The organism is Cellulophaga geojensis KL-A, from assembly GCF_000568425.1.
In the GTDB taxonomy this organism is placed as follows: Bacteria; Bacteroidota; Bacteroidia; order Flavobacteriales; family Flavobacteriaceae; genus Cellulophaga; species Cellulophaga lytica.
Genome location: NZ_ARZX01000025.1, coordinates 1 through 51,005 on the forward strand (window position 1 = coordinate 1; position 51,005 = coordinate 51,005).

Below are 51,005 nucleotides of genomic sequence, written 5' to 3' on the forward strand. Positions count from 1 at the left end.
CTAATACATACAAAAAAGCCCTAGAAAATATTTCCTAGGGCTTTTGGTGTTTTATATGGGTGTGTATGGTATAATGTTTAAATTATTGCTTAACAAGTCTATATATCCGTAGTAAATACTGTCTTGTGTGTTTAATGTATTGTCTTTATTAGTGTTTACTAATGTGTTAAAATATAACTTTTGATTATCTAAAGTAAATTTATAATGGTGTATAATATCTTTGTTGGTTATTGATATTCGTTTAAAATAACTACCATCTATATAGCTTATATATAGCGTAGATTGGTCTTTCTGATTTATTTGTTTGTCATTATTTGTATCTGTGTCTATTACTGAGTATAGTAAAATTTCTTTAGTTGTTTTTTTGTATGTGTCTCTTAAAAAAGTAATATTGTTAATTAGTATATCTTTAGAGGATAATGAAATTAGCTTATTGGAGTTTATAGCTTGAAACTTCAAATTAACGATATTTCCAGTGATTACGTCATTATGGTGGATAATTCTATCGTTTGTAATATTATCATTCTTATAAGAACTTCTATTTAAGTAGTTTTTAGAATTTGCACTTATAGAAATAATAGGATGTATTAGTATTTGTGAGGTTATAGAATCTATCTGTAATGGTAAATCTGCAATTTCTTTATTAACAGAATTACTTTTTTCTTGTTCTGTGTTGCTATTAATTACGTGTTTTTTAGTTGCTTTGTTGTTGCAAGATTGTATTATAATAGCTAGAAGTATAATTGCTTTTTTCATAGGTTTTATAGTTTAATTTATAATAAACTTAAATTAAACTATAAAACAAGAAAAGTAGAAATGAGCAAACGAGTTCTTTTGGTTAGTTAACTCTATGTTAGGTGTATAAATTGAAAAACTCCGGTAATCAGCCGGAGTTCATTCATCAATCAAAAAACGAACAGTCATGATAAACTGTTGTTACAGTTCACAAATTACAATTTTTATACCAAAAACACAACAACTGTTGTTATGTGTTGTTAAAAAAATGATTTGCGCTTCTAAACCGTTATGGTTTATCCAAGATATGTTTTTAAAATTTTGCTTCTAGAAGTGTGTTTAAGTCTTCTAATTGCTTTTTCTTTAATTTGTCTTACTCTTTCTCTAGTTAAATCAAAAGTTTCTCCAATTTCTTCTAAAGTCATAGAGTGTTGTTCTGCTAAACCAAAGTATAAACGGATAACGTCTGCTTCCCTAGGTGTTAATGTTTCTAAAGCACGTTCTATTTCAGTGCGTAAAGATTCAATTAATAATTCTCTGTCTGGATTAGGAGACTCGCCACTACGTAAAACATCATAAAGGTTAGAATCTTCACCATCAATTAATGGAGCATCCATAGATACGTGACGGCCAGAATTTTTTAGAGACTGCTTAACGTCTTCAATGGTCATATCTAATTCCTTTGCAATTTCCTCTGCAGATGGCTTACGCTCATGTGCTTGCTCTAGAAAAGCAAAAGTTTTATTAATTTTGTTTATAGATCCAATTTTGTTAAGAGGTAAACGTACAATACGAGATTGTTCTGCTAATGCTTGTAATATAGATTGACGAATCCACCAAACAGCATAAGAGATAAATTTAAATCCACGAGTTTCATCAAAACGTTGCGCAGCTTTTATAAGACCTAAATTACCTTCATTAATTAAATCTGGTAATGTTAAACCCTGATTTTGGTATTGCTTAGCAACAGAAACTACGAACCTAAGGTTGGCTTTAGTTAATTTTTCTAAGGCTACTTGGTCTCCCGCTTTAATTCGCTGTGCTAATTCTACTTCTTCATCGGCAGTAATTAAGTCTACCTTACCAATTTCTTGTAAATATTTATCTAGCGATGCGGTTTCCCTGTTGGTAACCTGTTTTGTAATTTTAAGCTGTCTCATTTAATATATAATTTACGCGCAACTAAAGGGCTGCATATACTTATACGTAGAAAAACAAGAAATGTTACATTTTATTAATGTTAAATTTATCTTTTTCTGATTATTTAGTCGAAATAAAGTAAATAACCTTAAAAAATATTTCAATTTTAATTTAATAGCTTCATTATTAGATATAAAAAAAGCAGGTATAAATTTGATACCCGCTTTTTTTTAATGATAATATGTAATATAATTTATTTTTTTTCTGCCAACCCACGTGTTAACCATCCTCTTCTGCTTGCTGTTGCTATGGCATAAGGAGTAATCCAGAATAAACCAAATGTGTATAGTATGCTATAAGTGTATGCCCATAAAGACTCTTGCGGCTTGTATTTGTTAGAATAAAATATTACAGAAAATGTAGATAATATTAAAATACTAAAAAGTGTAGATGTTAAAAATAATAGTGGGTGAGTGGCTACAAAAAATAGCATAAATAATAAAAATGGGTAACTCATTATTATTTTTAAAGATTGGTTTATAAATAATAATCTAGAACCAGCTTTAGATTCTTTTCTAAAGTTTGTAAATACGTATTTAGCCATTTCTATATTTTCACGTACATTACTTCTTCCCCATCTAATAAACATTTTATATAGGCCTTTGTATTTTTCTGGAACATTAGTATATGCATTTGCATTTCTTTGAAAAAGCACGTGATTGCCTTCTTTTAAAATCATATTTGTCATAGCTCTGTCTTCACCAATATCTGAAGGTTTTCCCATAAAGGTTTGGTTTATCCACTTAGGTAATACTTTAAAAACAGCAGAGCTACGGTATGCTGCTAAAGCACCAGGTGTGCATAAAACTGAATTTAATGTACTCTCTGCAGAACGCACAAACTCAAAACTTAAAACAAAACTTACGTCTAGCATTTTAGGGATTAATGCTTTTGCTTTGTTTAAAACTCTAATATTACCAGCTACGGCACCAACTTTTTCATTAACAACAAACGGACTAACTAAATTACGTAGAGTATCTGCGTCTACTATAGAGTCACTATCTACAGTAACAAAAACATCTCCAGTTCCTAAATTAAAACCACGGTATAATGCGTGTCTTTTGCCTTTATTCTCTGGCTGTTGGTAAATTTCTACACTTTCTCCTAGTCGTTGTTTGGCTTTTTTCATCCAATCCCAAGTGTCATCAGCACTACCATCATCAATAGATATTAATTGTAATTTTTCTTTAGGGAAATCGCTATTTATTAAACTAACTAAAGTGTCATGTACTTGTTTGCCTTCATTGTAAGCAGGTACAATAACAGTTACTCTTGGTAACTTATCATCAGAAACAGATGCTATAGGTTTATATTTAAAATATCTATATAATACAAAAAGAAAAAAGGCAACTTTAAATACCAATAATGTAGTAGCAATAACCATAAAAATTAAACCAAAAGTAGAGTTTGTTCTGTTTTGGTTAAACTGAAGAAAATCGTTTTGAAAAGTTACCATATAGTAAATAGAACCTAATAACAGTAAAAAGGTTGTTGCTAAAACTAATATAGCCAAAGAATTATTTTCTTTAGAGGCGCTTACTTTTTCGTCTACAGACATTTTAAAATCTTGAAAAATTGTTGCAGTCTTTTGATATGAAGTTTTTAATAGCATAGGTATAGTGTTCATAATTTTATAGTTTTTAACTCTGTTCTCTGTTAGTTTTACGAACTGAATGCTATTTTAGATTTTTAGAATTTTTTATTTATGAATATCTTAAGAAAAAGTATGGCTTTAAGTTCAAATTGTTAACAATTTGTTAAATAACAGAGAATTTGGTAGTGTTAGCTATTTGATGAAAATAAAAAAGAGACTATTTCTAAGCTTAGAAATAGTCTCTTTTTTTGAAGTAAAATAAACCAGTTTTTACTTACTCTCTTATGTGCCCGTCTCCAAATACATAATATTTATTTGTAACCAATTGTTTTAAGCCAAGTGGACCTCTGTGGTGTAGTTTATCTGTACTAATAGCTAGTTCAGCACCCACTCCCATTTGTCCACCATCTGTAAACCTAGTAGATGCATTGTGGTAAACCGCAGCACTATCTACCTGTTGCATAAATGTTGTTGCTTTTTTAGTGTCCTCTGTTAAAATTGAAGCAGAGTGTCCGCCAGAATAAGTATTAATTTTTTCTATTGCATCGTCAATACCACTAACTTCTGCTATAAGAATTTTGAGAGCTAAAAACTCTTGATACCAAATATCATCAGCGGTAATTTTTTCATTTTCTGGTATTAAGTTGGCTATATTATTATCTGTAACTATGCTAACATTAAGTTGTTTTAAAACTATTTCTAGTTCTTTTACTTTAGCTTCGTAATCATTAATGTTTTTATTTATTAGCACTTTATCTAACGCATTACAGCCCGATATTTTATGCGTTTTTGCATTAACAATAACATTAATTGTTTTGGTCCAATCTGCATCTTGGGCTACATACAAAAAGTTGTTGCCACGGCCGCTTACAAGTACAGCGCAACTAGCATTATCTTTTACAAATTTAATTAAACGCTCACCACCTCTAGGAACAATTAAATCTAGCTTTTCCGGAGGATTTTTTAAAAACTCTTGCGTTTCTTCTCTTTGTAAATGCAATAGTTTTATCCAGTCTTTAGAAACATTATTTTCTTCTAAAGCTCTATGCCAACATTTTTCTAAAATTGTATTACTATGCAGTGCTTCTTTACCACCTTTTAGTAAAATTTTGTTGTTAGCTTTAAAGGCTAAAACAGCAGCTTCAATAGTAACATCTGGTCTAGATTCATATATAATAAGAATGGTTCCAAATGGAGCTGTTTTGTTGGTAACCACTAGACCACTATCTAAAGTTAGATTAGATATTTCTTTGCCAACGGGGTCTTCTTGTTGTTTTACTTCTACTATAGCTTTTATCATACCGTCTATTTTACTGTTGTTAACAATTAAACGGTCTAATAATGCCTGATCTTCTTTGTTAAAAGCTTCAATGTCTTTTTTATTCGCTTCTAGAATTTTATCTCTGTCATTGTCAATAATTTTAATCATTGATTCTAGAACGTTATTTTTTATTTTGGAGCTTAATAATTTCATATATTTTTATTTTAATGAATAAATTTTGTTCCTATCTTTTTATTATCAATAATATCTACAATAACATTTTGTTTTTTTCCATTTGCTATGTAAGTAGGAATCTCTTTTTTAGCGGTACTTTTTGCTATTTTTAATTTAGATGCCATACCGCCACGGCCTTCGCCTTCTTTTTTGCCACTGGCTTTTACATATTTTTCTACATCTTGGTCATAAGTAACCTCACTAATTTTTTTAGAGTTTTCATCATCAGGATGCCCAGTGTATAAGCCATCTGTATCAGATAAAATAATAAGTCTGTCTGCATCAATTAACTCTGCAACTAAACTTGCTAATTCATCATTATCAGAAAACATAGACATTGTTACAGAAACGGCATCATCTTCATTGGCAATTGGTATTATGCCTTCAGATAGTAAACCTTCATAACAATTGATCATATTATCTCTATGTACACCCAAATCAAAATCTCTTTTAGTTGCTAAAACTTGGGCGCAACGCATACCATAATCGCTAAAAAGACTGTAATAGTGCCTCATTAGTCTTGGCTGTCCAACGGAAGAATATACCTGTCTTCTAGTAGATTTGTCAGTAATATTAGTCTCTCCTAAAATTTCTTTTCCTGCTATAGCAGAGCCAGATGAAACTAGTACAACCATAATATCTCTTTCATATAAAACAGATATTTGTCGTACAAGTTCTTTTAAAATTGGACCTAAAATTCTGTTATCTTTATTTGTAAGAACGTTAGTACCTACTTTTACAACTACTCTTTTAATTTCCATTTTTACTTTTCTTTACCCATTTCTATAGCTCTATTAAATGCAGCATATGCGGCATCTTGTATAAGCTGTTTTACGTTGTTGTCTTCCATAGAATCTATAGCAGCTTGTGTGGTACCACCTTTAGATGCAACGCGGTCTATCCATTTTTTTGGAGAAATATCATTTTGGTTAAAAAGCTCTATAGCGCCTTCAAAAGTACTACTAACAAGAACTTTAGAGTCGTACTCAGAAAAGCCCATTTTTAAAGCGGCTTCTAGCATAGATTGCATAAAGTAAAAAACATATGCAGGACCACTTCCTGAGATTCCTGTAGATGCATCTATAAAATTTTCTGTTTTAACATGTATAGATGTTCCTGTAGTATCTAGTAAATTACGAACCATTAGGAGTTCTATTTTAGATACATCTTTAGACTCTGTATACGATGTAACACCCTTACCAACCTGTGCTGGTAAATTTGGCATTGTGCGTATTACTTTTGTTGTGTTTAGACGATCTTTAATAGATTGTATTGTAACGCCTGCCATTAAGGATACAATTATTTGCTGGTTGTTTAGCATAGTTTTCATTTTAGAAAATAAATCATCACTATGATAAGGTTTAACAGCAATAAAAACCAAGTCTGATTGTGGAAGACAATCTTCTAAATTGTCAAAAACATTAAATGCTGGGTTTTCTCTAAGTGTTTCAATTTTTTTTGGATCGGTGTCGTAAATTCTAAGTTTATGCTTATTTAGAAGTGGAGATTTGGACATACCTTCTGAGTATGTTAACCCCATATTACCTGCACCAATTACTAATACTTTCATTTTTTGTATATATTGTTTTATATACATTAAGTGGCACAAGTATTATGCAAGAGTCCAGATATTAAAGTCTAATTTTAGGAAATCATTAATTTGATAATCATACGTCTATAGATTATGATGTTGTTAAGCTATATGTAAAAAGCTTGCAATATTTTAAATTGAAATTTTTTTAAAGCAAAACAAAGGTGACATACTGTCGGTAAAAAATGTCGGTTTTTGACAAAAAAATGCGTTTTTAGATAAAAAAAAGCCCAAAAATATTAATTTTTGGACTTTTTTTATTGTTTTTTAAAATTTTTAGTAGATTACAGTTATGCTGCTGTAAAGTAATATTACATTTTTGAAGTAATAAATGTACCATTATTTTCTTGAGCTAGTGTTCTCATAAAATCTAAATCTGCATCTTCACCAAAAGCAATAGTATGTATAATAATATTGCTAGTATTTACTTTTTTAATTTCTTCTAAAACAGCTTTGGGTCCGCTGTTAGGAAGACCATCACTCATTAATACAATTTCTTGAACATCTGCTGTAGATAATGCTTCTAATAACCCTTCTAAAGTATTAGTTCCTCCACTAGCTTTTAGATTTTGAACAAATATGTTAGATGATGTTCTGGTAGTATTGCTAGCTACTCTAAATTCTGTAGCTTGTTTTGTAACATTATTATTAAAAGAAAAAACTAAGAATTTTTTTCCATCAGGAAGTCCTTTTATTGCAGGTATTAATTTACGTTTTACAGCGCCAAGCTTGGTAGCTTCTTTAGTAACTTGTTTCCCTAAAATAGAGCCAATTTTACCACCAATAGCTTTGCTAACTTGATTACCAGCTTTGTTGCCTACTTCTCTTACTACTTGGTCTTTTACAGAGCCTTCATCAATACCTTCCATACTTCCAGAAACATCTATAAGGTATAATGTGTTTTTGGTAGATGTTTCAATTCCAAAAAAATCATCAGACTTTTTTGCAACATAGCAAGATTGTAACAGGGTGCAAATAGTAATAAGGGTAATTACGGTTAGTGTTCTTTTTGTTTTCATTTTGTGTTTCATTTTATTTAAAAAGCTAAAGTACTATTATTTTAGATTTACAATTAGTTAATAGTAATTTTTTAAAAGCCTCTTTTAACTAAAAAGAAAGCCCAGCAATTTAATATTGCTGGGCTTAATAATTTTAAGAAAATTATAAATTAATCTTCTTTTTTGTTTTCTCTTGGTTTACGATCATCACGACGATTGTCACGACCACGATTGTCACGACCACGATTATCTCTACCTTTATTATCTCGTCCTTTATTTTCTCTAGGAGCTCTTTCTACATAACCTTCTGGTTTAGGTAATAAAGCTTTTCTAGATACTTTTTCTTTACGCGTTCTAGGATCTACGCCAAAATATTTTACGTCAAAAACGTCTCCCATATTTACAACATCGGTTACATTTTCTGTGCGTTCCCATGCTAACTCAGATACGTGTAATAAAACCTCGTTTCCAGGAGCCTCTGTATATTCTACAACAGCACCAAAATCTAACATTTTAATTACTTTAACTTCGTAAACACTACCTTTTTCTGGTTTAAATAATAGCGAATCTATTTTAGCTAAAACAGCATCTATACCATCTTGTCCAGTACCTAAAATTTCAACAACACCTTCTTCTGTTTCAGGGTCTTCATTAATTACAATAGTAGTACCTGTTTCTTTCTGAAGCTCTTGAATAACTTTACCACCTGGGCCAATTAATGCACCAATAAATTCGTTAGGAATTCTTCTGGTAATCATTTTTGGAGAGTGAGATTTAACATCACTTGCAGGAGCAGAAATAGTATCTGTTAATTTACCTAAAATGTGTAAACGTCCTTCACGTGCTTGTTTTAAAGCATTTACAAGAATTTCATAAGAAAGTCCTTTTACTTTAATATCCATTTGGCAAGCAGTAATACCGTCTGCAGTACCTGTTACCTTAAAGTCCATATCACCTAAATGATCTTCATCACCTAAAATATCTGATAATACAGCGTATTTACCTGTTTCTGCATCAGAAATTAATCCCATTGCAATACCAGAAACTGGCTTAATAAGTTGCACACCAGCATCCATTAATGCCATTGTACCAGCACAAACAGTTGCCATAGAAGAAGAACCGTTAGACTCTAACACCTCAGATACTACACGAACAGTGTAAGGGCAATCTGCGGGAACCATATTTTTTAATGCACGTTGTGCTAAGTTACCGTGACCAACCTCACGACGAGAAGTACCTCTTAAAGGACGAGCCTCACCAGTAGAAAAAGGAGGGAAGTTGTAGTGTAAATAAAAACGCTCCTCACCTTCGTAAGATGGCATATCTATTTGGTTAGCTTCTCTAGAAGTTCCTAAAGTAACTGTTGCTAATGCTTGAGTTTCTCCACGTGTAAAAATAGAAGAACCGTGTGTAGATGGTAGGTAATCTACCTCACACCAAATTGGTCTAATTTCATCAGTCTTACGACCATCTAAACGTAAACCTTCATCTAAAGTTAAGTTACGTATTGCAGCTTTTTCTGCTTTAGCGTAGTATTTTGAAACTAAGTCTCCATAGTCTGCTAATTCTTCTTCAGAAAAAGTAGCTTTTATTTCTTCTTTTATTTCACCAAAAGCAGTGCTTCTTTCGTGTTTAGAAGAGCCTGCTTTAGCTACAGCATATACTTTATCATATGCCATATCATAAATTTTCTTAGCTAAATCTTCATCTTCTCTTTCTGGCTCATACTCACGTGTTTCTTTTTTACCAAAAGCTTCTGCTAATTTTACTTGAGCAGCACATTGTACTTTAATTGCTTCGTGAGCAAATTTAATTGCCTCTGCCATTTCTTCTTCAGAAATTTCAAGCATTTCACCCTCAACCATCATTACAGAGTCTGCAGAAGCACCAATCATCATATCAATGTCAGATTCTTCTAATTGAGCTCTGGTTGGGTTAATGATGAATTCACCATTAATACGACCAACTCTAGCTTCAGAGATAGGAGTTTCAAAAGGTACATCAGATAATTGTATTGCTGCAGATGCTGCTAAACCAGCCATAGCATCAGGCATTACATTTTCATCATGAGACATTAACTGTATCATAACTTGAGTTTCTGCGTGGTAATCTTTTGGGAAAAGTGGACGTAAAACACGGTCTACTAAACGCATAGTTAATACTTCACCATCACTAGGTCTTGCTTCTCTTTTGAAGAAACCACCAGGATAACGACCTGCAGAAGCAAATTTTTCACGGTAATCTACCGTTAAAGGAAGAAAATCTACATCACTTTGTTTGTAGTTAGAAACTAACGTACATAGTAACATACAATTTCCAGATTGAACAACAACAGAACCGTGGGCCTGTTTTGCTAATTTTCCGGTTTCAATAGAGATTTCTCTACCGTCCCCAAGGTCTATGACCTCTTTAAATACTTTTGGAATCATAAATTTTTTTTAAAGCCTTATAATTTTAAGGCTTGTTAAACAATGGTCTTACGCCTTGTTGGGCGAGGTGTTGTGTTGTTGTGTTGACCAATGAAAAACTATAAATAAGCTTTTAATTTTGCCTTGTACTAAAACAAGGTCTTTGTAATTTTAGCTAAGATAAATATTATAAATTAACTAGTATAAAAAAAGGGAAAGCATTGCTTTCCCTTTATGTATTATTTTCTAATACCTAATTCTTTAATAATAGCACGGTAACGTACAATATCTTTTTTGATTAAGTAATCTAAAAGACTTCTTCTTTTACCTACCAATTTAACTAGAGAACGCTCTGTGTTATAATCTTTATGATTATTTCTTAAGTGACCTGTTAAGTGGTTAATTCTGTGTGTGAACAAAGCAATTTGTGCTTCTGCAGTACCAGAATCGTTTTCGTTTTTACCGTATTTCTTAAAGATTTCGGCTTTTACTTCTTTTGTTAAATACATTCCAATATTTATTTAATGATTTTTATGTATGTGATTGGTTTTCAATCAAGCCGCAAATATACAATTTATTTATTACACTTTAGCTTAACCTGTGTAGATTTTTTTGTGCGAATACTATTTTTACTTTAATTGGATATGTTGCTAATAAAAACAACCCTTGATAATAATAAATCAAGGGTTGTAAAATTATAAAATAATGTTGCTTACGCAGACATAGGTTTATGTTTACGAACAGGTTTGTTCTGAATTAAATCTAGATAAAGATTTATTTTTTGTTTTAAATCTCTTCTGTGTGTAATAAAATCTAAAAACCCGTGTTCTTTTAAAAATTCTGCAGACTGAAAACCTTCAGGAAGGTCTTTACCAGTAGTGTCTTTTACAATTCTAGGACCTGCAAAGCCAATTAAGGCTCCAGGTTCAGATATGTTAATATCTCCTAACATTGCGTAAGATGCTGTTGTACCACCCGTAGTTGGGTCTGTACATAAAGATATGTATGGTAAGCCAGCCTCTGCAAGTTGTGCTAACTTAACAGATGTTTTTGCTAGTTGCATTAAGGATAATGCAGCCTCCATCATACGTGCTCCTCCAGATTTTGAAATCATCATAAAAGGAACATTCTTTTTAATAGCAAAATCTATAGCTCTTGCTATTTTTTCGCCAACAACACTACCCATAGAGCCGCCAATAAAGCTAAAATCCATACAGGCAATAACTATATCACTACCATTAGATTTTCCAATAGCGGTTCTAACAGCGTCATTTAATCCTGTTTTTTTCTCAGCAGCTTTTAAGCGGTCTACATACTTTTTAGTGTCTTCAAACTTTAAAGGATCTTTAGAAGTTAATTTCTCGTCTAATTCTTTAAACTTATTATCGTCAAAAAGTATTTCAAAATATTCCTTACTTCCTATTCTTACGTGGTAGTCATCTTCTGGACTAACGTAAAAATTCTTTGCTAAAACTTCAGACTCAACAATTTTACCTGTTGGAGATTTGTACCACAATCCTTTAGGTGTGTCTTTTTTCTCTTCTGTAGCTGTCTGTATTCCTTTTTCTTTTCTTTTAAACCAAGCCGACATAAAATAATATTAAGTTAAGTGGGGATCTGTTTGTTATAATGTGTTTACATTATTAAGATCCTCAAATGCTTTCTTTAAACGTGTACTAAACGTTTTTTCTCCTTCACGAAGCCAAACTCTCGGATCGTAAAACTTTTTATTTGGTACATCTGCACCTTCTGGGTTTCCTATTTGTGATTGTAAATAGTCTTTTTTACCCATTACATAATCTCTTACACCTTCTAAAAATGCATATTGTAAATCTGTATCAATATTCATTTTTATTACTCCGTATCCTATAGCTTCTCTAATTTCTTCTAAAGTAGAACCAGATCCTCCGTGAAAAACAAAGTCTATATGGTTTTCTTCTACATTGTATTTTTTAGAGATATACTCTTGTGAATTTAATAAAATTTTTGGAGTTAATTTTACATTACCTGGTTTGTAAACACCGTGTACATTACCAAATGCAGCTGCAATTGTAAACTTAGGGCTTACTTTAGATAACTCTTCGTAAGCATATGCAACTTCTTCTGGTTGTGTGTAAAGTTTAGAATCATCTACATCTGTATTATCTACACCGTCTTCTTCACCTCCAGTTATACCTAATTCTATTTCTAAAGTCATATCCATTTTTGCCATTCTAGCAAGATATTCTTTACAAATTTCAATATTTTCTTCAATTGGCTCTTCAGATAAATCTATCATATGTGAGCTAAATAAAGATTTACCAGTTTCTGCATAATGTTTTTCACTAGCATCTAGTAAACCATCAATCCAAGGTAATAATTTTTTAGCGCAGTGGTCTGTATGTAAAATAACAGTTGCACCATAAGCTTTTGCTAATTCATGAACGTGTTTAGCACCTGCAACTGCACCAGCAATAGCAGCTTTTTGGTTTTCATTAGACAATCCTTTACCAGCGTTAAATTGTGCGCCTCCATTAGAGAACTGAATAATTACAGGAGCGTTTAAGCTAGCTGCAGTTTCTAAAACACTGTTTATAGTGTCAGATCCAATTACGTTAACAGCAGGTAAGGCAAAGCCTTTTTCTTTTGCGTAGTTAAAAATTTCTTGTACTTGGTCGCCTGTAGCAACTCCTGGTTTAATGTTATGAGCCATACTTTATGTGTTGGTATTTTATTAGATTAACATAGCAAAAGTAATAAAATATTTAGGGTTAAAAAGGATAATTAACACCAATGTTAATTGTTGCATTGCTAAAATTATAGTCGTTAAACCATCTTTTTGACGCTTCTAACTCTGGATTGTATGTTTTAAAACCCGTATCTAAACGCAGTACAAAGTATGAAAAATCATACCTTAAACCAAAGCCAGTGCCTAGTGCAATTTCTTCTAAAGAATTAAAGTCTTTAAAAATTGCATCTTCGTTTTCTTCGTTATCAAAAACGTTCCAAATGTTACCGGCATCTGCAAATAAAGCTCCTTTTATACTACCCGCAATAGGAAATCTAAATTCTAAATTTGCAGCAATTTTTAGGTTGGCCTCATTAAAATCGTTTAAAGATTGTGTGCTACCTGGACCTAATGAATAGGCGTTCCATGCACGGTTGTCATTAGAGCCACCTGCAAAGTAACTTTTGGCAAATGGTACACTATTAGAGTTGCCGTAAGGTACTGCTAAACCTAAGAAACCTCTAAAAGCTAAAACATTTTGAGACGGAAAACTCCAGTGTTTTATATAGTCAAAATCTGTTTTTATGTACTGGGAGAAAGGAACACCAAATATTTCTTTGTGTCCGTCTTCATTCTCATTAAATTTTGTAATTCCGGATATAAGAGAAAGTAAGTTTCCTGCGCTTTCTACCTTAATTTTAAATTGATGAAAGTCATTGTCATTAACACCCTTTCTACTGTCTTTAGAATAAGAGAAACTTGTAGAGAAAATAAGGTTGTTTTCAGTTAATCTTTTTTCTCTTTCATCTATACTTCTAACTTCTTTGTAGTTGTCTGATGTGGTAGGTATTAAACCTTGGTTTAAAACTTGGTCTATAAAGCCACTTGTACCAGTAGGAATTATTAGTTTTGGGTCAGAATCGTTCTCAGATGTTTCAAAAAACTCGCTTAATGCGGGATCATCTTGGTAATCATCTGCTACATCATCTAACCTTTTGTAGGTGCTTTGGTATACATTATAAAACCTATTTGGGTTAAGGTTTCTAATAAATTGTATATTAATTAACTCTAAAGAGTTTTTTTTAAATTGTGTAGGAGACCAGTTGTACCCTAAAATAGTGTTAAAGTTTTGCTTATCTAAACCAATATTTTTCTGAAAATTTGTACCAATTACCATTCTTGTTTGTGGTAACATATAAGGAGGTATAATTTTCTTTGTTTTAAATGGCATCCAAATTCTTGGTACAGTTAAGTTTACATCAGCCCCAATTTCAGAAACAGAGTTTTCATTTGGGTTGTTAACTTCACTTAAAACACCAACAGATCCACGTGCAGATATACTAAGTGTTTCTGCACCGCCAAAAACATTTTTTATGTTTAAAGATGTACTAAGCGCAGCACCTAACCTTTGTATGTTAGAGTGTGTGCCTTCAATATTAGTTTCTAATGTGTATTTTTTTAAAGGAGATAAGTATATGTTAGTTTTAAGCCTATTGCTTAAAGTATCAAACGTAATGTTTGGGTATTTAAAAGTATTTAAGTTGCTTATTTGTTTGTAGGTCCTAGACTTATTTATTTCTTTATAAACACTATCCTTTTTTATAAAAATAGCATTTGTAATTGCTTTAGGTTTATACTTTAACTTGTCTTTATAAAAAAGAGTGTAATTATCATAGGTGATAGATTTCATTTTAGAGACATCATCTCCAAAAAAATAATCAGTATAAATATTTATAGTATCAAACTTAAAAATTTTATAGGCAGTAAGTTTATTTTGTCCTCTTTGTTTTAGGTTGCTAATTTGTAGTTCAACCTCCATTTTTTTAGAAATAGGTTTTTTAGTACTATCACTAGGAATAAAATATTCTATAGAGCTCTCTTGAAAATTAAATATACCAGAGTTTCTAAATAAATTAGTTAATCGTTCTCGTTCTTTATAAAAGTTAGATGAATTGTATTGCTCTTTTTCTTTTAAAAATGAATTTTCTGCGTTTAACTTGTAAATAGAGTCTAATGTTTTTGATGTAATGTTTTTTGTGATACTATCTATAATGTAAGGGTCTCCAAGCTCTAATTTATAGTTTATTTGTGCACGTTGTTTGCGGTTGCTAGAATCTATTTGATAAAATGATTTTGTGTCAAAATATCCTTTACTGTCGTAATAAGATTTTAAAAGTTTGGCAGATTTAGATGTTTTAGTTGTGTCTATAATAGCTGGTGATTCTCCAATATTTTTTAGCCATTGGCTAGCTCCTTTTACAATAAAAGATTCTCCTAAACCGTCTACCTGTTTTTTAGAAAGTAATTTGTTTAAACGGGCAACACGTTTTGGTTTTTTGTGCAGCCAAACTTGGTATAAAGAGTCTGGGTTGTCTTTTGCTAAATTGTATAAATTTAAACGTAAAGGATACCCTAATAAATTACTATTTGGTTTTTGAGAAATTAAACTGTAAGCTTCTTCATTTTTTATTTTTTTACCATCTGCTGTAATGGTATTTTTGGTTAGTAAAAGTTCATCTTCTTCTACTTTTTTTAACGCATTACAAGATGTTATTGCTATAACTAGCAATAATAAACTTATTTTAGCAAAATGTTTTGTGTTACGTAAGCACATTTTCATAGAGTTCAAAAATACATTATTTGTATGGTTAGTAAAAGCCAAATAAAATTTATAAAAAATCTACAGCAAAAAAAGTACCGAACTGAAAATAAGTTGTTTGTAGTAGAAGGTATAAAAACGGTAAAGGAGTTGGTAAATGCCAAGGTAAAGCCTTATGCAATTTATACAACAAGCAATGCCGTTTTAGAAGATAATGCTTTTAAGTGTGAGTTAATTTCTGAAACAGATTTAAAAAAGATTAGTGCCTTAAAAACACCTAATAACATCTTAGCTGTTTTTTATCAGCCAAAAACTAAAGAAATAATAGAAGACAATTGGCTTGTTGCGGTTGATGATGTGCGTGACCCTGGTAATTTAGGTACTATAATAAGGTTGTGTGACTGGTTTGGTGTTGCAAATTTATTTTGCTCTAAGCAAACCGTAGATTGCTACAACCCTAAAACCATACAAGCAACAATGGGCTCATTAGCAAGGGTTAATATAGTTTACGGAGATTTAGAAGCTTTTTTAAAGCAAACAAATTTACCTGTTTATGGTGCCTTTATGGATGGTAAAAATGTTTATAAAGAAGATTTTACAGCACAAAGTGGTGTTTTAGTAATGGGGAATGAGGCAAACGGTGTATCTAAAACGGTAGAAGAATTAATTACTAAAAAAATAAGTATTCCTCAATTTGGTAATAAAACAACAGAAAGTTTAAATGTAGCTACAGCAACTGCAATTTTGCTAAATGAAATAAGACGAGGATAAAAACTATTCAAACGTAAAGTTTATAAAAATACCTCTGGTTTTCATAGAATTAATATTACCTGTCCAAGGGCTATTAGGGTCAGCATCTGGTACTAACTCATTATTAATAGCAAAAACTCCTCTAATAGATGGTGAAAATTTAAAGTACTCTAGGTAAAAATCTATACCAAAACCCATTTCGTAGTAGTAGGTGTTCTTTTTCATTCTAAATGTAGCACTACTATTATCTTCTACGCTGTCTTCATTAGCGCTTAAGTTCATAGATGTAGATGCGCCTCCAATAATATAAGGTTTCCAGTTTCCAATTCTTCTTGTGCTTACTTTAAGTAAAAGCGGAAAATTAATGTAGGTACTTTTTATTTCTCTAATTGCATCATTAGCATCTGTAAAACCCCTAAACCCTAATGTTCTTTTTGTGTAGTGCAGTCCAGGTTCAAAACGTAAATCTAAAAATTCGTTTAAGCGCAGTTCACCAATTAAACCCACATTAAACCCAAGAGATTTATCAACCAAAACATCACCTAGGTCATCTTTGTAATCAAACTTAAAATCATATTGGTTAAAACCTAAAAAATACCCCCAGTTTAAAGGACGTAAATCTTCCGATTCTAAATTTATAATAGGATCTTCATTAAACTGAGCATTTGCAGTGTTGCCAGCAATAAAAAGGCACAAAAAAAGAAACAGAATTTTTTTCATTAGATTTTCATATCTTATTTAGATGCAACGTAAATGGATGCAACTCCAAAAGTTTGCGGCTTATTCTCTATAGATATAAACCCATTTTTTTGTAAAATATTGTTGAACTCTTCTCCATGAGGAAAAATAGATGCAGATTCAGACAAATAAGAGTATGCAGTACGGTCTTTAGAAAATAGTTTTCCTATAGTAGGTAGTATGTATTTGGTGTAAAATTTATAGCCTTGTTTAAAAGGAGTTTTTGTAGGTACAGAAGTTTCTAAAACTACAAAAGTTCCTTTGGGTTTTAATACTCGTAAAATTTCTGTTAACCCTTTGTCTAAGTTTTCAAAATTACGCACACCAAAAGCAACAGTAATAGCATCAAAAGTGTTGTCACTAAAAGGTAAGTTTTCACTATCACCAATAATCATATCTATGGTGTTACTTAAATTTTTTGCAGCTACTTTTTGTTTGCCTACTTCTAACATTCCTGGAGAAATGTCTAAGCCAGTAATTTTAGTAGCACCTGTTTTTGTTAAGTTAATAGCAAGGTCACCTGTACCAGTAGCAATATCTAAAATGGTTTCTGGCTTTTTACTTTTTATAAGATTTACAACTCTTTTACGCCATTTAACATCTATGCCAAAAGAAATTACTCTGTTTAAGCCATCATAATTCTTAGAAATGGTATCAAACATTTGTGTAACCTGTTCTTTTTTTCCAAGTTTAGAATCTTTATAGGGAGTAACTTTTTCTGCCATTATTATTTTTTTTGCAAAGATAGTACAATGGTTACATTTTATGCATTTTAGAGCCTTAAAAGAGCTAAAACCTGCCATTATGTAATATATGTAGGTATTATACGTTTTAAAAATTAGGGATTTAAACGTGCAAGTTAACTGGTTAGCAACGAAATATATAAGGTGTAAAAAGTATACTGCAAGTTGTTTTTTGTTTTTACGTCTATATACCAGTCAATTGCATAAAATTGAGTAATTTTGCCCTCCAAAGTTTACTAGGGTAGGTTTTGGCTTAGTTAAAAATATTTATGAAAATAATAATAGCAGGAGCAGGAGAGGTTGGTTTTCATTTGGCAAAATTATTGTCTTTTGAGTCGCAAGACATTACCTTAATAGATACCTATAAAGAAAGTTTAGCTTACGCAGATAGTCATTTAGACATTCGTGTTTTAAAAGGCGATGCTACATCTATTGCAGTTTTAAAAGATGCTCAGGTTGAAAAATCTGACCTTGTAATAGGTGTTACGTCATCAGAAACTACAAACCTAACACTATGTATTATGGCTAAGCAATTGGGCTGTAAGCGTACAATTGCCCGTATATCCAATACAGAATTTATAAGGAATAAAGAGGCTCTTAATTTTGAAAAATTAGGAGTAGACGAATTAATTTCTCCAGAAGAGTTAGCTGCTACAGAAATACAGTTGTTACTAAACCAATCTGCTTTTAATGAGAGTTATGAGTTTGAGGATGGAGCACTAATTATGATTGGAGTTTGCTTGCCAAAATCTGCACCTTTTGTAGGTAAAATGGTAAAAGAAGCAGCGCGCATTTTTCCTGAATTAAATTTTATGCCAATAGCTATACAGCGTGTAGGAACGCAGTATACTATTATCCCTAGAGGTGATACTGAGTTTATGAAAGGAGATCAGGTATATTTTATTACTTCTAAAGAAGGATTAGATGATCTTTTAAAATTAACAGGTAAAGAAAAAAGACAAATTAAAAATGTAATGATTCACGGAGGTAGTAAGTTAGGTTATAAAACTGCTCGTGATTTATGCGGAAAAAGATTTAATGTTAAATTAATAGAAAAAGACAAGGAAAGAGCAATGCAACTTGCCGATGATTTACCAAATGCCTTAGTAATTAATGCAGATGGTAGAATTGTTGAGGTTTTAGAGGAAGAAAATTTAGATGCTATGGATGCATTTATATCAGTAACATCTAACTCAGAAACCAATATTATGTCTTGTTTGGTAGCTAAGTCTAGAAACATAAAAAAAACTATAGCATTAGTAGAAAATATGGATTATTTTCAGCTATCGCACACTATTGGCATAGATACCCTAATTAATAAAAAATTATTAGCGGCTAATAATATATTTAAACATATAAGACGTGGAGAAGTTGTAGCAATGACACGTTTAAACAACCTTAATGCAGAAATTTTAGAGTTTGTTGTAAAACCAAATTCTGTTGTTAATGGGCAAATTATTAAGGAGTTAGATTTTCCTAGGTCTGCAACCATTGGTGGTGTTGTAAGAGACGGAGATGGTATTATAGCTCTTGGTGATTTTAAAATTTTAGAAGGAGATAGAGTAGTGGTATGTTGTTTGCCAAGGTCTATTCCTAAAATTGAAAAGCTTTTCTTGTAAAATGACGCTTAATTATAAAATTATTGTTCACATAATGGGCTTGTTGCTACTTTGCAACGGCGGATTTATGGGTTTGTCTGCTGGTATTAGCGCAATTTATAAAGATGGTGCTACATTAGAAATTGCTATGGCTGCATTAGTAACATTAGCAGCTGGTGCTATGGCAATGTTAAGTACAAAAGGGCACAAAAAAGAAGTAAAGAGAAAAGAGGGGTATTTAATTGTAACATTTGGGTGGATTGTGATGTCTATTTCTGGAGTGTTACCGTATTTATTTACAGACTCTATACCTAGTTTTACCAATGCTTTTTTTGAAACAGTTTCTGGTTACACAACAACAGGGGCAACTATTTTAAATGATATTGAAATTTTACCAGAAGGTGTTCTTTTCTGGAGAAGTTTAACTCACTGGATTGGTGGTATGGGTATTATTGTTTTAGCTATAGCAATTTTGCCAATTTTAGGTATTGGTGGTATGCAGTTATTTTCTGCAGAATCTCCTGGTCCTAGTGCAGATAAATTACACCCACGTATTACAGATACCGCAAAGAGATTGTGGTATATTTATGTAGGTTATACTGTAGCAGAAACAATATTATTACAACTGGCAGGAATGTCTTTTTTTGATGCTATAAATCACTCCTTAGCAACATTGTCTACTGGTGGTTTTTCTACTAAAAATGCAAGTTTAGCTTATTGGAATAACGACCCACTAATACAGTACATTGTTATTTTATTTATGTTTTTAGCAGGTAGCAACTTTGTATTAAGTTACTTTGCTTTTAAAGGTAAAATACAAAAAATGCTTAAGGATGAAGAGTTTAAGTTTTATACTGGCTTTGTTGTCTTTTTTACATTAATAGCTGCTGTTACAGTTTATTTAAAAGCAGAAGTGCCTGTGTCTGATTATCATCCTATGATTTTGGGTGAAGCTGAAAGTGCATTTAGGCATACATTGTTTCAGATAATATCTGTTATTACTACTACTGGTTTTGTAACTGCGGATTTTACTAGTTGGACCCCTTTTTTAACGGTTTTCTTTTTTGGACTTATGTTTTTAGGTGGCTGTGCAGGGTCTACAGCTGGTGGTATTAAAGTTATGCGTCACTTGCTAATTATAAAAAACGGATTGTTAGAGTTTAAACGTACACTACATGTAAATGCAATTATACCTGTGCGTTACAACAATAAAATGGTGCCAGAAAAAATTGTATACAACATTATAGCTTTTTTAGTATTGTATATGTTACTTTTTATAATAGGTGCCTTAGTGCTTAGTTTTTTAGGGTTAGATTTTATATCTGCAATAGGTGGTGCAGCTACTTCTTTGGGCAATGTTGGCCCTGGTTTAGGAAGTTTAAATCCGTTAGCTAATTTTGATAGTTTACCTGCTTTAGGAAAATGGTGGACAGCCTTTTTAATGTTAGCTGGTAGATTAGAGTTGTTTACGGTACTTATTATTTTAACTCCGTATTTTTGGAAGAGGATATAAACTTGTCTAGTAAATTATTGGTTTTGGTTTGTATTTTAGTTTTAAAAAAAGAAGACCATCCTAATAAATAGCCACTTATACCTAATGCTTGTTTAGACCATTTCCATAAGTTAAAGCTATCTGTGTGTTCTATTATTTTTCCGTCTAAGAAAGTAAAATTTGCAGTTATGTTATTTACTACGCTTCTTTTTTTTGGGCCATAGTTGTATACTGCTTTCCAGTGTACACTTCCTGTGTTTTTATTGGTTTTAATAGTGTTAAACGTTATTTGTGTTCCGCCATTACTTTTACTTAATAACATTTGCCACATTGCCTTTGCTCTGTCTCCTTTTAGTGTGCCAAAGGCTGGATCTGTAAATATAATGTTGTCGTGGTAACAACTAAGCATACCATTTACATCTGCATTAGAGAAAGAGGTGTAAAACTTTTTAATAAGCTCTTGGTTGGTCATTTTTGTTTGGTTTAGTAGGTTGTAGTCATATCAGCATCAACACAAATAATATAATCTGCAATGTTTAAATGTTCTTCTTTTAGTTTGGTAAGGTCTTCTTGGTTTACAGTACTTATTGTCGCGTAGTTTAAGGTGTTATTTTCATTCTTTAAATACCACAAAATGCCTTCGTAGTTGTTAGAGTGGTAAGCTCCATTATAGTGTATAAAAGTTGTGTTGGCTTTGTAATTTTTTAGTATAAAATGTGCCATTGTAGCATCTTTTATAGCTTGTGCCATAACAAGTTCTGGTGTGCCATGATCTCCCATCATTTTTAAAATGTTTTTATAGGTAGGCAACTCACTATCAAAAGTAATAGGTAAAGGAGCAATCCATTCTTTTTCTTGTGCACTTAAAGTATCTAGGCTTTTAAAACCTTTTTTGTATACTAAGTTAGCGTACCTTCTAGGTATGTTGGTGGCAATAAAGTGTAGTTTATTTTTTTTAGCATAGTTTACTAGCGGAGCATAATCTGTATTGTAATTAGGCCATAGTCTTGCTACTGTATCTAAAGTCTTTGCGTCAATTACTCCGTTAACATAATTAGTTAGTTGTGTTTGGTTATCGGCTTCTAGCATTTCTGCACCTAGTGTAACTGTTTTGTTCTTGTGTATATCTTTGGTAACCTCTAATTCTAGCCAATGGGCAATAGCATTATTGTGCAACTCTCCAAATAAAATAATATCTTTTTGGTTAAGGTTCTTAATCATTTTTTTATAACTCACTTTTTTACCTTTTGCATTGTAAATTACATATGCAGGTTTTTGGCTGTATATTGATAAGGAGAAAAGTATGGCAATAGTAATCTGAAATATTTTCACAATTGTAATTTTTTTTAAGTAGGACTAAATTAATGAATATTATTAAGTGTAAAATGTATTTAAAAAATTGTATAAAGAAAGTTGCATATATTTAGGTAGAGTAATTTTATAATGAAGAATTTATGGGTAAAAAAATATTAAATGTAGCAATATTGATATCTGCTTTTGCAGCTATTTATAGTCAGTATGTTAAAAATCTAGAATTGTACAATTACTTAAAACCCTTAACCACTATTTTAATTATAGCTGTTGTTGTTGTATTTGGAAAAAGAAAGCCTAAAAAATATTTTATAACTGTATTAACAGCTTTGTTGTTTTGCTTGTTGGGAGATACATTGCTTTTAAATAATAACTATTTTATTTATGGGTTAGCTTCTTTTTTAGTGGCTCATATATTATTTGCGTATAGTTTTATTTCTTTAAACGGAATTAATTTAAACATACGGCCACTTGTTGTTTTACTTACAACTGGTATTGCTTACTATAGTTTTATTTATAAAGGTTTAGGAGAGTTGGTTATTGTGGTTGGTGTTTATATTCTGTTTATTTTATTTATGTGTTGGCAAGGTATTAATCTCTACATAAAACACAAGGGTGGTGTATTTTTGACTATAGCAATAGCTGTTAGTTTGTTTTTAATATCAGACGCTATTTTGGCTTACAATAAATTTGTACAAGCTTTCAATTACTCAGGAGTGTTAATTTTGCTAACATATTGGCTTGCTATTGGTATTATTGCAAATTCTACTATGTATCTAAAAAACACTAAATAAGTTAGTATGCTAAAAAAGCAAAAGTGCTTAGTATTGTAATGGCAATTGGTATAACAATAACAAAATAAATAAATGTAGCTAATGAGCTTTTTAAAAAGCTAGAAAGCCAACTTTGGTTGTAGAACTTTTTAACAGCAATACATAAATATATAAAAGTTGATAGCACAATTAAAAACTGTAAAAATCCAGGAAACCCAGAACATATATAGTTCATAATTAGTAAAATTATAAAAGTACTAAACAGGAAAGAGAAGTAGTAAAAAGCAAATACCAAGTGGTAAGCAAACGGATTTTTGTTGAAAAATAAAATTTTTAAGATGAAAGCAAATATTGGTAACAGAAAAAATAAAGCAATTGGTATAGTGTCATAAAACGAGTGTAGTATGCTTGCTAAACTACCATTATCTTTATAAAGTTTTAAAACTTGAGTATATGCTTTTTTAGTAAAATAACCAGCATCTTCTTTTCTGCCCATTTCTTTAGTTATTAAAGAGTCTGGAGCGTTAATAGCTATTAAAGAGTCTACTTTAGATTCGTTAAAACCAAAAGTCATGAAGTCATCACCCTTATAATTTTGTCCTTTAATAATAGAATCTAACTTGGCTAATTCCTCATCTTTTAAACCTGTTTTATCTTGACTTTGCTTTAGTTTTTTTATAACAGTGGCGGCAGCTAAAGAATCGGTAGTATTGTACTCTTTTATAGAATCTATAGTTTGCTTAAGTGTTTTCTCTGATTTTACACTTTCTCTAATTTGGCGCTCTTGTTTACTTACTTTAAATGAAAATAAAAAGAAGAACACAATTGAAGAAAATAAGTAGAGTTGTGCGGGATGTAAATATAACAGGCGCTTGCCCTCTATAAATTTAGATGGTAAGTAGCCAGGTTTTAAAAGCAATGGAAAAAAACTTTTAAAAAAACGAGCATCTACAGAAAAGTAATTTTTAATTGTATTGCTAAATAATACGCCAACCGTAAGTTTATCGTTAACTTTTTGTCCACAATGTGGGCAATATTCAAAATTAGCGTCAAATTTATTTTCGCAGTTTTTGCAGTTGATATCTTGGTTGGGCATTTACATTGGTTTTATGGCTAAGGTAATTATTTTATGTAAAAAAAATAACTCTTTTTAGAACTAGAGCATCGGGAAAATTTTTGTGTATTTATTATGAGGCTCTTTAGTTACAGATATTTTTTTATTGGTAAAAGGGTGTGTAAAGTCTAAAGAGTATGCGTGTAAATAAAGTCCTTTTCCTTTTATAATTTTTCCAGGAATACCATATTTTGCATCTCCTAAAATAGGGTTGTTAATTGAAGATAAGTGTACTCTTAATTGGTGTTTTCTGCCGGTTTTAGGTTCTAGTTTAACAAGGTTTAGATAGTTAAATTTGTTAGAGGTAACTGTTTTTAATACGTTATAAGTTGTAAAAGCTTCTTTGTTATCTACATTGGTATTAATAGTTCCTTTTTTTAACATTTCACCAATGGTAACTGCTAAATAGGTTTTCTGTATTTTTTTGTTTTCAAACAGTTTGTTTAATGCTAATATACTTGCAGAGGTTTTACCAATAATAAGGAGTCCGGTTGTGGGAAAATCTAGCCTATGTACAGGTCTAGGTTTGGTAGCATCTGGTAAACTACTTTTAGTAATATTTTGTTCTAGTGCGTTATCTATGGTTTTAAAGGTATTACCACTAACTAAAATTCCTGGTGGCTTATTAATAATAGCAAGGTAATTGTCTTGGAATACAACTTCTAACTTTAAATTTAATCTCTTTTTTGTGTTGTTTTCTTCAGGTTTGTTAAAGGTTATTTTTTCAGACCCATAAATAAATGTTCCAGTAGATGCTTTTTTTTCATCAATATAAATTAACCCCTTTTTTATTGCTTTTTTTAAAGCAGATTTTGTGCTTATACCTGTAAAAATACCAGTTCCATAGTCTTGAAACCTAATAGGTTCTTTTTGTGTAACCGCTATGTGTGTCTCTATTGTAATAATTATTTTTTAAAGTAAAATTATAAAAAAAGGTCTTATAGCAAATGCTAATAAGACCCTTTTGTAGTTTTTAAGTATATAATTATAAAACAGCTTTAATTCTGCTTATAGCTTCTTTTAATTCTTTTTCTGATGCAGCATAAGAAATACGGATACAGTTAGGATTGCCAAAAGCTTCACCTGTTACTGTAGCAACATTTGCATTTTCTAATAAGTACATAGATAAGTCTGACGCGTTGTTAATAGTAGTACCGTTTAAAGTTTTACCAAAAAACGCAGAGATGTCTGGAAAAACATAAAAAGCGCCTTCAGGTACATTTAAGTTAAACCCTTCTATTTGTCCTAATAGTTCTAAAACAAGATCTCTTCTTTTATGAAACTCATCTATCATAAACTGTATTTTGCTTACGGGAGCTTCAAGTGCAGCAATTGTAGCGCGTTGTGCAATAGCATTAGCACCACTTGTGTTTTGTCCTTGAAATTTAGTACACGCTTTAGCAATAAATTCTGGAGCACCAATAAAGCCAATACGCCATCCTGTCATTGCAAATGCTTTAGATACACCGTTTACTGTTATGGTACGCTCATACATACCATCTATACCGGCAATACTAACGTGTCCTCCTCTAAAGTTTATGTGTTCATAAATTTCATCAGAAACCACATAAATATTAGGGTGCTTTTTTAATACTTCTGCTAAGCCTTCTAACTCTTCTTTGCTGTATACAGATCCGCTTGGGTTACAAGGAGAGCTAAACCACATCATTTTAGTGTTAGGGGTAATAGCTGCTTCTAGCTGAGCAGGGGTCATTTTAAAATCTGTATCTATACTAGTAGCTACTTCTACAGGAGTTCCTTCTGCAAGTTTAACAATATCACTATAGCTAACCCAGTAAGGAGCAGGTAAAATTACTTCGTCTCCTTTGTTAAGCATACACATTGCTATGTTTGCTAAAGATTGTTTAGCACCTGTACTAACCACAATTTGGTTAAGTCCGTATGTTAAATTGTTATCTCTTTTAAACTTATTTGCAATAGCTTGTTTTAAATCTGCATAACCATCTACAGGAGAATAACTACTGTAGTTATCATCAATAGCTTGTTTAGCTGCGTCTTTAATAAAATCTGGAATATTAAAATCTGGTTCTCCTAAGCTTAAACCAATAATATCTTTACCAGCGTTGCGTAATTCTCTTGCTTTTGCTGCCATTGCTAAAGTGGCAGAGGTAGACATGTTTGTAATTCTGTTAGATAAGTGATTGCTCATACTTTTTTGTTTTTACTAGTACTGTAAAGCAGGTTTTTTTCCTAGCTCCTTTAAATGTTTAAAGTGCGAAATTATAGCTTTTCTAGTAGTTTTGTATTCATTATATGGCAAATTAAATTCATTTGCCGTTTGTTTCACAATTTTAGAGATATTTGTGTAATGAATGTGACTAATATTTGGAAAAATATGATGTTCAACCTGATGATTTAATCCACCTGTAAACCAATTTACAATCTTATTTTTAGTCCCAAAATTTACAGTAGTAAATAATTGATGTATTGCCCAAGTGTTTTTCATTGTGCCTGTTTCATCTGGTAATGGTGTTTCTGCATCATCTACCACATGTGCTAATTGAAATACGACACTCAAAATTACACCAGCAACATAATGCATAATAAAGAAACCTAGGAGTACTTGCCACCAAGCTACATTAGCAAAAAGTAGTGGTAAAACAATCCAAATAGTAATGTATAATAATTTTGTAATTACTAAAGTACTCCAGTTGCCAATTTTACTTGGTTTTTTACCGTATGATAAATTACGTTTCATATAACGGTACATTTGCTGAAAATCTGTAGTAATAGCCCAGTTAAATGTTAGTAAGCCATATAAAAAAACCGAGTAAAAATGCTGAAATTTATGATGCTTGCGCCATTCTGCGTGTTTAGAAAAGCGTAAAATTCTACCAGCTTCTAAATCCTCATCATGTTCATGAATGTTAGTGTAAGTATGGTGCAGTACATTGTGTTGTACTTGCCAGTTGTATACGTTACCTGCTAGTATGTAAATACTGCCACCCATTATTTTGTTAACCCATTTATTGTTAGAGTATGCACCGTGGTTACCATCGTGCATAACATTCATACCAACACCAGCCATACCAACACCCATAATAATGGTAAGTAGTAAGTTAGCCCAAATTGGTAAGCCAAGGGTTAATATTAAAAAGTAAGGCGCTAAAAATAGCGTAAACATTATAACTGTTTTAACGTGTAGTTTCCAGTTACCTGTTTTTTTTATGTTGTTTTCTTTAAAATAAGTATTAACACGTTTGTTCAAAGTCTTAAAAAACTGAGCTGAGTCTTTACGTGAAAATCTAATTGATTTATTTTCCATATTTTTTAAATTCTTAATTCTGATTTCCTCTATAGTTACTTTTTTTGAGGATTATGTTTTATATGTAGATGTTTTATATTATTCTGATATTTATGATCTATAAATTTTTAATAGTCACAAAAACTAAGTAAAGATAATGCAAAAGTACTTTTTATAATATGATAATTATCTTAAAATAAGAAATTTTTATGATTATGGAAATGCTTACTTTTGCCAAAACTTTGATAAAATATATGAAAGCAGATATTATTTTTAAGTATTTTCCAGACTTAACAGAAGAACAAAAGCAACATTTTATACAGCTTGAAGCATTGTATGCAGATTGGAACCAAAAAATTAATGTGGTTTCTAGGAAAGATATAGATGAAATATATCTACGTCATGTATTGCACTCTACTGGCATTGCTAAATTTCAGCAGTTTTTACCAGGAACAACTGTTTTAGATGTTGGTACTGGTGGTGGTTTTCCTGGCATACCTTTGGCAATTCTTTTTCCTGAAACCCAATTTACTTTAGTTGATGCAATTGGCAAAAAAATAAAAGTAGTACAACACGTTGTAGACGGTTTAGGATTAACTAATGTTACCGCTAAACATATGAGGGTAGAGGACTTAGATACTAAGTTTGATTTTATAGTTAGTAGAGCGGTAGCCGCTATGCCCACATTTGTTCGTTGGATTAAAGGGCGTATTAAAAAAGAATCTTTGCATGAACGCCGTAATGGTATTTTGTACCTTAAAGGTGGCGATTTATCTGAAGAATTAAAAGATTATAAAACTACAGAGATATACAACCTTTCAGATCATTTTTCTGAAGACTTTTTTGAAACTAAAAAAGTGGTTTATTTACCTTTAAAGTACAAAGGGTAATTTAAATACTAAGCATTCTGTTAAAAGAATACTTGCAATTTTTAGCATAACTCTTCATATAGCTGTATATGTTGGTTATGCTAATTTTTTTTCTCTTTTTTTCTGTGTGTGTAACGCTCTCTTTCATGGTCTTTCTGTTTAATTATACAAATTTACAATAAGTAAACTATATGTTTACATTAACTTAACGTTAAATTTACATTAAAATTGTTTAAAAAGCAATTTTATGCCGCAAGAGCTTGATTTTTAAGCATAAAAAAGCCAAAACAACAGATAATTACCTGCTTGTTTTGGCTTTAAATTTATATTTAAAAAAGGTTTATCCTAAAAATGGATATCTATAATCTGTTGGTGTAACAAATGTTTCCTTAATTAGTCTTGGAGAAACCCAACGTAGTAAGTTTTGTGCAGAGCCAGCTTTGTCGTTGGTTCCTGATGCTCTTGCACCACCAAATGGTTGTTGGCCAACTACAGCTCCTGTTGGTTTGTCATTAATGTAAAAGTTACCAGCACAGTTTTGTAATGCTTTTGTAGCTTCTTCTATAGCGTAACGGTCTGTAGATAATACAGCACCTGTTAATGCATACTCAGATGTACCATCAACTAACTTAAGTGTTTCTTTCCAATCTTTATCATCATACACGTAAATTGTTACAACAGGACCAAAAAGTTCAGTTTCCATTGTAGTATATTTAGGGTCTGTAGTTACAATTACAGTAGGTTCTATAAAGTAACCTTTAGATTTATCATAATTACCACCAGCTACAATTTCTGCATTATCATCAGCCTTAGCACCATCTATGTATTTGGCAAGTTTATCAAAAGAACCTTCATGAATAACAGCTGTAACAAAGTTGCTCATATCTTCAGGTGAACCTGGCTTGTTAATAGAGTCTAGGTCTCTTTTTACTAAATCTAATACTTCATCAGCAGTAGATTTAGGTAAATAAACTCTAGATGCAGCACTACATTTTTGCCCTTGAAATTCAAAAGCGCCACGTACAATTGCAGTAGCTACTTGTGCAGGATTAGCAGTTTTATGAGCTAAAATAAAATCTTTACCTCCTGTTTCGCCAACTATTCTAGGGTAGGTTTTGTAATTGTGTATGTTGTTACCAATTTGCTTCCAAAGTTCTTTAAAAACATAAGTAGAACCTGTAAAGTGTAAACCAGAAAAATCTGGACTAGCTAATGCAGTTTCTGTAACCATAACTGGGTCTCCGTAAACAACATTAATAACGCCATCTGGTACACCAGCTTCTTTAAAAATATCTACAATTACTTTTGCAGAAAATATTTGACTATCACTTGGTTTCCATAAAACAACATTACCCATCATAGCGGCACTAGCAGGTAGGTTACCGGCAATTGCAGTAAAGTTAAATGGGGTAATTGCATAAACAAAGCCTTCTAAAGGTCGGTATTCTACACGGTTCCAAATACCCTCTGCAGAATCTGGCTGCTCTGCATATATTTGAGACATGTATTCTACGTTAAAACGTAAAAAGTCTATAAGTTCACAAGCAGCATCTATTTCTGCTTGGTGTATAGTTTTAGATTGTGCCATCATTGTGGCAGCGTTTATTTTAGCTCTGTAAGGACCAGCAATTAATTCTGCTGCCTTTAAAAAAATAGCAGCACGTTGTTCCCAAGCAAGGTTTGCCCAAGCTTCTCTAGATTCTAAAGCATTTTCTATAGCTTTAGTTACGTGTTCTTTTTCTGCTAAATGGTATTGACCTACAACATGTTTGTGATCATGCGGAGGAGACATTGGTTTTGTGTTACCAGTTTTTATCTCTTCTGCTCCAATATATAAAGGAACATCTACATTACCGTTGTAATAAGCTTTGTATTGCTCTAATACAGCTTGGCGCTCTGGTGTTCCCGGAGCATAGCTTTTTATTGGTTCGTTAAAAGCGGTTGGAACTTCAAAAAATCCTTTACCCATTGTGCTACGTTTTATAAATTAAATAATTGTAACAAATGTAGTAAAATCCTATTCGTTATTAAAACAATTAGAAAGTAAGAAACAGGTATTTTTTAATTTAAAGCAAAAGGTGCGCTAAATTTAAAACTAGGAATGTAAACTCTAAATTTTTTGCCATCTGTAAAGCTTATCATATTGTAGTGTCCGCGCATTGCGCCAATAGGAGATGTTAATAGGCAGCCAGAGTTGTATGTATGAGATTGCCCTGGGTTTAAAACTGGTTTTTTGCCAACTACGCCTTCTCCATCCATAATTTCTAAGTCATTTAAAGAGTCGTAAATTTCCCAGTGTCTAGAGGTTAGTTGTACAGAGTCTTTGCTTAGGTTTTCTATAGTTACAGTGTAGCCAAATGCGTAGTGCATTTTGTAGTTTTTAAAAAATGTACCTTCAAAATTGGTGCTTACTGATATTTTTATGCCTTTAGTAACTTGTGTAGTCATACGTTTTAACTTTAAAAAATATAATACTCAATCTGTGTATTATGTCTAAAAAAAGAATACTTTATTACGTTGTAATACTTCTTCTTATTTTAAAGTAGAAATGTGTAACTTGCTATGAGTGTGACACATTCGCTACATACAAATATAAAAAGTAAAATTTAAAGTACCTTACTCAGCTTTCATATATTCGCTGAATGAACTTTTTTTCGGCAAACAGGCAATTACACCTGTTCATTGAGCCGGAGTTGGTTTTTTGTTAGTTGGTAATGTTTCTAGAGTTGCCACTTCCAACTCCAATAACGCTATCATATTGGTCGCCAAAATTTCTGTAATAAACCAATACTAAATAATTGTTTTCTGTAAAATGAAAATTGCCTCCAATTGCATTTTGCTTTAGTTCTCCTTTATCGGTCTTAATAACATATTTATAATTGTAAAAACCTTGCTTAAGTGTAATTTTAGCTTCTAAATAACCGGTTTTTTCATTGTAAGTCATTTTATTCTCATCTGTAATAGCGTAATTGTTAAACTTGCCAAATACATAAACATCATTTAATCCTATAATGTCTGTGTAAGGTAATTTAAAATGTACGTTGGTGTACTCTGCTTCTCTAGAGGCATCTTCACCTTGTTGCGTTGTAATTACAAAGTCGCCATTAATATCTGGGTAATAGGTATAAGGCTCGTTGGCTCTAATTAGATCTGCATACATATAGTGGTTGTACAATTCTTTCATCTCTACACGTGCAATTGCAGTGCTAGTTGCGCGTAAATCTTTTGTGGTAAAATTTAAAAACTCATTACCGCCAAAAAAACTACTTTCTTTGTCGTATTTGTATAACAACTCCTTACCAATTGTATATTGTGGTTTTAAATTGGTAATTGCAGTAGGCCAGTAGTAGTTTTTTAAAATTGTAACTTTAACCTCTTTTTTTGGGTTGATAAGTTGAAAATTACCTGCGTTTATGGCAATTTGTATGGCTTGCTTTTGGTTTAGAAACTCAAAGTCTCTTGTTCTTTTTGGACTAACGCCTACTGCTACAGCATCCTTGTAAATTATAAAGCGTCTAGAAAATTGAAGCTCATTATAGCTGTTGTAAATTTCTAACATATAATTGCCACTTACCTTTAAACTAATGCTGCTATTGGGTATTTGTAAGCGGTAATTAGAGTAAGCTTGTAGTGTGTTGTAACTATTTTCGTAATTTGTGATTCTAAGATTGTCAAAGCCACTTAAATACTGAGATTTAGATAGTGTAGAAGGAGACCAATCATAATTATAGTATGATATTTTGTAGTAGTAATCTTCTTCAGAGGCAGTTAAGTCATCAAACTCTAAATAAATTTTATCTCCCAATTGTGCAATAGGAAATTGATCTTCTGTAGGTCCTTTAAATACAATAGATTTTATATGGTTAGGAGCATCTTTTTCTACAGCGTTTTGTGCGTAAGTAGAGAAACTAACTAAAATTATAAAAAGTAAAAAAGAGTAGTGTTTCATTTATATAATAATTGTATCACAAAGATAAGCAAAAGTTATGCCTAAAAATTACGTGGATAAAAAGTGTTAAAATTTTATTTAGAATTAATATAAATAAAAACATCTTAGCTGATTTAACAAGGAAGTTTGCGCTTAAAACTTTAAATTTGCACGAAATTTTGTTAACCTAAGGTCTGCAATAATATGTCTAAAGACATTCGAATAAAAAAAGGCTTAAATATAAACCTAGTCGGTGCCGCTGAGCAAACTACTTCTAAAGCGGTTTTAAGCAATGTTTATGCAATAAATCTTAATGATTTTCACGGGATAATGCCAAAAATGTTGGTAAAAGAAGGGGCAACTGTAAAAGCAGGTGAACCTATTTTTTACAACAAAGATGTAGAAGAAATGAAGTTTGTTTCTCCTGTGTCTGGTGAGCTTGTTGAAATTGTAAGAGGTGCAAGGAGAAAAATATTAACGCTGAAAATACGCGCTAATAAAAGTGGTGAAGTAGTAGAACACAGTACGCTAAACTTGGCAAGCGCATCTGCAGAAGACGTAAAGTCGCAGTTGCTAATGTCTGGTTGTTGGCCTTTTGTAAAACAAAGACCGTATGATGTTGTTGCAAACCCTAATGTGGCTCCAAAGGCTATATTTATTTCTGGGTATACAACAGCTCCATTAGCAGCCAATTTAGATTACGTGTTACAAGGCAAAGAAAAAGAGTTGCAAGCGGCTGTTACAGCATTAGCAACTTTAACATCTGGCCAAGTGCACATTTCTGTGGGTAGTAGCAACTCTCCATTGTCTGGTTTGTCTGGTGTAACAGAACATAAAGTAGCTGGTCCGCATCCAGCAGGTTTAGTGGGTACACAAATAAACAAGATAGATCCTATTAACAAAGGAGAAGTAGTTTGGACAGTTAATGCACAAGACCTAGTTATAATAGGTGAGTTGTTGTTAACAGGTAAATTTAACCCTCAAAGAACTATTGCATTAGCAGGTTCTGCAGTTAAATCTCCAAAATACTACACAACTACTATTGGATCAGAAATTTCTACATTTTTATATGGTAGCGGAGTTTCTATAGAGAACTTTAGAGTAATTAATGGTGATGTGTTAACAGGTTCTAAAACTAGCCCAGAAGGGTATTTAGGGTTTTATAACAACACAGTAACTGTTATTCCTGAAGGAGATGATTACGAGTTGTTTGGTTGGAATAAGCCAGTTTTTAACAAAATATCGTCTACTAGAGCAATGACTTTCTCTTGGTTAAACCCTAAGAAAAAATACGATTTAAATACCAATACTAACGGAGAACATAGAGCATTTGTGGTAACTGGTGCTTATGAAAAAGTTTTTCCATTAGATATTTATCCAATGCAACTGCTAAAAGCTTGTATGATAAAGGATTTAGATGAAATGGAACAACTTGGATTGTATGAGGTTGCACCTGAAGATTTTGCTTTAACAGAGTTTATCTGTATATCTAAACAACCGCATCAGCAAATAATTAGAGAAGGGTTGGACTTATTACAAAAAGAAATAGGATAAAAGATGGGTCTTAAAAATACATTACACAATTTAAAGGAAAAGTATAAAGGCAAAAAAATGGCGCCTGCATTTAATGCAATCCATACGTTTTTGTACTTGCCTAATGAAACTACGCACTCTGGGTCTCACGTAAGAGCAGCAGATGATTTAAAGCGTACAATGAATACGGTAATAATGGCGTTAATTCCGGTTTTAATTTTCGGGATGTTTAATGCGGGTTACCAACATTATTCTGCAATTAATGGTTTCCCTGCAGATTTTTCATTACTAAATGATTTTATAACATGGGATAACTTTTTAGTAGGTTTAACAACGGTATTACCATTGGTAATAGTATCTTATGTAATTGGTTTAGCAGTAGAGTTTGTTTTTGCTGTTATTAAAGGACATGAGGTAGAAGAAGGTTACTTGGTAACTGGTATGTTAGTACCATTAATTGTACCAATTGATACACCATTATGGATGCTAGCTATAGCAGTTATTTTTGGTGTTGTAATAGGGAAAGAAGTTTTTGGTGGTACAGGTATGAATATCTTAAACCCAGCATTAACAATTAGAGCATTTTTATTCTTTGCTTATCCAACTTGGATGAGTGGTGATAAAGTATGGGTACACGAGGCTGTAGAAAGAGCTGGTACTGCAGATGCTATTTCTGGTGAAACTATCTTAGGACAGTTAGCTCAAAATACAGATGCATCATACTCAATTTCAGATATGTTCTTTGGTTTTATACCAGGTTCTGTTGGTGAAACGTCTACGTTTTTAATTCTATTAGGTGGTTTATTTTTAATCTTTACAAAAATAGCTAGCTGGAGAATTATGTTAAGTGCTGTAATAGGTGCTTTAACAATGGGCTTAATCTTTAACGGGGTTGTTAGTGCAGATTGGATTAGTGAAGGAAGTAAGTTTTACGGATTAATGAGCTTTGAGTTCTGGCAACATTTACTTGTTGGAGGTTTAGCTTTTGGTATTGTATATATGGCTACAGATCCTGTAACTGGTTCACAAACTAATAAAGGAAAATGGTATTACGGTTTCTTTATTGGGTTTATCTCTGTTTTAATTAGAGTGTTTAACCCTGCTTATCCAGAAGGCGTATTCTTAGCAATATTATTAATGAACGTTTTTGCTCCAACTATAGATCATTATGTAGTGCAAAGTAATGTAAAAAAACGTTTAAAAAGATCAAATAAAGCTACAGCTTAATTAGCGTTAAAAGAATAGATATGGCAATTAATACAGATAAAAATAGTTACACCGTCATTTTTGCAGCCATTATGGTTGTAGTTGTGGGTTCTATCTTAGCATTTACTGCATCTAGTTTAAGTGGTAAAATTAAGATGAATGAAAAGTTTGAGAAGCAACAAAACATCCTTTATGCAATGGGTGTTAATGATAATGTAGACGAAGGGAGTATAAATTTTATACCTACAGATAAAGTAGAAGCTGAGTTTAAAAAATATATTAAAGAGCAAATAGTTATTGAAAATGGTAAAATTACGCCAAATGACGAAGCTTATTTAATAGATTTAAAAAAGCAAGAAACAGCAGCTAAAAATGGCGAAGTTAGAAAATTACCATTATTTATTGGTGAAAAAGATGGCGTAAAATCTTACATCATACCAATGAGAGGTAAAGGTCTTTGGGATGCTATTTGGGGCTTTGTTGCAGTAGGCGAAGACTTAAAAGTACAAGGTGTGTTTTTTGATCATAAAGGAGAAACACCTGGTCTAGGAGCAAACATAAAGCAACGTTATTTTATGGATGATTTTAAAGGAGAATCTATTTTAAATAACGGAGCCTTTGTTGGAATTAGTGTTGCTAAAGGTAACAATGACCCAATAAACGAAAGAAAAGATGATAATAAAGTAGATGCTTTAGCAGGTGCAACCATTACAGGTAATGGTGTAACAGCTATGATAAAAGAAAGCGTTAAACTTTATCAAGATTATTTAGAAACTATAGCTAAAAAATAAGAAATGGGATTACTTTCTAAAAAAGATGCAAATCTAATATTAGATCCATTAGCAGATAACAACCCAATTACTATACAGGTATTAGGTATATGTTCTGCATTGGCAATTACAGCAGAGTTAAAAGCGTCAATAGTAATGGCGGTTTCAGTAATGTTTGTATTAGGAATAGGTAATGTTGTTATCTCTTTAATGAGAAACATTATACCTTCTAAAATTAGAATTATTGTGCAATTGGTAGTAGTAGCTGCCTTAGTTATTATAGTAGATCAAGTGCTTAAAGCATTTGCATATGAACTTAGTAAAACCCTTTCTGTATTTGTTGGGTTAATTATTACAAACTGTATTATTATGGGACGTTTTGAGGCCTTTGCATTAGCAAACGGACCTTGGAGATCTTTCCTAGATGGTATTGGAAACTCATTTGGTTATGGTTTAATATTAATTATTGTTGGTTTCTTTAGAGAACTTTTAGGTTCTGGTACATTATTAGGATTTAAAGTATTAGGAAATCCTATTGAGAAAACAGGATTGTATGCCATAGGATATGAAAACAACGGGTTTATGTTATTGTCTCCAATGGCATTAATAGTAGTTGGTATCATTATTTGGGTGCAACGTTCAAGAAATAAAGCATTAATAGAAGAAAACTAGAACTAGTTATATAAAAAATACAATGTTATGTTAGAACATGTAGAATTATTTTTTAAATCCATATTTATAGATAATATGGTATTTGCTACCTTTTTAGGAATGTGTTCCTATTTGGCAGTATCTAAAAAAGTGTCCACAGCCGTAGGTCTTGGTGCTGCAGTAATATTTGTACTAGCAGTAACTGTACCTATGAACTGGTTGTTAGATCAGTACTTGTTAAGAGATGGTGCTTTAGCTTGGTTAGGGCCAGAGTATGCAGATTATAACTTAAGCTTTTTATCATTTATATTATTTATTGCAACTATTGCAACAATGGTACAATTGGTAGAGATAGTAGTAGAAAAGTTTTCGCCATCATTATATAACTCTTTGGGTATATTTTTACCTTTAATTGCTGTAAACTGTGCCATTTTAGGTGGTTCTTTATTTATGCAATCTAGAGATATACAAACGTTAGGCTTGGCTTTTAACTACGGTATAAGTTCTGGTATTGGTTGGTTTTTAGCAATTTTAGCTATTGCTGCAATTCGCGAAAAAATTAGATACTCTAACGTTCCTGCTCCTTTAAGAGGTTTAGGTATTACGTTTATAATCACAGGTCTTATGGCTATTGGCTTTATGAGCTTTGGTGGTATGTTAACTGGTGGTGATGATGCTCCTAAAAAAGAAGCAAAAGAAACTGCACAGAAGGCACAAGACAAGGAAGTTAAAAATGAAATTGATGAAAATTCAGTTTCTTACAATAACGCTTTAAATAAATAAGAATGATTTTAGCTACAAGCACAATAGGTACAATTGTAATTACGGTAATTGCTTTTATGGCGTTATTGTTATTATTAGTTGCTCTTTTACTTTTTACAAAAGAAAAATTATCTCCTTCTGGTCCTGTTACTATAACCATTAATGGAGAAAAGAAGGTTGAAGTAGGCTCTGGTAGTTCTTTGCTTACAACATTAGGTAACCAAAAAATATTTTTACCATCTGCATGTGGTGGTGGTGGTACTTGTATACAGTGTGAGTGTCACGTTTTATCTGGTGGTGGAGATGCTTTACCAACAGAAACACCTCACTTCTCTAAAAAAGAGTTAAACCACGGTGCGCGTTTAGCTTGCCAGGTTAAAGTAAAGCAGGATATGGAAATTACCATTCCTGAAGAAGTATTTGGTATTAAAAAATGGGATGCTACAGTTGTACGTAACTACAATGTTGCATCATTTATTAAAGAATTTGTAGTTGAAATTCCAGAGGATATGGGCTACAAAGCTGGTGGATATATTCAGATAGAAATTCCTGAATGTGAAATTAAGTATTCTGATATAGATATTACGGCTCACCCTGAAGAGCATGAAACTCCAGATAAGTTTCAGGCAGAATGGGATAAATTTAATTTATGGCCTTTAGTAATGAAAAACGAAGAAACTGTAGAAAGAGCTTACTCAATGGCTTCTTTCCCTGCAGAAGGTCGTGAAATTATGTTAAACGTACGTATTGCTACTCCGCCTTGGGATAGAGCTAAAAACGGATGGATGGATGTTAACCCAGGTGTAGCTTCATCTTACATATTTGCACAAAAACCAGGAGATAAAGTTGTTATTTCTGGACCTTACGGTGAGTTCTTTATTAATGAGTCTGAATCTGAAATGCTTTATGTTGGTGGTGGAGCAGGTATGGCGCCAATGCGTTCTCACTTATACCACTTATTTAAAACATTAAAAACAGGAAGAAAAGTTACTTACTGGTATGGTGGACGTTCTAAGAGAGAGTTATTCTACTTGGATCATTTCTACGAGTTAGAAAAAGAATTCCCTAACTTTAAGTTTTACTTAGCACTTTCTGAGCCTTTACCAGAAGATAACTGGAAAGTAAAAGAAAATATAGATGCACCTGGTGATGGTTTTGTAGGATTTATTCACAATTGTGTAATAGATAATTATTTAAGTCATCATGAGTCTCCAGAAGATATTGAATTGTATTTCTGTGGACCTCCTTTAATGAACAAAGCTGTTCAGAAAATGGGTGAAGATTTTGGTATTCCAGATGAGCACATCAGATTTGATGACTTTGGAGGATAAGTCTAAAAAAATATAAGTTTAAAAGCCGGTACATTTGTACTGGCTTTTTTTATGCACTATTTTTAATGTGACTTCTATTTAAATATGCATTTTTAATTAAAGTCTTGCTTTTCACCGTTCGTTTCTTGGTTATTACCGTTCATCATAAAACTATTTTTTTTACTGTATTACTGTTCTACTTTTACATTGTAATTAAAATTTAGTAATCAATTAAATCATCAATCATGAAAAAATCAATCATCGCATGTAGTCTTTTATTAAGTGTAGTAGCAACTTCTGTAGCATCAGAGAAAAAGCCATTACCTGTAAAAAAAATTAATGTAACAACAATTAAAAATGTTTCGCCTTTAAGTATTGCAGTAGCAAAAGGAGACTATGGTACAACGGCAAGTTTTTTGGCGTATGGAGCAGATAGTAATGAAAAATCTGTTAGTACAGGTATGACACCTTTAATGTATGCAGCAAGGTATAACAATGTTAAATTGTTAAAACTGTTAATTAGTAATGGAGCAGATACTACATTAAAATCTAAAATTGGCTATACGGCACTTGGCTATGCAAAATTATCTAAAGCCTCAGAAGCAGTGGCCTTTTTGCAATCAATTTAAGCAATGCTAACAACTTGTTTTTAGAACGTTAACAAGCTTTTAACTAACTCCTAATCAGTGTTAAATAAAAGTTATAATGAAAAATTTCTGAAACAAAATAAATTTTTCATCGTCTATATAAGTGTAGTGTCAAAACAACATTATTAAAATCAAAAAAAAACAATCATCACATCAAAAAACAATTATCATGAAAAAATCAATTATCGCTTTCGGAATCGTATTTAGTTTAGTAGCAACAAGTTTATCAGCTAGTAATGGTCCGGATAAACCAGTGTTAAAGAAAAATTTAAAAATTGAAAAAACAACTATCAAGGATTTATCTCCTTTAAGCATAGCTGTTGTTAAAGGTAATTTTGATACCACTAAAAAATTCTTAGAATTTGGATCAGATATTAATCAAAAATCAGGTACAATGGGTATGACTCCATTAATGTACGCTGCAAGATATAATAAAGTAGAGCTTATGAAGCTTTTAGTAGCAAATGGTGCAAATGTTAAGGCAAAATCTAAAATTGGTGTTACGGCATTAAAATATGCTAAAGCTGCCAATGCACATGCTGCTGTAAAATATTTAAAAAGCTTATAGAGCTTAAGATTTCTTATTTAATTTAGTTAGAAAGAGATTGCTTCTTTATTGGGGCAGTCTCTTTTTTTATTCTAATTTTGCAGTATGGGAAAACCATTAACAGAGCAAGAGCTACATAACTTGGCAATGAACATTGTTGGTAAGCATTTAGAGGCAAATGGGTATGAGTTTATGGGTGTTAACAGTAAACCTAAGCGTAACCCTCAATTTGTGTGTTTAAAAGATAAAGTTTTACATTTTATAGTTGTTAGGGCAATTGCTTACCCTAACAATCCTAATGCATACGACATTCCTTTTATGGAAAAAATGAAAGATCATGCAGAAAAAATGGATGCTACTGCTTATTATGCAGGAGTAAGGTTAACTAATGCAGCAGACCCTAACTTGCCAGTGTATTTAAATGAAGAATATATAGTAGATTATGACGGACTTATTAAAGTATAAATTAAAAGTAGTACTATTTATTGCTACCGGTTGCTTATTTACAGCTTGTAAAAATGATAATAAATCTAAAATTGTAGAGAACCGAAATAATGGATCTGCTCTGGGTACATCATACAGTATTATTTATTTTACAAATGAAACGACTAATTTTCAAGAAGAAATAGATTCTGTTTTTAAAGTGATAAACAAGTCTATGTCTACCTATATGCCTTCATCAGACATTTCTAAAATTAATAAAGGAGATTCTACCTTACAAGTGGACCATATGTTTAAAGAGGTTTTTAACCTGTCTAAAGATATTAATAGCAAAACTGATGGCTATTTTGATCCTACTGTAGGGACTTTAGTAAATGCTTGGGGTTTTGGGCCAGGAGAGCAAATAAAATTAGACAGCTCTAAAGTAGATAGCTTGTTAGAGTATGTTGGTTTTAGTAAAGTAGAACTAACTAATAAAGGCACCATAAAGAAAGCAAATACTAACATTTTGTTTGATTTTAATGCTATTGCTAAAGGGTATTCTATAGACAGACTAGCAGTAATGTTAGAGAGTAAGGGTATTACAGACTTTTTAATTGAAGTAGGAGGAGAGATTTATGCTAAAGGCGAAAATTTAAAAAAGAAGAAAAAATGGGTTGTTGGTATTAATGACCCTGAGGTTGAAGACCGAACCAATTATAAAGCAGCTGTAACACTTAAAAATGTAGCTATGGCATCTTCAGGTAATTACAGGCATTTTAGAGTAGATCCAGTTACCAAAGAAAAATATGTGCACACATTAAATCCAAAAACTGGGTATACTAAAAACGCTAAAGTTTTAGGAACAACTATTATTACCGGTAACTGTGCTAAAGCAGATGGTTATGCAACTTCTTTTATGGCAATGGATTTAGAAGATTCTAAAAAAATAATTGAAAAAGATTCTACATTACAAGCCTACATTATTTATTTGGATGATGATGGTAATACAAAAGAATATATTACAAAAGGCTTTAAAGACTTACTATTAGAGTAGGCTATTTTTTTACTACGGGTATTATTTCTCCTTGGGCTAAGCAATATTTTTTAACATCTTGTGGTGGTAATTTTTTAGTGTAATTTACCTCTTCAACCGTAAATCCTATTTTTCTTAATTTGGCAAAGTAATCTTTGCCGTAAATACGTACATGATCATACTGTCCAAAAATACGAGCACGTTCTTTTTTATCTGTTATGGTATCGTCTTCAAAAGTATTTTCTCTACTTAAATCTTGTGGTATTTGAAAAACTCCCCATCCGCCAGGTTTTAAAACTCTGTACATTTCTTGCATAGCTTTGGTGTCATCTGGTATATGCTCTAAAACATGGTTGCATAGTATAACATCATAACTATTGTCTTTAAAAGGTAAGTTGCATATGTCTGCTTTTACATCTGCTAAAGGAGATTCTAAATCTGTGGTAGTGTACTCTAAATTTTTCATTTTTCTAAAACGCTTATAAAACGCTTGTTCAGGTGCAAAATGTAGCACCTTAAGATCTGCTGTAAAAAAGTCTGTTTCGCTCTGTAAATAAAGCCAAAGAAGTCTATGGCGCTCTAACGATAGTGTTGAAGGAGATAATACATTGTCTCGTTGCTCTTCATATCCGTACGGTAAAAACTTTTTAAAGCCTTTGCCATCTATTGGGTCTACATAGGTTTTGCCACGCATAAAAAATGTTAGTATAGGACGTGATACATAACTTAGTTTTATTAATAGTGGTCTAGGTATGGTATTTAAAATAGTCTTAAAAAGCTTTTTCATAAATGTATTTAGGTACTAAGTGCTTGCTGCATATTTGTGTAGCAATTATTAAAACGTAAATATACTTTAAAAGTATGTTTTAGCTAGTTTTTATTGTCATTGCATACAAAATACCAACACCAATACTTAAAATCATTAAAGTAATAAAAGCTAGTATAATATAGCCCGCATATCTAAAAAAGGCATAGAGTGTTTGTTTAAAAGTAAGTTGATATAATTTTATGAAAACATATAATCCATAAACAGCAGATATAAGTATAAAAGCACTTGAAATTAGTCCTTTTGAAAGCCCTATAAGGTTAAAAAAAATAAGTTGTGAAGCAATAAGTATATAGCCTAAATTGGCTTGTATGTATGCGTTAAAAACTAAGTGCTCTGAGTAGTTATGGTCTCTTTTTTTGAAAGTTAAATATGTTAGTAAGCTATACGCAGGAATGCTAGATATTATAATTAGATTATAATAATTAGAGTAAAACTGATAAATTATATTTATGCTTTCTAATGCCTCTTTTGGAGCTTTGGGGTTAGCATCCCCTAAACCGGATTTGATACCGTTAGTAAAATCTGCTACTTCTGTACTAGGAAAAATTTTATTAATAATTAAGGCAATAGTTGCGTAAACTACCAAATATGAAAATGGCTGAAAATATTTTTTACGAGCACCACCTATATAAGCCTCTAAAACCTCTTTAGGTTTTGTAAATAAGTTAAAAAAGGTTTTCCAGAAGTTATTGTCCCAACTAAAAAAAGGCCCAATGAACTCTTGCCATGCGCCTTTTAATGATATTCTGTCTAAAACTATTTTTGCTCCACAATTAGAGCAATATTTATGTGTGTTTGTAATGCCTGTATTGCACGTTTTACAATTCATAAATTAAAGATGTGGTTAGGTTGTTATTTTACCCTAAACTCATCCTCTTCATTACTCTCTATTCCTAGGGCTTCATAAATATAATCAAAAGTAGATAATAATTGCGGTTTGCCATTTACAATTGCTACATCATGCTCAAAATGTGCACTTGGTTTGTTATCTAAAGTTGTAATTGTCCAACCATCACTATGCTGTACAATTTTTCTTGTACCTTGGTTAATCATTGGCTCTATAGCAACTACCATACCTTCAACAAACTTTTTGCCTCTACCGCGTTTACCATAGTTAGGCATTTCTGGTCCTTCATGCATTTTTTTGCCTAAGCCGTGGCCAACTAGTTCACGAACAACACCATAACCTTCCGCTTCGCAAAATTGTTGTATTGCAAAACCAACATCACCAACTCTATTGCCGGCTTTAAATTCTTTTATACCTACATATAAAGATTGCTTAGTAATATTAAGCAATTTTTTAGTTTCCGGATCTACTTCTCCAACTTCAAAAGTGTATGCGTGATCTCCGTAGTAACCATTTTTTAATACACCACAATCTACAGATATAATTTCGCCATTCTCTAATGGTTTATTATTAGGTATGCCGTGTACAACCTGTTGGTTGGGGCTCATACATAATGTGTTAGGAAAATCATATAATCCTAAAAAACCAGGAATACCACCATTATCTCTAATGAATTCTTCTGCAATTTTATCTAACTGCAATGTAGTTACACCAGGCTTAATTTCTTTAGCAATTAAGCCTAATGTTTTAGAAACCATTAATGCACTTTCGCGCATTATTTCTATTTCTTCAGGTGTTTTAATTTTTACCATAGTTTGCAAAGGTAAAACAATCTTATAAAAACAGTATTATAACGATAAAAATCTTAAACTAAAGATTTTTGTGTCATTAGCTCTGGTTGTTTTACTCCTATTAATTTTAAAATTGTAGGTGCTATATCTCCTAAAACACCATCATTAATTTGTTTTAATTCTTTGTCTACCAAAATTAGTGGTACAGGATTGGTTGTATGTGCAGTGTTAGGGCTCCCATCTGGGTTTACCATAGTTTCACAATTACCATGATCTGCTATTACAATAGTAGTGTAATCATTTTTTAAACCTGCAGTAATTACAGCTTCTGCACAACTGTCTACAGTTTCGCAGGCTTTTATTGCGGCTTGCATATCTCCTGTATGGCCTACCATATCTGGATTAGCAAAGTTTAGGCAAACAAAATCTGCCTCTGCTTTGTTCAATTCTGGTATAATAGCGTCTCTAATATCAAAAGCACTCATTTCTGGCTGTAAGTCATAAGTAGCAACCTTAGGAGACGGACATAAAATACGCTGCTCACCATCAAAAGGAACCTCTCTACCACCGTTGAAGAAAAATGTAACGTGAGGATATTTCTCTGTTTCAGCAATACGAATTTGCTTTTTTCCTGCTTTAGATAACACTTCACCTAAAGTTTCCTCAATATTTGCTTTGTCATAAATAACGTGCACATTTTTATAGGCTTCGTTATAATTTGTCATTGTAACATAATACAGTTTCAATGGGTGTGTGTTGTACTCATGAAACATTTCCTGACTTAACATTTCTGTTAGTTCTCTACCACGGTCTGTTCTAAAATTGAAGAAAATAACAACATCATTTTCTTGTATTTTTGCTGTTGGGGCACCATTTTTATCTGTTACAACAATTGGCTTAACAAATTCATCTGTAACATCGTTATCATAGCTATCTTGTATAGCTTGCTCTACATTGTTGGTTTTTGTACCGGCATTATTAACTAATAAGTCATATGCTAATTTAACGCGCTCCCAACGTTTATCACGATCCATAGCGTAGTAACGACCAATAACACTTGCTAATTTGGTGTTTTTATCTTTACAAAAGGTAATAATATCATTTATGTAGCTTTTACCACTTTTAGGATCAACATCTCTACCATCTGTAAAAGCATGTATATAAGAATTTTCTACACCATAACTTTCAGCAGCTGTAATTAACCCTTTTAAATGTGAAGAGTGTGAATGTACACCACCATTACTAAGAAGACCTAAAAAATGAACAGCTTTATTATTTTCTTTAGCATACTTAAAGGCGTTTTTAATTACTTCCTCATCCTTAAGAGTATTTTCTTTAACAGCTAAGTTAATTTTTGCTAAATCTTGATAAACAATACGGCCAGCACCAAGGTTCATATGTCCAACTTCGCTGTTACCCATTTGTCCTTCAGGCAAGCCAACATTCATTCCGTCGGTTAATAAATTAGCATTTGCATATTTGGTATACAATCCATCTATAAAAGGAGTATTTGCGTTTTCTATGGCCGAGATTTTAGGATCTGGAGATTTCCCCCATCCATCTAAAATCATTAAAATAACTTTTTTGTTCATCTTTTTATTTTTTTGCTACTCAAAAATAGCACCAATTATTAAGTTTTATGGTTAACTTACTTGTCTTTTTTTCATTTTTTAGAAAGTGTTAACGTATTGGTTTAACTAAAACGATATCGTTTCTTAAAACAGCTGTTAAAATTATGTTATAATCAGTTTTTACTGAAACATATGTTCCTAGTTGTCGTCTTTATCTGTGTATACAATTCATCAATTAAATCAAAAAACAACAATCATCATGAAAAAAACAATTTTAGTTTTTGCGGCTGCTTTAGTGCTAGCAACAACAGTAGTAAAAGCAAATGTTAATGCAGTATTACCAAATTACAAAATAGTAAATGTTGCTTTAGAAACCGTAAACCCTTTTTGTATGGCTATTTTAAAGGGCGATGTAGAAACGGTACGTAAACTTATAGAATTTGGAGAAGATGTAAATAAAAAGTCTAATGGTATGACGCCTGCTATATTTGCTGCGCGATACAATAAGGTAGAAATTTTAGAGATACTTGTAGCAAACGGTGCAGATATTAGAATTAAATGCGATAAAGGACGTACAATAATGAAGCACGCAGAATTATCTAATGCAAAAGAAACTATAGCTTTTTTAGAGCAAGTAACTAAAGAAAAAAAGTTAGCAAGAAAAAATAAAAGAAAAAGAAAGTAGAGTTCATCCAACAATCATCAACCAAAAAATCCCTTTGAAGAAAACTCAAAGGGATTTTTTTATTAGGTAATACTTTTAGGGGTTCTCGTAAAAAAGTATAATTTTTTAGAATCTAAACCCTGTAAATGCTCTGTATAAAAATGCATAGACAGTTATAGATATTAGCGCAAAGCAAAAAAATGAATATGCTTTTAATAAAATCACAGCCAGTATTGGTCTGCAATTGTCAAATGCGCTTAAATAAATTCGTTTGTATTCTAGTAGCCTTCCCATATAGTCTCTTTTTTAGAATTAATATTCTCAAAGCTATAATGGTTAAAAACAATAAGTTAGGTTTGGGATGCTACAAAGCTAAATAAAAATAACGAGATTAAAATGCATTTCGTCGAATAGTTATTTTTCGTTTTTATATTTTTCTATTGCTTCTTTAATTTTTTCTATTCTGTTTTCAGGATCTGGGTGAGTGCTTTGAAACTCTGGTTGCCTGTTAGGTCCTGCGGCTGCCTTTAAAATTTTCATTACAGCTATCATTTCTTCTGGGTTGTAACCAGATTGTATCATAAATAACACTCCAAGTTCATCACTTTCTAATTCGTCTCCACGACCATTAGTGAGTAAGGTTTTTTGTCCTATACCGTTAACAACACCTCCCATATCTGCACCAACAGATGCCCCTGTAGATAATGTTTGCCAAAAATTGCTGTCTGCTATACGTTCTGCCGAATGTCTGCCAATAACGTGTCCTATTTCATGTCCTAAAACACCAGCCAATTGTGCTTCATTAAGCTTAGAGAATAGGGCATAGGTAATAAATATTTGTCCGCCTGGTAACGCAAAAGCATTAATGGTTTTTTCGTCTGCCAATAAATGAAACTCGTATTTGTAAGGAGTGTCTTTAGCAATACTATTTTGTACTAATTTGTTGCCAACAGCATCTACAAAATTTTGCAATTTTTGGTCTGGATATAAACCTCCGTGTTGTTGTGCCATTTGTGGAGCACTTTGTAAACCAATAGCAATTTCTTGATTGGCATCCATATTTATATTTTGCACTCTACCGGTATACGGGTTTTCTTCTTTATTGCTGCACCTTTGTATGTATGCAAAAGCAACAATGGCAAGTCCTATAAGTATTCTTATTTTCCAATTTCCTCTTCTCATTATAGTTTATTCTTGGTTAGTTAAAAACCAAGATACAAAAAGAGTTATAAAAGTTCTGGATTAATATCTAAAATATTGTTTACTATATAAGATTTTAAAAAGCCAGCAGTAAAGTGTTCACCACCTAAAAGTTGTTGCTCTTTTACCAACCTCATAATATTTTTACCTCTAAACTGTTCTAGCATAGGTTTAGAAATAGGGGCGTAGCTATAATGCCAAGGCTCATATTTAAAACCTCTACGTTTTTTGTTGTTAGTATACACTAAGTAAAAACCAAAGTCGTTCGCGTTTTCGTCCATCCATTTTTTAAGGTCTTCAAACGGCCCACCTTCTTCAAATTTTTTAGGAACTAAAACATCTCCGCTAGTTTTTTGATAGCCATCTATAATATCAATATCTGTTCCCCAATGGTGTCTACTTGTACCAGGAATAGTAGAGTATTCAATAATTTTATCAATAGCATTTAAAGGTTTCATTTTTTGATCGTCTGTATATTTTAAATACTTACGTTCCCAAATACCTTCTTGTCTGTAGTAATTTCTATAGCTGGATACTATTTTTAAATCAATGCCAGCACTGTAAGCAGCTACTTTCATTTTTTTAAAAGCATCATGGGCTTCTTTTCTTAGGTTAATTCCTTTGCCATACAAATCTATATCTGCTTTACCCATTAACTCTTCAATAGAATAGGTAACTTCTTCTTCTTGCTCTTGAGCAAAAATAAGTTGTGGAGCCGTAATTGCGGCAGCACCTATAATTCCGGTTTTTAGAATAAATGATCTTCTTTGCATAACTCTTAATTTAATTTTTTAAACATAACCACGTGTGGTCCCACCTTTTGTATGTCAAAAATGCTGCCACTTTTGGTATAACCACATTTTGTATAAAAAGGAATTGCGCTTACTCTGGCGTTCATCCACAATAATAAAACGCCTTTTTCTTTTAAAATTGTTTCTGCATAGTTAATAATTTTTTTGCCAAGTCCCTTTCCTTGGTGTTCATTAGCTATGGCCATTCCTCTAAGTTGGTAAGCAAAAACATTTAAAATAGAAGTATTTTTTACTTGTAACAGGCTTGCAACACCTATTAATTGGTTGTTTTGGTATGCGCCAATATGAAAAGTAGTTTTTAAATTATCACCAGAAAACTCACACGAAGATAGGGGTTTACCTGCTCTTAATACAGGATGTCTAACTGGGTAAGTTTCAATAGCAGAAATTAATTTAAATGTAAGTTCTTTTTGGTCTTTCATACTGTTAATAAATGAAAAACAAAAGTACGCATTATTGGTTTTGCTTTCCTAAATAGATATACCCTTGGTGTATAATATTTACATCTTTTAAATTTAAAATATAAAAGTAAACACCATCTGGTAGAGCATTACCGGCTTTTACAACGCCACTTACATTAGCTATACCTCCAAAAGTATTGTTGTAAGCATCTTTGTCATACACAATTCTTCCCCATCTGCTATATATTCTTAAGTTGTTATTTTTAGGAGATAACGATACTTCTTTAAAGTAAAGAAAATCATTAACACCATCATTATTTGGAGATACAAAATAGTTTTCAAAATTAGTAGAAATAGCACTTAAACTACTCCCAAAGGTAATTATATCATAATTATTTGGCACAAAAGTATCTGACGTTATGGAACCAGAACTAAAGTTTCCGATTATATCTGTATTGCCTAGATTTTCCCAAATGTTTAATGTTTTGTTCCATCCTACAATGCGTAAATCTTCAATAGTATCAGTAAAACTGTCTATACTGCTATCATCATCCCAAGTTAATGTAATTTTAGAGTTGGTGTCTGCTTCTAGGTGCCAAAACTCATATGTACTTACAGCGGTTAAAATATCAGCAAAATTATCTGTATTAAAGGTTTTTGTAAATGTTGATGGAGAATTAGGGTCTTCATAAAAGTAAGCGCTCTTTGCAGTATTGTTATTTGTTTCAGAATCTAAATAAAGAGGTCTAATTTTATCAGCATCGCCAACAGGGAAACTAAAGTTGTATTTGTCTGTTACAGCAGCGTAACCATCTACTTTTGTTAGGTTACCATCACCATTATAAAAGGCGTAGTTAATAAAATCTAAATTTATATCTGTAGCGTTTCTGGGAGTAACTACATCACCTAAAATAAAATTGTTATTGTTGGTTATACCAACGGCTACATCTAAAAATAAGTCATTGGTAACTACAATTTCCATATCATTAAAAACAGGTTTAAAAGCTCCGGAGATAGTCCTGGTATCATCACTATAAAAACCGGCTAAACCTTCGTTTTGGTCAAAATTTCCATCGTTTGTCAAATCAATATGAAAACCAATTTGTCCGTCATTAAAAATTTTTAAGTTCCCTGTATTGTGCACCACATTTTGTGATGTTAGTATACAAGAGACACTTAGAGATATATAGAAAAGTATGTGTTTCATTATTATTGTATTTGTTGCCAATCTGTGCCGTCACTTTGTAGCCAGATAGTTTTTTGACTAATTATTAAGTTTACATCTAAGCCTAATAAACTTTTGTAAGTACTTATGCTTGCCGTTATTCCAATTCCAAAAAGTATTGGGTTTTTAATAATATATATTCTGCCTTTACAGGTAGATGCGTCAGGTAATGTTATATTATGAGCACCTCCTAATATTATAGTATGATGGGTTTCATCTAAAGCTAAATCTCCAGAGGTAACATCTATAGCTGTAGAAACAGAACCTTTAACATCTAAGGTAGAATGCGCATTTTCTCCAGAGTATGCAAGGTCTTCAGGCAAGTTAAAACCAATGCCTAAACGCTCACTAATTAAAACTTGGGAGTTGGTAGAGCTGTATTTGTCTATACGAATAGCCTCCTTGTTGCCTACACTAAAGTTAAGTTCGTTGGTAGCAGTTCTGTACATACCTGTATCGGTATCTCCATTAAATCTAAATGATGGTTCACCTTGGTTACCATCACTATTTAATAAACCTGCACTTCTTATAGCACCAGTAACTTGTACTTTGTTTGTTGGAGTATTAGTTCCAATTCCTAGTCTGTTATTGGTACTGTTCCAATAAATTTGATTGTTGTCCTCTTCAGGTTCTCCAGATGAATTGGTGTATAAAATTGAACCGGGGGTATAGGTTGCGGGTAGTAAATCTGTGATATCTGGAATTTTTTGCCAAAGGGATGAGTTGTATAAATAGATGCGTTTTTCATCTGTATTATACAAAATAGAACCTTCTAACGAACCGGTTATTCCACTTATTTCAGCAGAAGTTGCAGTTGTAAGTCCTAACAATAGGTTAGGGTCTATTTGGCCATAAGATATTACTATTGGAGCTAGTAACATTAGTTTAAAAATTATTTTTTTCATCGTCATTAAATTATTGGTTTTAACTATTTCTAAAAAATATACTAGTCTGCTATTGGTTGTTGATTTGTAACTAGTAAATAGAAGTAGTAGTAGTTTGTTTAATTTGATGAATTACTTGGGGAACTAAAAGTAACTCGGTTTTTTGATTATAGATTTAAATTTTAGGGGTTAAACTTTATTTTGATTGTCTTTATATTTTACCTTATTAGTTATTTTTATAAGTCTAGAATTACAAACATAAATTCAGAGTCAAACCTTGCTCTATCTGAACCTCCATTATCGTTATCACCCATAATAACATCAAAACCTGTAGCTGTTTGATTGCTATAAGAAATTCCAGGGTCATCATTACCTACACCAGCTCTTCCTGGCTGACTCAATTGAATAATGTAGTTAGCATCAGAAACCGTTCCAGCAGGTAAGTTTACTCGGTAATGTCCAACTCCAACTTGTTTAACAACAGTAACGCCAGTTGTACCTTTTAGTACTACACCAAGTGCATTTACTTTACCTATAGCTTTTACCATACTATTGTAAAAAGCACCACCATCAGTTCCAGGAGTAATATCATTATTAGTATCTGTAGAAATAACTTCAGCTGTTTGTGTTATTGCAGATTCGTTTACATAGCTAATAACACCAGAGGTATCATCCTGACTTAGATTTGTAACACTTCCGCCTATTATTCCACTAATTTGAGTATCTACATAAGTCTTTACTGCATTTTGAGTAGGATATAAAGAGGAAGATGGTGTTGTATCTCCTAAGTCTGTAGCATCAGATTTGTTTGTTAAATCTTCTTTTAAAGCTATAGCAGCGTCTGCATCAGCTTCGTTAGTGTCTACATCAGTTTGTACCGCAGCAATAGCGTTTGTAGTTGCTGTATTGTTAGCTGTTAATTCGGTTTCTGTAACAAAAGTTCCGTCTAAATCTTGCGATAATGTTCCGTCTGCATCTGTAATTTCTAAAG

At 32.0% G+C, this 51,005-nt stretch carries 50 protein-coding genes; 16 read left to right on the forward strand and 34 right to left on the reverse strand.

The annotated features are described in order from the left end of the window. Window positions 1-51: 51 nt before the first annotated feature. From KLA_RS15100 to KLA_RS15155, 12 genes are all read right to left on the reverse strand, one after another. Window positions 52-756: a hypothetical protein gene (locus KLA_RS15100; RefSeq protein WP_034646758.1), complete on the reverse strand. Its 705-nt coding sequence runs from the start codon at window positions 754-756 to the stop codon at window positions 52-54. A gap of 275 nt (window positions 757-1,031) precedes the next feature. Continuing rightward, window positions 1,032-1,895 carry an RNA polymerase sigma factor RpoD/SigA gene (locus KLA_RS15105; RefSeq protein WP_013620242.1) on the reverse strand — a complete coding sequence of 288 codons (864 nt, stop codon included), beginning with the start codon at window positions 1,893-1,895 and terminating at the stop codon, window positions 1,032-1,034. A 233-nt stretch (window positions 1,896-2,128) separates the two neighbouring features. Next, entirely contained in the window at window positions 2,129-3,562 is a 1,434-nt protein-coding gene (locus KLA_RS15110) for a glycosyltransferase (protein ID WP_034646760.1), read from the reverse strand. Between the two features lie 241 nt (window positions 3,563-3,803). Continuing rightward, window positions 3,804-5,003 (reverse strand): glutamate-5-semialdehyde dehydrogenase, encoded by a 1,200-nt coding sequence (locus tag KLA_RS15115; protein WP_034646762.1) that lies wholly within the window; start codon window positions 5,001-5,003, stop codon window positions 3,804-3,806. Between the two features lie 11 nt (window positions 5,004-5,014). Beyond that, on the reverse strand, window positions 5,015-5,785 hold the full coding sequence (gene proB, locus KLA_RS15120) for a glutamate 5-kinase (RefSeq protein WP_013620239.1): 771 nt from the start codon (window positions 5,783-5,785) through the stop codon (window positions 5,015-5,017). A 2-nt stretch (window positions 5,786-5,787) separates the two neighbouring features. After that, window positions 5,788-6,594 carry a pyrroline-5-carboxylate reductase gene (gene proC / locus KLA_RS15125; RefSeq protein ID WP_013620238.1) on the reverse strand — a complete coding sequence of 269 codons (807 nt, stop codon included), beginning with the start codon at window positions 6,592-6,594 and terminating at the stop codon, window positions 5,788-5,790. 332 nt (window positions 6,595-6,926) lie between these two features. Next, window positions 6,927-7,634 carry a VWA domain-containing protein gene (locus KLA_RS15130; protein WP_034646764.1) on the reverse strand — a complete coding sequence of 236 codons (708 nt, stop codon included), beginning with the start codon at window positions 7,632-7,634 and terminating at the stop codon, window positions 6,927-6,929. Between the two features lie 149 nt (window positions 7,635-7,783). Next, on the reverse strand, window positions 7,784-10,042 hold the full coding sequence (locus KLA_RS15135) for a polyribonucleotide nucleotidyltransferase (RefSeq protein WP_034646765.1): 2,259 nt from the start codon (window positions 10,040-10,042) through the stop codon (window positions 7,784-7,786). A gap of 218 nt (window positions 10,043-10,260) precedes the next feature. Then, entirely contained in the window at window positions 10,261-10,530 is a 270-nt protein-coding gene (gene rpsO / locus KLA_RS15140) for a 30S ribosomal protein S15 (protein WP_013620235.1), read from the reverse strand. Window positions 10,531-10,733: 203 nt separating this feature from the next. Continuing rightward, on the reverse strand, window positions 10,734-11,612 hold the full coding sequence (gene accD, locus KLA_RS15145) for an acetyl-CoA carboxylase, carboxyltransferase subunit beta (RefSeq protein ID WP_034646767.1): 879 nt from the start codon (window positions 11,610-11,612) through the stop codon (window positions 10,734-10,736). 33 nt (window positions 11,613-11,645) lie between these two features. Continuing rightward, window positions 11,646-12,713 (reverse strand): class II fructose-bisphosphate aldolase, encoded by a 1,068-nt coding sequence (gene fbaA, locus KLA_RS15150; protein ID WP_034646768.1) that lies wholly within the window; start codon window positions 12,711-12,713, stop codon window positions 11,646-11,648. A gap of 58 nt (window positions 12,714-12,771) precedes the next feature. After that, entirely contained in the window at window positions 12,772-15,348 is a 2,577-nt protein-coding gene (locus KLA_RS15155) for a BamA/TamA family outer membrane protein (protein ID WP_034646769.1), read from the reverse strand. 24 nt (window positions 15,349-15,372) lie between these two features. Between KLA_RS15155 and KLA_RS15160 the strand changes: the two genes are divergently transcribed. Next, the gene (locus KLA_RS15160; RefSeq protein WP_013620231.1) at window positions 15,373-16,098 is read left to right on the forward strand and encodes a TrmH family RNA methyltransferase; all 726 of its coding nucleotides are present in this window, start codon (window positions 15,373-15,375) and stop codon (window positions 16,096-16,098) included. 3 nt (window positions 16,099-16,101) lie between these two features. On the opposite strand, the gene KLA_RS15165 is transcribed toward KLA_RS15160, so the two are convergent. Then, window positions 16,102-16,797, reverse strand: a complete 696-nt coding sequence (locus KLA_RS15165) for a porin family protein (RefSeq protein ID WP_013620230.1) — start codon at window positions 16,795-16,797, stop codon at window positions 16,102-16,104. Between the two features lie 14 nt (window positions 16,798-16,811). Further along, a complete protein-coding gene (gene ubiE, locus KLA_RS15170) occupies window positions 16,812-17,540 on the reverse strand; it encodes a bifunctional demethylmenaquinone methyltransferase/2-methoxy-6-polyprenyl-1,4-benzoquinol methylase UbiE (protein ID WP_034646799.1) in 729 nt (242 codons plus the stop codon). A 287-nt stretch (window positions 17,541-17,827) separates the two neighbouring features. On the opposite strand from ubiE, the gene trkA reads away from it, so the two are divergent. Together trkA and KLA_RS15180 are read left to right on the forward strand one after the other, a co-directional pair. Beyond that, window positions 17,828-19,177, forward strand: coding sequence for a Trk system potassium transporter TrkA (gene trkA, locus KLA_RS15175; protein ID WP_034646771.1), 1,350 nt, complete (start codon window positions 17,828-17,830; stop codon window positions 19,175-19,177). 1 nt (window position 19,178) lies between these two features. After that, window positions 19,179-20,669, forward strand: coding sequence for a TrkH family potassium uptake protein (locus KLA_RS15180; protein WP_034646772.1), 1,491 nt, complete (start codon window positions 19,179-19,181; stop codon window positions 20,667-20,669). Here KLA_RS15180 and KLA_RS15185 read toward each other — a convergent pair. Together KLA_RS15185 and KLA_RS15190 are read right to left on the reverse strand one after the other, a co-directional pair. After that, window positions 20,635-21,120: a nuclear transport factor 2 family protein gene (locus KLA_RS15185; RefSeq protein ID WP_034646773.1), complete on the reverse strand. Its 486-nt coding sequence runs from the start codon at window positions 21,118-21,120 to the stop codon at window positions 20,635-20,637. The two genes, KLA_RS15180 and KLA_RS15185, sit on opposite strands and share 35 nt — an antisense overlap. Window positions 21,121-21,131: 11 nt before the next feature. Further along, a complete protein-coding gene (locus KLA_RS15190; RefSeq protein WP_013620225.1) occupies window positions 21,132-21,980 on the reverse strand; it encodes a ChaN family lipoprotein in 849 nt (282 codons plus the stop codon). Between the two features lie 122 nt (window positions 21,981-22,102). Between KLA_RS15190 and KLA_RS15195 the strand changes: the two genes are divergently transcribed. Next, window positions 22,103-22,753, forward strand: coding sequence for a lysoplasmalogenase (locus KLA_RS15195; protein ID WP_034646774.1), 651 nt, complete (start codon window positions 22,103-22,105; stop codon window positions 22,751-22,753). Between the two features lies 1 nt (window position 22,754). Here KLA_RS15195 and KLA_RS15200 read toward each other — a convergent pair whose 3' ends face one another. From KLA_RS15200 to KLA_RS15215, 4 genes are all read right to left on the reverse strand, one after another. Continuing rightward, window positions 22,755-23,828: a DUF3667 domain-containing protein gene (locus KLA_RS15200; protein ID WP_034646775.1), complete on the reverse strand. Its 1,074-nt coding sequence runs from the start codon at window positions 23,826-23,828 to the stop codon at window positions 22,755-22,757. A 60-nt stretch (window positions 23,829-23,888) separates the two neighbouring features. Beyond that, complete coding sequence (locus KLA_RS15205; RefSeq protein WP_316931901.1) at window positions 23,889-24,755, reverse strand: RluA family pseudouridine synthase; 867 nt, start codon at window positions 24,753-24,755, stop codon at window positions 23,889-23,891. 76 nt (window positions 24,756-24,831) lie between these two features. Beyond that, window positions 24,832-26,016: a pyridoxal phosphate-dependent aminotransferase gene (locus KLA_RS15210; RefSeq protein ID WP_013620221.1), complete on the reverse strand. Its 1,185-nt coding sequence runs from the start codon at window positions 26,014-26,016 to the stop codon at window positions 24,832-24,834. Window positions 26,017-26,031: 15 nt separating this feature from the next. Then, window positions 26,032-27,132: a fatty acid desaturase family protein gene (locus tag KLA_RS15215; RefSeq protein ID WP_034646777.1), complete on the reverse strand. Its 1,101-nt coding sequence runs from the start codon at window positions 27,130-27,132 to the stop codon at window positions 26,032-26,034. Window positions 27,133-27,365: 233 nt separating this feature from the next. Here KLA_RS15215 and rsmG point away from each other — a divergent pair, with 233 nt between their 5' ends. Continuing rightward, window positions 27,366-28,001 carry a 16S rRNA (guanine(527)-N(7))-methyltransferase RsmG gene (rsmG, locus tag KLA_RS15220; protein ID WP_034646800.1) on the forward strand — a complete coding sequence of 212 codons (636 nt, stop codon included), beginning with the start codon at window positions 27,366-27,368 and terminating at the stop codon, window positions 27,999-28,001. A gap of 319 nt (window positions 28,002-28,320) precedes the next feature. Here rsmG and pruA read toward each other — a convergent pair whose 3' ends face one another. From pruA to KLA_RS15235, 3 genes are all read right to left on the reverse strand, one after another. Then, complete coding sequence (gene pruA / locus KLA_RS15225; RefSeq protein WP_034646778.1) at window positions 28,321-29,949, reverse strand: L-glutamate gamma-semialdehyde dehydrogenase; 1,629 nt, start codon at window positions 29,947-29,949, stop codon at window positions 28,321-28,323. A gap of 92 nt (window positions 29,950-30,041) precedes the next feature. Next, window positions 30,042-30,428, reverse strand: coding sequence for a Co2+/Mg2+ efflux protein ApaG (apaG, locus tag KLA_RS15230; RefSeq protein WP_013620217.1), 387 nt, complete (start codon window positions 30,426-30,428; stop codon window positions 30,042-30,044). Window positions 30,429-30,684: 256 nt separating this feature from the next. After that, entirely contained in the window at window positions 30,685-31,929 is a 1,245-nt protein-coding gene (locus KLA_RS15235; protein WP_034646779.1) for a type IX secretion system plug protein domain-containing protein, read from the reverse strand. Between the two features lie 183 nt (window positions 31,930-32,112). On the opposite strand from KLA_RS15235, the gene KLA_RS15240 reads away from it, so the two are divergent. The 10 genes from KLA_RS15240 to KLA_RS15285 all read left to right on the forward strand — a co-directional run bounded on the left by KLA_RS15240 (window position 32,113) and on the right by KLA_RS15285 (window position 40,811). Then, complete coding sequence (locus tag KLA_RS15240; protein WP_013620215.1) at window positions 32,113-33,462, forward strand: Na(+)-translocating NADH-quinone reductase subunit A; 1,350 nt, start codon at window positions 32,113-32,115, stop codon at window positions 33,460-33,462. Window positions 33,463-33,465: 3 nt separating this feature from the next. Continuing rightward, on the forward strand, window positions 33,466-34,668 hold the full coding sequence (locus KLA_RS15245; RefSeq protein ID WP_013620214.1) for an NADH:ubiquinone reductase (Na(+)-transporting) subunit B: 1,203 nt from the start codon (window positions 33,466-33,468) through the stop codon (window positions 34,666-34,668). Between the two features lie 20 nt (window positions 34,669-34,688). Continuing rightward, entirely contained in the window at window positions 34,689-35,438 is a 750-nt protein-coding gene (locus tag KLA_RS15250; RefSeq protein WP_013620213.1) for a Na(+)-translocating NADH-quinone reductase subunit C, read from the forward strand. Window positions 35,439-35,441: 3 nt separating this feature from the next. After that, window positions 35,442-36,089, forward strand: a complete 648-nt coding sequence (locus tag KLA_RS15255) for an NADH:ubiquinone reductase (Na(+)-transporting) subunit D (protein ID WP_034646781.1) — start codon at window positions 35,442-35,444, stop codon at window positions 36,087-36,089. 27 nt (window positions 36,090-36,116) lie between these two features. Next, complete coding sequence (gene nqrE / locus KLA_RS15260; RefSeq protein ID WP_013620211.1) at window positions 36,117-36,851, forward strand: NADH:ubiquinone reductase (Na(+)-transporting) subunit E; 735 nt, start codon at window positions 36,117-36,119, stop codon at window positions 36,849-36,851. Window positions 36,852-36,853: 2 nt separating this feature from the next. Further along, complete coding sequence (nqrF, locus tag KLA_RS15265; protein WP_013620210.1) at window positions 36,854-38,161, forward strand: NADH:ubiquinone reductase (Na(+)-transporting) subunit F; 1,308 nt, start codon at window positions 36,854-36,856, stop codon at window positions 38,159-38,161. Between the two features lie 224 nt (window positions 38,162-38,385). Then, a complete protein-coding gene (locus KLA_RS15270; protein ID WP_034646784.1) occupies window positions 38,386-38,769 on the forward strand; it encodes an ankyrin repeat domain-containing protein in 384 nt (127 codons plus the stop codon). Window positions 38,770-38,956: 187 nt separating this feature from the next. Then, the gene (locus KLA_RS15275) at window positions 38,957-39,355 is read left to right on the forward strand and encodes an ankyrin repeat domain-containing protein (protein ID WP_013620208.1); all 399 of its coding nucleotides are present in this window, start codon (window positions 38,957-38,959) and stop codon (window positions 39,353-39,355) included. 84 nt (window positions 39,356-39,439) lie between these two features. Continuing rightward, window positions 39,440-39,799 carry a hypothetical protein gene (locus tag KLA_RS15280; RefSeq protein ID WP_013620207.1) on the forward strand — a complete coding sequence of 120 codons (360 nt, stop codon included), beginning with the start codon at window positions 39,440-39,442 and terminating at the stop codon, window positions 39,797-39,799. Continuing rightward, on the forward strand, window positions 39,777-40,811 hold the full coding sequence (locus KLA_RS15285; protein WP_013620206.1) for an FAD:protein FMN transferase: 1,035 nt from the start codon (window positions 39,777-39,779) through the stop codon (window positions 40,809-40,811). The genes KLA_RS15280 and KLA_RS15285 overlap by 23 nt, the downstream gene beginning before the upstream one ends. A 1-nt stretch (window position 40,812) precedes the next feature. Here KLA_RS15285 and KLA_RS15290 read toward each other — a convergent pair whose 3' ends face one another. The 4 genes from KLA_RS15290 to gpmI form a co-directional block, all read right to left on the reverse strand. Then, the gene (locus KLA_RS15290) at window positions 40,813-41,577 is read right to left on the reverse strand and encodes a class I SAM-dependent methyltransferase (protein WP_034646787.1); all 765 of its coding nucleotides are present in this window, start codon (window positions 41,575-41,577) and stop codon (window positions 40,813-40,815) included. A 79-nt stretch (window positions 41,578-41,656) separates the two neighbouring features. Next, entirely contained in the window at window positions 41,657-42,448 is a 792-nt protein-coding gene (locus KLA_RS17695; protein WP_051456130.1) for a DUF3667 domain-containing protein, read from the reverse strand. A 23-nt stretch (window positions 42,449-42,471) separates the two neighbouring features. Beyond that, a complete protein-coding gene (gene map, locus KLA_RS15300; RefSeq protein WP_034646789.1) occupies window positions 42,472-43,278 on the reverse strand; it encodes a type I methionyl aminopeptidase in 807 nt (268 codons plus the stop codon). 53 nt (window positions 43,279-43,331) lie between these two features. Further along, the gene (gene gpmI / locus KLA_RS15305; protein WP_034646791.1) at window positions 43,332-44,849 is read right to left on the reverse strand and encodes a 2,3-bisphosphoglycerate-independent phosphoglycerate mutase; all 1,518 of its coding nucleotides are present in this window, start codon (window positions 44,847-44,849) and stop codon (window positions 43,332-43,334) included. 238 nt (window positions 44,850-45,087) lie between these two features. On the opposite strand from gpmI, the gene KLA_RS15310 reads away from it, so the two are divergent. Next, window positions 45,088-45,513: an ankyrin repeat domain-containing protein gene (locus KLA_RS15310; protein WP_034646793.1), complete on the forward strand. Its 426-nt coding sequence runs from the start codon at window positions 45,088-45,090 to the stop codon at window positions 45,511-45,513. A gap of 105 nt (window positions 45,514-45,618) precedes the next feature. On the opposite strand, the gene KLA_RS18580 is transcribed toward KLA_RS15310, so the two are convergent. From KLA_RS18580 to KLA_RS18125, 7 genes are all read right to left on the reverse strand, one after another. Next, the gene (locus KLA_RS18580) at window positions 45,619-45,786 is read right to left on the reverse strand and encodes a DUF6747 family protein (RefSeq protein WP_013620200.1); all 168 of its coding nucleotides are present in this window, start codon (window positions 45,784-45,786) and stop codon (window positions 45,619-45,621) included. Window positions 45,787-45,906: 120 nt separating this feature from the next. Then, on the reverse strand, window positions 45,907-46,674 hold the full coding sequence (locus KLA_RS15315; RefSeq protein WP_013620199.1) for a M48 family metalloprotease: 768 nt from the start codon (window positions 46,672-46,674) through the stop codon (window positions 45,907-45,909). 44 nt (window positions 46,675-46,718) lie between these two features. Then, window positions 46,719-47,465 (reverse strand): M15 family metallopeptidase, encoded by a 747-nt coding sequence (locus KLA_RS15320; protein ID WP_013620198.1) that lies wholly within the window; start codon window positions 47,463-47,465, stop codon window positions 46,719-46,721. Window positions 47,466-47,470: 5 nt separating this feature from the next. After that, window positions 47,471-47,926 (reverse strand): GNAT family N-acetyltransferase, encoded by a 456-nt coding sequence (locus KLA_RS15325; protein ID WP_013620197.1) that lies wholly within the window; start codon window positions 47,924-47,926, stop codon window positions 47,471-47,473. A gap of 31 nt (window positions 47,927-47,957) precedes the next feature. Further along, a complete protein-coding gene (locus KLA_RS15330; protein WP_034646794.1) occupies window positions 47,958-49,112 on the reverse strand; it encodes a gliding motility-associated C-terminal domain-containing protein in 1,155 nt (384 codons plus the stop codon). Between the two features lie 2 nt (window positions 49,113-49,114). Continuing rightward, window positions 49,115-50,041: a hypothetical protein gene (locus KLA_RS15335; RefSeq protein ID WP_161633470.1), complete on the reverse strand. Its 927-nt coding sequence runs from the start codon at window positions 50,039-50,041 to the stop codon at window positions 49,115-49,117. A 209-nt stretch (window positions 50,042-50,250) separates the two neighbouring features. After that, the coding region (locus tag KLA_RS18125) for a hypothetical protein (protein WP_034646797.1) at window positions 50,251-51,005 on the reverse strand (755 nt) is incomplete at its 5' end.

Excerpts from the sequence above, each read along its gene's own strand:
- KLA_RS15100 (WP_034646758.1), bottom strand. The coding sequence starts at position 756 with ATGAAAAAAGCAATTATACTTCTAGCTATTATAATACAATCTTGCAAC.
- KLA_RS15105 (WP_013620242.1), bottom strand. The coding sequence starts at position 1,895 with ATGAGACAGCTTAAAATTACAAAACAGGTTACCAACAGGGAAACCGCA.
- KLA_RS15110 (WP_034646760.1), bottom strand. The coding sequence starts at position 3,562 with ATGAACACTATACCTATGCTATTAAAAACTTCATATCAAAAGACTGCA.
- KLA_RS15115 (WP_034646762.1), bottom strand. The coding sequence starts at position 5,003 with ATGAAATTATTAAGCTCCAAAATAAAAAATAACGTTCTAGAATCAATG.
- proB (WP_013620239.1), bottom strand. The coding sequence starts at position 5,785 with ATGGAAATTAAAAGAGTAGTTGTAAAAGTAGGTACTAACGTTCTTACA.
- proC (WP_013620238.1), bottom strand. The coding sequence starts at position 6,594 with ATGAAAGTATTAGTAATTGGTGCAGGTAATATGGGGTTAACATACTCA.
- KLA_RS15130 (WP_034646764.1), bottom strand. The coding sequence starts at position 7,634 with ATGAAAACAAAAAGAACACTAACCGTAATTACCCTTATTACTATTTGC.
- KLA_RS15135 (WP_034646765.1), bottom strand. The coding sequence starts at position 10,042 with ATGATTCCAAAAGTATTTAAAGAGGTCATAGACCTTGGGGACGGTAGA.
- rpsO (WP_013620235.1), bottom strand. The coding sequence starts at position 10,530 with ATGTATTTAACAAAAGAAGTAAAAGCCGAAATCTTTAAGAAATACGGT.
- accD (WP_034646767.1), bottom strand. The coding sequence starts at position 11,612 with ATGTCGGCTTGGTTTAAAAGAAAAGAAAAAGGAATACAGACAGCTACA.
- fbaA (WP_034646768.1), bottom strand. The coding sequence starts at position 12,713 with ATGGCTCATAACATTAAACCAGGAGTTGCTACAGGCGACCAAGTACAA.
- KLA_RS15155 (WP_034646769.1), bottom strand. The coding sequence starts at position 15,348 with ATGAAAATGTGCTTACGTAACACAAAACATTTTGCTAAAATAAGTTTA.
- KLA_RS15160 (WP_013620231.1), top strand. The coding sequence starts at position 15,373 with ATGGTTAGTAAAAGCCAAATAAAATTTATAAAAAATCTACAGCAAAAA.
- KLA_RS15165 (WP_013620230.1), bottom strand. The coding sequence starts at position 16,797 with ATGAAAAAAATTCTGTTTCTTTTTTTGTGCCTTTTTATTGCTGGCAAC.
- ubiE (WP_034646799.1), bottom strand. The coding sequence starts at position 17,540 with ATGGCAGAAAAAGTTACTCCCTATAAAGATTCTAAACTTGGAAAAAAA.
- trkA (WP_034646771.1), top strand. The coding sequence starts at position 17,828 with ATGAAAATAATAATAGCAGGAGCAGGAGAGGTTGGTTTTCATTTGGCA.
- KLA_RS15180 (WP_034646772.1), top strand. The coding sequence starts at position 19,179 with ATGACGCTTAATTATAAAATTATTGTTCACATAATGGGCTTGTTGCTA.
- KLA_RS15185 (WP_034646773.1), bottom strand. The coding sequence starts at position 21,120 with ATGACCAACCAAGAGCTTATTAAAAAGTTTTACACCTCTTTCTCTAAT.
- KLA_RS15195 (WP_034646774.1), top strand. The coding sequence starts at position 22,103 with ATGGGTAAAAAAATATTAAATGTAGCAATATTGATATCTGCTTTTGCA.
- KLA_RS15200 (WP_034646775.1), bottom strand. The coding sequence starts at position 23,828 with ATGCCCAACCAAGATATCAACTGCAAAAACTGCGAAAATAAATTTGAC.
- KLA_RS15210 (WP_013620221.1), bottom strand. The coding sequence starts at position 26,016 with ATGAGCAATCACTTATCTAACAGAATTACAAACATGTCTACCTCTGCC.
- KLA_RS15215 (WP_034646777.1), bottom strand. The coding sequence starts at position 27,132 with ATGGAAAATAAATCAATTAGATTTTCACGTAAAGACTCAGCTCAGTTT.
- rsmG (WP_034646800.1), top strand. The coding sequence starts at position 27,366 with ATGAAAGCAGATATTATTTTTAAGTATTTTCCAGACTTAACAGAAGAA.
- pruA (WP_034646778.1), bottom strand. The coding sequence starts at position 29,949 with ATGGGTAAAGGATTTTTTGAAGTTCCAACCGCTTTTAACGAACCAATA.
- apaG (WP_013620217.1), bottom strand. The coding sequence starts at position 30,428 with ATGACTACACAAGTTACTAAAGGCATAAAAATATCAGTAAGCACCAAT.
- KLA_RS15235 (WP_034646779.1), bottom strand. The coding sequence starts at position 31,929 with ATGAAACACTACTCTTTTTTACTTTTTATAATTTTAGTTAGTTTCTCT.
- KLA_RS15240 (WP_013620215.1), top strand. The coding sequence starts at position 32,113 with ATGTCTAAAGACATTCGAATAAAAAAAGGCTTAAATATAAACCTAGTC.
- KLA_RS15245 (WP_013620214.1), top strand. The coding sequence starts at position 33,466 with ATGGGTCTTAAAAATACATTACACAATTTAAAGGAAAAGTATAAAGGC.
- KLA_RS15250 (WP_013620213.1), top strand. The coding sequence starts at position 34,689 with ATGGCAATTAATACAGATAAAAATAGTTACACCGTCATTTTTGCAGCC.
- KLA_RS15255 (WP_034646781.1), top strand. The coding sequence starts at position 35,442 with ATGGGATTACTTTCTAAAAAAGATGCAAATCTAATATTAGATCCATTA.
- nqrE (WP_013620211.1), top strand. The coding sequence starts at position 36,117 with ATGTTAGAACATGTAGAATTATTTTTTAAATCCATATTTATAGATAAT.
- nqrF (WP_013620210.1), top strand. The coding sequence starts at position 36,854 with ATGATTTTAGCTACAAGCACAATAGGTACAATTGTAATTACGGTAATT.
- KLA_RS15270 (WP_034646784.1), top strand. The coding sequence starts at position 38,386 with ATGAAAAAATCAATCATCGCATGTAGTCTTTTATTAAGTGTAGTAGCA.
- KLA_RS15275 (WP_013620208.1), top strand. The coding sequence starts at position 38,957 with ATGAAAAAATCAATTATCGCTTTCGGAATCGTATTTAGTTTAGTAGCA.
- KLA_RS15280 (WP_013620207.1), top strand. The coding sequence starts at position 39,440 with ATGGGAAAACCATTAACAGAGCAAGAGCTACATAACTTGGCAATGAAC.
- KLA_RS15285 (WP_013620206.1), top strand. The coding sequence starts at position 39,777 with ATGACGGACTTATTAAAGTATAAATTAAAAGTAGTACTATTTATTGCT.
- KLA_RS15290 (WP_034646787.1), bottom strand. The coding sequence starts at position 41,577 with ATGAAAAAGCTTTTTAAGACTATTTTAAATACCATACCTAGACCACTA.
- KLA_RS17695 (WP_051456130.1), bottom strand. The coding sequence starts at position 42,448 with ATGAATTGTAAAACGTGCAATACAGGCATTACAAACACACATAAATAT.
- map (WP_034646789.1), bottom strand. The coding sequence starts at position 43,278 with ATGGTAAAAATTAAAACACCTGAAGAAATAGAAATAATGCGCGAAAGT.
- gpmI (WP_034646791.1), bottom strand. The coding sequence starts at position 44,849 with ATGAACAAAAAAGTTATTTTAATGATTTTAGATGGATGGGGGAAATCT.
- KLA_RS15310 (WP_034646793.1), top strand. The coding sequence starts at position 45,088 with ATGAAAAAAACAATTTTAGTTTTTGCGGCTGCTTTAGTGCTAGCAACA.
- KLA_RS18580 (WP_013620200.1), bottom strand. The coding sequence starts at position 45,786 with ATGGGAAGGCTACTAGAATACAAACGAATTTATTTAAGCGCATTTGAC.
- KLA_RS15315 (WP_013620199.1), bottom strand. The coding sequence starts at position 46,674 with ATGAGAAGAGGAAATTGGAAAATAAGAATACTTATAGGACTTGCCATT.
- KLA_RS15320 (WP_013620198.1), bottom strand. The coding sequence starts at position 47,465 with ATGCAAAGAAGATCATTTATTCTAAAAACCGGAATTATAGGTGCTGCC.
- KLA_RS15325 (WP_013620197.1), bottom strand. The coding sequence starts at position 47,926 with ATGAAAGACCAAAAAGAACTTACATTTAAATTAATTTCTGCTATTGAA.
- KLA_RS15330 (WP_034646794.1), bottom strand. The coding sequence starts at position 49,112 with ATGAAACACATACTTTTCTATATATCTCTAAGTGTCTCTTGTATACTA.
- KLA_RS15335 (WP_161633470.1), bottom strand. The coding sequence starts at position 50,041 with ATGACGATGAAAAAAATAATTTTTAAACTAATGTTACTAGCTCCAATA.